Genomic DNA, 56651 nt, shown 5'->3' with positions numbered 1-56651 from the left:
GACGCTGCGCTGGCGCTACCAGCTGCACGACCGAAGGGCCGACCCGCAGTTTCCCGCGGTGTCGGCCCTGGCGGTCTGGTGGACCCGGCAGTACGACGCCGTACGCGACGCCTTCGCCGGCTGAGTCGGCGAAGGCTCGCTGAGCCGGCGAAGGCTCCGTGGATCAGCTGGTGGCGGTGGAGCCGCCCGGCGGCGGGGTGTCGCCACCGCCGTCGTCGCCGCCGGTGGGCTCACCGGTCGGGTCGACCGGCGGCTCCGTGGTGTCCGTCGGATCCGTCGTCGGCTCCGTGGTGTCCGTCGGTTCCGTCGTCGGGGGCTCCGTCGTGGGCGGTTCCGTCGTCGGGGGCTGCGTGGTCGGCTGCTGCGTCGGCTGCTGCGTCCACGGCGGCTGCGTGGCGCCGCCGCCGGTCGACGTGTCCGGGTCCCGCGTCTGCTCCTCGGTGGTGGGCTCCTCGGAGGGCGTGGGCTCCTCAGCCGTGGTCGACGGCGACTGGGAGATCGTCGTCGGCGGAGTCACCACCTCGCCGCCCTTCTTCCCGTCGCCGGCCTTGTCGATGGCGTACACGACACCCGCGACGACCGCGACCAGCGCGAGCGCCACGAAGAGGACCAGCTTGCCGCGACCGCCCCGGCCGTTCGAGCCGTACGAGTCCTGGCCGTAGCCGCCGGTGCCGCCCGTGCCGCCGTCGTAGCCGCCGTACGCGCCGACGCCCCCGTCGTCCGGGTTCATCTGCGGAAGGATCCGGCCCTGCGCGGTCTCCCCGTGCATGGGGTGGCCCATCGCGGTCGTCGCCGCCATGCCGCCGACCGGCGTGTGCCCGCCGTCGTGCATGTCGACGGGACCGGTGTTCCACGTGCCGGTGTGACCGCCCTGCTGCTGGAGCATCTGCAGGCTGTACTGGATCAGCCCGCGCATCTCCTCGGCGCTCTGGAACCGGTCGTCCGGGTCCTTCGCGAGGGAGCGCATCACCAGGCCGTCGAGCTCCGGCGGCACACCGTGCGACACCTCGGACGGCGGGACCGGCGCGTCCTGCACGTGCTGGTACACGACGGAGAGCGGGGTCTCACCCGTGAAGGGGGGCCGCAGCGCGAGCAGTTCGTAGAGCAGACAGCCCGTCGCGTACAGGTCGGAGCGGTGGTCGACGGCCTTGCCGAGCGCCTGCTCGGGGGAGAGGTACTGGGGGGTGCCCATGACCATGCCGGTCTGCGTCATCGTCGACTGCGCGCCGTGCAGGGCACGGGCGATGCCGAAGTCCATGACCTTCACCGCACCGCTGTGCGTGATGATGACGTTCGCCGGCTTGATGTCGCGGTGCACGATGCCGTGCTGGTGCGAATAGGCCAGCGCCTCCAGGACGCCGGAGACGATGATGAGCGCCTGCTCGGGACCGGGTGCGTCCGCACTGATCAGCAGGTCGCGGATGGTGCGGCCCTCGACCAGCTCCATCACGATGTACGGCACGGGCCGACCGCCGACGAGGTCCTCGCCGGAGTCGTACACGGCGACGATCGCATGGTGGTTGAGCCCCGCGACCGACTGCGCCTCGCGGGTGAAGCGTGCCTTGGAGACCGGGTCCTCGGCCAGATCGGCGCGGAGGAGCTTCACCGCCACCGTGCGCCCGAGGCGCACGTCCTCGGCGGCGAACACCTCGGCCATGCCGCCGCGGCCCAGACGGTGCGTCAGCCGGTACCGGCCGTCGCCGACGACACCGCCGACGCCCCACGACTCAGCTGCCGCGTCCGGCACACCGCCACCTGATCCGGATTCGGGTGCCATCAGTCCTCGCCGTCGTCTGTCGTGCCGTGTCCAGTCGTCACGCTACAGGCTCCGTACGACATCACGGTCCGCGATTGACCGGCCATCCAACCCCGTCCACGTACACCTGTGCAAATTCGACGGGTTTCCCCGGACACTTCGGGAACGCTTCGAGGACGCGTTCTGTGCGGAGGGTCACGGAACGGGCACGCGGCTTGACGTGTCGGTGCCCTGGGGCAGACTTGGCCAGGAAATTCCGGAATTCGACGCCGCCGCGCGCGCGTAGGGGGAAGCAACAGATGAGCCAGGACGGCGCACAGGGCCGCTATGCGGGCGGTTCGGTCGCGGGCGGCCGGTACCAGCTGCGTGACCTCCTCGGCGAGGGCGGCATGGCGTCGGTGTACCTGGCCTACGACAGCGCCCTCGACCGACAGGTCGCGATCAAGACACTGCACACGGAGCTCGGCCGCGAGCAGTCGTTCCGCGAGCGGTTCCGGCGCGAGGCGCAGGCCGTGGCGAAGCTCTCGCACACGAACATCGTCTCGGTCTTCGACACCGGCGAGGACACCCTCGACGGCGCCGTCATGCCGTACATCGTCATGGAGTACGTGGAGGGGCAGCCGCTCGGCTCGGTCCTCGCCGCGGACATCCGGCAGTACGGCGCGATGCCCGCCGACAAGGCGCTCAAGGTCACGGCCGACGTGCTGGCCGCCCTGGAGGTCAGCCACGAGATGGGCCTGGTCCACCGGGACATCAAGCCGGGCAACGTGATGACGACCAAGCGCGGCGTGGTCAAGGTCATGGACTTCGGCATCGCGCGGGCCATGCAGTCCGGGGTCACCTCGATGACGCAGACCGGCATGGTCGTCGGCACCCCCCAGTACCTCTCCCCCGAGCAGGCCCTCGGCCGCGCGGTGGACGCCCGGTCCGACCTCTATTCGGTCGGCATCATGCTCTTCCAGCTGCTGACGGGCCGTCTCCCCTTCGACGCCGACTCGCCGCTGGCCATCGCCTACGCGCACGTGCAGGAGGAGCCGGTCGCCCCGTCCTCCGTCAACCGTTCGGTGACGCCGGCGATGGACGCGCTCGTCGCCCGGGCGCTGAGGAAGAACCCGAACGAGCGGTTCCCGAGCGCCGCGGTCATGCGCGACGAGTGCCTTCGGGTGCTCTCGGCCGGTCAGACCGGTGCCCCGATGATCGTCCAGGGCGGTCCGGTCAGCAGCGGTTCGGGCGTCGGCTCTGCGGTCTTCCCGCCGGTCGGCCAGACCCCGCCGCCGACCCCGCAGCCCGGCCCGCACGGCGTACAGCAGCCGTACCTGCCGCCGACGCCGCAGCCCGGCCCGTACGGCCCCGCGACGCCCGCGCCCGGCCCGGCGTACGGATACCCGCAGCAGGCGCCGGCGCCCGCGCCGATGTACCAGACCCCGGCGCCCGCGCCGTCGCCGTACGCCCCGGGCCCGATGCACACGCCGGCCCCCATGGCCACGCCCGCTCCCGTGGCGAGGGGCGGCGGCTCCCGCCGGAACACCCCGGTGCTCGTGGGCGCCGTCGTCGCCGCCCTCCTCGCCGTCGGCGGCCTGATCTTCGTCCTCAACAAGGACAACGAAACGGACCCGAACGCGGGCGGCACGGGCGGCACCGAAACGGAGCAGTCCCAGACCGCGACCCCCGGCCACAAGGGTCCCGACCTGACCAAGACCATCGACATGAAGAAGTGCACGCAGCCTTCGGAGTCGAGCGACGACCCCAGCAAGTTCGAGGTCCCGAACTTCACCTACAAGAACATCCAGTCGGTGAAGGCCTGTGTCCAGGCCGCCGGCTGGAAGATCATGACCCAGACCCCGGTCGACGAGTCGACCTACGGCGAAGGCACGGTCCTGGAGCAGTACCCGCCGGCCGGTGAGGACATCACCGACGAGGACGCCGAGTTCACCCTCAAGATCTCGACGGGCAACCCGCCCCAGTAGGACTGAGAGCGGGCAGGGGTAGCCCCGCAAGCGGGCAGCGGGAGCATCGAGGACGGGCAGAGGTAGCGCAGAGGGCGGGCAGGGGTGGCACGGAACGGCGGGCAGGGGCCCGCCCCCCTTACACCTGCCGCCTCCTCCCGGATGCCGGAAATGTCCCGGCATGTGACGCTGAGTCGACACCTCGGCGGCTCGGTACGGGAGGGGGGTCACCCGGTGACTCCAGCACTCCGCAGGACACGGGCGCGGGCCCTCGGCCCCGCGCTCACCTGCACGTTCGCCTGCGCGTTCGCCCTGGGTACCGCGCCCCTCGCATACGCGGCCGAGGCCCCCGCCGGTACGCGGTCGGTCGCGCCGTCCACACCCCCCGCGCCGCCCACGACGGCCACCCCGACCGGACCCACCGCACCGACCGTGCCGCCCACCACGGGAACGACTCCCCCGTCCGCGACGCCTTCCGGCTCCTTGACCCCGTCCTCCCCTGTCCCCGGGACCGGGACCGGTGCCGTCAGCGGGTCCGGGTCCGCCTCACCCGGGAACACCGGCGGCCCCGGCACGCCCGCCCCGCCGGCACCCGCGCCGACCGGCACCGCGTCGTCCTCCCCCGCATCCCCGAGCGCCACTCCCACCGACGCCCCCGCCCCCAGCGGCTCCGCCTCCCTGGCGGGCCGGCCGGCCGGAGAGGGCCACCCTCGGCCCGGCCGCACCGAGACGGCCACCGTCCATCCGAGCGCCACCACCCCGTCCCCCGGCCCGTCTCGTACCAACTCGGCAACAGACTCCGGCTCGTACGAGGCCGCCGAGGAGACCACCGAAGAGGTCACCGAGGAGGACGAGGCGGTACGCGAGGAGGACGAGATCCTCGGCGAGGTGGTGCGCGAGACGCGGCCCGCCGCCGCTCCCGGAATGGCGGCCGAGGCCGCGCCCACCCTCGTCGACCAGCGGATTCCCGTCCTCACCCTGGGGGTGGGGCTGGCCCTCATGGGGCTCGGGATCGGCTTCCTGGGGCTCCGGATGCGCCGCCGCTGAGCCGTGGCACCCGCCTCGGGTCCCCCTTGAGACGGACCTTCCTCTTCCGCCTCAGGACGGTTGTGGGGCTCGGCATACTCGGTATACATACTGAGTATGTCGATCCGCCACGGGCTCCTGGCCCTCCTCGAACGCGGCCCTCGGTACGGCTCCCAGCTCCGTACGGAGTTCGAGTCCCGCACCGGTTCCACCTGGCCGCTCAACGTCGGCCAGGTCTACACGACCCTCAGCCGGCTGGAGCGCGACGGCATGGTCGCGCAGGGGGGCCGGGACGAGGCGGGCCACGAGCTCTACACGATCACCGACGCGGGCCTCGCCGAGCTCAGGACCTGGTTCGAGAAGCCGGTGGACCGCACCAGCCCCGCCCGTGACGAGCTGGCCATCAAGCTCGCCATGGCGGTGGGTGCGCCCTGCGTCGACATCCGCGACGTCATCCAGTCCCAGCGCCGGCACACCGTGAAGGCGATGCAGGACTACACCCGGCTCAAGGCCCAGGCGCTCGTCGCCGTCGAGAGCGGGGGCTCGCGGGAACGGGACGACGTGGCCTGGCTGCTCGTCCTGGAGCAGCTGATCTTCCAGACCGAGGCCGAGGCGCGCTGGCTGGACCACTGCGAGTCCCGGCTGATCCGACTGTCCGCGCTCGCCCCGACGGCCCCGGCTTCTCCGAGTGCCTCTCCCGGGGCTTCTCCGGGGGCCTCTCCGGGAGCTTCCCCGGGGGCTTCTCCGGGTGCCTCCCCGGGGGCTTCTCCGGGTGCCTCCCCGGGAGCTTCTCCGCAGGCCGCGACGGCACCGGCCGACCCGGCCGACGTGACCACCGGTACGCCCGGGGCGCGCTGACCGCACTCTCGCGCGCACCGCCCGTACCGCTTCCGCACCACCTTCCACCGCTCGATCCGTACCGGCTACGCCGCGTACGACCAAGGGGGACCCCTCCATGTCCACACAGCAGCCCGTGCTGCAGCTCCAGAACCTGACCCGTGTCCACGGCTCGGGCGCCACCGAGGTGCACGCCCTGCGGGGGATCGACCTCGCCGTGTACCCCGGCGAACTCGTCGCCGTCATGGGCCCGTCCGGCTCCGGCAAGTCCACGCTCCTCACCATCGCCGGCGGCCTGGACACCCCGACCTCGGGCCATGTGATCGTCGAGAACACCGACATCACCACCGCGAGCGTCAAGGAACTCGCCGCCCTGCGCCGCCGCAGCATCGGGTACGTCTTCCAGGACTACAACCTCATCCCGGCGCTCACCGCCGCCGAGAACGTCGCCCTGCCCCGCGAGCTCGACGGCACCTCCGCCCGCAAGGCCCGCGTCGAGGCCCTGGCCGCTCTGGAGGAGATGGGGCTCGGCCACCTCGCCGACCGCTTCCCCGACGAGATGTCCGGCGGCCAGCAGCAGCGCGTGGCCATCGCGCGCGCCCTCGTCGGCGACCGCCGTCTCGTCCTCGCCGACGAGCCGACCGGCGCCCTCGACTCCGAGACCGGCGAATCCGTGCTCGCCCTGCTCCGGTCCCGCTGCGACGCGGGCGCCGCCGGTGTCCTGGTCACCCACGAGCCGCGGTTCGCCGCCTGGGCCGACCGCGTCGTGTTCCTGCGGGACGGCGCGATCGTCGACCAGACCGTGCGCAGCGAGGCCGACTCCCTCCTCTCGGGCCAGGTGGCGGAGGCGTGAAGACCTGGTTCCACTCCTGGCGGGCCGCGATCCGCATCGCCCGCCGCGACGCCTGGCGCTCCAAGGGCCGCAGCGCCCTCGTCCTCGCGATGATCGCCCTGCCCATCCTGGGTGTCAGCGCTCTCGATCTGACCTACCGCAGCTCCGAACTGTCCCCCGCGGAACGGGTGGAGAGGTCGATGGGCACGGCCGACGGGATATTCCGGGATGCCCAGGTCGAGGGCGTCCCGATCTTCCAGGACCCGCCGGGCGAGATGCACACGCCGGTCAAGGAGTACGAGAATCAGCCGTGGCCTGACGGCCCCACCGACGTCGCCAAGGCGATCCCGGCGGGTTCCACGGTCCTGACGGACCGCTCCGGGTCGGCCAAGCTGACCACGGCCCACGGTCTGCTCTCGGCCGAGGTCCGTGAGCTGAAGGCGTCCGACCCGATCGCCCGCGGCATCATGACCCTCCTCTCGGGGCGTTTCCCGGAGAAGACCGACGAGGTCATGGCGACCTCGCACTTCCTGGAGTCCAGCGGTCTGTCGGTCGGCTCGACCCTTTCCGCCCGCAACTTCGACCGTACGTATCGGATCGTCGGCTCCTACGAACTTCCCGACGCGCTCGCCGTCGACCAGGTCAACGCGCTGCCGGGCGCCTTCCTCGTCTCGTACGGGAAGGCGGTCGAGAAGTCCGGTCTGTCCGCCCCCGGCACCTCCACCGCGTATCTGGTGAAGAACTCCGGTGGTTTCACGTGGAACGCGGTCCAGCAGATCAACACCAAGGGCGTGGTCGTCACCTCGCGTGCCGTCATGCTCGACCCGCCGGCCGACTCCGCGGTGCCGCTGTACTCGAAGGAGAACTGGGGCAATTACGACTCCAGCCCGGCGGCCGACGCCGCCGCGCTCGTCGCCATCGGCACCGTCGTCGGCCTGGCGATGCTGGAGATCTGCCTCCTCGCCGGACCCGCGTTCGCGGTCGGCGCCCGCCGCTCGCGACGCCAGCTCGGTCTGGTCGGGGCCAACGGCGGTGCCCGCAGCCACATCCGGGCCATCGTGCTGAGCGGCGGTCTCGTCATCGGCGTCGCCGCGGCCGTCGTCGGCACCGTCCTCGCCGTGATCCTCACGCTGGCGCTGCAGCCGGTCCTCGAGGACACCATGAACCAGCGGTTCGGCGCCTTCGACGTCCGGCCGCTCGAACTGCTCGGCATCGCGCTGCTCGCCGTCCTGACCGGCCTGCTCGCCGCCATCGTCCCGGCGATCACCGCGTCCCGGCAGACCGTCCTCGCCTCGCTCACGGGCCGGCGCGGAATCCGTCGCAGCAGCCGCGTCCTGCCCCTGATCGGCCTCGCGGCCATCCTCGTCGGCGCCGCCATCGCACTCTTCGGGTCGATCGCGACCGAGTCGTTCGTCATCGTCGCGGGCGGTTCCGCCATCGCCGAGCTCGGCGTCGTCGCCATGACCCCGGCCCTGGTGGGGCTCTTCGGCCGGACCGGGCGCTGGCTGCCGCTCTCGCCGCGGCTCGCGCTGCGGGACGCCGTCCGGAACCGGGGACGTACGGCACCCGCCGTCGCCGCCGTCCTCGCCGCCGTCGCGGGCACGGTCGCCGTCTCCACCTTCATGGCCAGCAGCGAGGCGCAGAACAGGGCCGCGTACGAGGCCCGGCTGCCGCACGGAGCGGTCTCCACCTTCATCCTGGAGGAAGGCGGCCGGGACGTCCCCGCCGTCCGCGAGGCCGTCCAGCGCATCCTCCCCGTCGACGTCCGCGCCGACGTCGACCGGGTCTCGGTCGGCAAGCCGGGCTGCCGCCCCTGGGACGGCGGCGAGGGCTGCGGCCGCTACGAGGTCGTGCTCCCGCCGGCGCACGAGTGCCCGCTGTACGCCACGGTTCCCCCCGGTGGCGGCGACCCCAGCGAAAGGTTCACCCCCGAGCAGCGACGGAAGATGATCACCGAGGACTGGCGGTGCGACCAGACCTCCAGGGGTGGCTGGATGTCCGTCGACAGCGGTCTTCTCGTCGGTGACGCGAAGGTCCTCCAGGTCCTCGGCGTCGACGACCCGGGCGCCGCGAAGGCCCTCGCCGAAGGCAAGATCGTCAGCTTCGGCCGAGCCGAGATCGACAAGAACGGCACCGTCGGCATCAAGCAGATCACCGACATGACCGGTGCCGACAAGGCCGCCGAGAAGGGCCTGCCCGCGCCGGGGAAGATCAGCTCCATCCCCGCGTACCTGGTGCCCAAGGGCCAGAAGTCCTACGGCGTCCAGCTGCTGATGACCCCGGCCACCGCGAAGGCCGCAGGGCTCTCCACCGTGCCGGCGGGCGCGTACTTCAGCACCGAGCGGATGCCGGACACCGAGGCGCGCCAGAAGCTCGACGGTGAGCTCGCCAAGCTCGGCAGCAGCGTCGAACTGCACGTGGAGGAAGGCTTCGTCAACGAGAACAGCGTCTTCCTGATCGCGCTGGCCGTCTTCGCGGGCCTCATCACCATCGGCGCCGCCGGTATCGCCACCGGCCTCGCCCAGGCCGACGCCGAGGCGGACCTGAAGACGCTCGCCGCCGTGGGCGCCCCGCCCCGGGTCCGCCGGACCCTCAGCGGCTTCCAGTGCGGAGTCGTCGCGGCGATGGGCGTGGTCCTCGGATCCGCGGCCGGTGTCCTGCCGGCGGTGGGCCTGCGTCTCACCGAGGAGCGCGAGATGATCGGCTACTACGAGGAGGCGATCCGGCAGGGCTGGGACAACGGCTTGTCGGGCCCGCCGTACGTGCCGATCGTCATCCCCTGGGAGACGCTCGCCGGCCTCCTCGTCGCCGTCCCGCTCGGCGCCGCGCTCCTCGCCGCCCTGGTGACCCGCTCGCGCGGCGCGGTGGCCCGGCGCGAGGCGACCTGACAGATCCCTGCCGGTTCGTTGCCTTCCTGTGCCCCTGTACGAGGGTGGATCACCCTCGTACAGGGGCACACCGTGTGGTGAGGCATGTGTGCGAGAGAATGGCGGCATGGAGATGCCGAGGAATGACAGGTCGCAGGAGAGCCCCCAGGTCCTCATCGTGGGACAGGACGGGACGGCGCTCGGCGGCGCTCAGGGTGACGACGAATCCCGCGAGGTCCCGGTGACGGAAATGGTCGAGCAGCCTGCGAAGGTCATGCGGATCGGCAGCATGATCAAGCAACTCCTGGAGGAAGTACGGGCGGCACCTCTCGACGAGGCCAGCCGTGTCAGGCTCAAGAACATCCACGCCAGCTCCGTGAAGGAGCTGGAGGACGGGCTCGCGCCCGAACTGGTCGAGGAACTGGAGCGGCTCTCCCTGCCGTTCACGGACGAGGCGATCCCCTCCGAGGCGGAACTGCGCATCGCGCAGGCCCAGTTGGTGGGGTGGCTGGAAGGCCTCTTCCATGGCATCCAGACGGCGCTGTTCGCCCAGCAGATGGCGGCCCGCGCCCAGTTGGAGCAGATGCGCCGGGCCCTGCCGCCGGGCGCCTCGCACGACGATGACGACGACGACCGCGGCCACGGCCACGCAGTCCGCTCGGGGCCGTACCTGTAGGTCCGCAAGACCGTACGAAGGAGGGGCCCGGCACACCTCGTGTGCCGGGCCCCTCCTCCGCGTGTACGCCGGGTCAGCCGTGCGGCGCCGTGTGGGCCCGGGTCAGCCGTGCGGCGCCGTGTGGGCCCGGGTCAGCCGTGCGGCGCCGTGCACGTCGGTCAGCCGTTGCGGCGCCGCGTACGCCGGGTCAGCCTTGCGGCGCGAGCAGCAGCACCTTGCCGACGTGGTCGCCGGACTCCAGCACCCGGTGCGCCTCGGCGGCCTCCGGCATCGGCACCGTACGGTCGACGACCGGCCGGACCGTGCCCGCGCCGATCAGCGGCCAGACGTGCTCGCGGACGGCGGCGACGATCGCCGCCTTCTCCTGCGGCGGGCGGGAACGCAACGTGGTCGCCATGACCGCCGCGCGCTTGGCGAGCAGCGCCCCCAGGTTGAGCTCGCCCTTCACACCGCCCTGGAGCCCGATGATCACCAGCCGGCCGCTGACGGCCAGGGCCTTCACGTTCCGCTCCAGGTACTTGGCGCCGACGATGTCGAGGATGACGTCCGCACCGGCCCCGTCCGTCGCCTTGTGCAGCTCCTCGACGAAGTCCTGCTCGCGGTAGTCGATGAGGATGTCCGCGCCCAGCTCGGCACAGCGGGCCAGCTTCGCGGGGCTCCCGGCCGTGACCGCGACCCGTGCGCCGACCGCCTTCGCGAGCTGGATCGCCATCGTGCCGATCCCGCTCGCCCCACCGTGCACGAGCACCGTCTCGCCGGGACGCAGGTGGGCGATCATGAAGATGTTGGACCAGACCGTGCAGGCGACCTCGGGGAGCGCGGCGGCCGTGGTCAGGTCGACACCCTCGGGCACCGGCAGGAGCTGACCGACCGGGACGACGACCTTCTCCGCGTAACCGCCGCCGACGAGCAGCGCACAGACCTCGTCGCCGACGGACCAGGCGGACACCCCGGGTCCGAGCGCGGCGATCCGCCCCGAACACTCCAGACCGGGGTACGGGGAGCTGCCCGGCGGCGGGTCGTAGAAGCCCTGCCGCTGGAGCAGGTCGGCGCGGTTGACGGCGCTCGCCACCACCTCGACGAGGACCTCGCCCTCGCCGGGCACGGGATCGGGCACCTCGGCCCAGACGAGGGCCTCGGGACCGCCGGGTTCCGGAATCGTGATCGCATGCATGGCCGCGAGGCTACTCCGGCGGGTCCACGCCCGACGCGGTCCAATCGGCGTGGCGTGGCCCCTACCGGACGGCCTTGCTCGACCGTCCCGGGTTCAGTCCTGCGGCGGCGTGGTGAGCGGGGTCACCGGCGCGGCGCGCACGATGGTGATCACCCGGTCGGTGGGCTGGAGCGGGCTGGCGGCCTTGTCGTCGTAGCTCAGCAGCCGGTGGCCGCGGAGCACGCTCACCACCAGGTCCTCGGTCTCCCGGACGCTCTTGCCCGCCTCCGCCTTGGTCACCGGACGCTCGACGAGGTCGAGGCCGGAGCCCTGCTGGATGAGGTCCTCCATCACGGTGCCGGCGCTGGGGCTCAGCACCGAGAGGCCGAGCAGCCGACCGGCGGCGGAGGCGCTGGTGATGACCGCGTCCGCGCCGGACTGACGCAGCAGCGGCGCGTTCTCCTCCTCGCGGACCGCGGCGACGATCTTCGCGCCCCGGTTGAGCTGGCGGGCGGTCAGGGTGACCAGGACGGCCGTGTCGTCGCGCTGGGTGGCGATGACGATCTGACGGGCCCGCTGCACCTCGGCCCGCAGCAGCACGTCGCTGCGCGTCGCGTCGCCGACGACACCGACGAAGCCGTCCGCGTTCGCCGTCTCGATCACCTTGTTGGAGGGGTCGACGATGACGATCTGGTCCTTGCGGAGACCGGTCGCGCAGAGGGTCTGGATCGCGGACCGCCCCTTGGTGCCGAAGCCGACGATGACGGTGTGGTCGCGCAAGGTGGACCTCCAGCGATTCAGTCGGAACTCCTCCCGGGTCCTCTCCGTGAGGACCTCGAGGGTGGTGCCGACCAGGATGATCAGAAACAGCACGCGCAAGGGCGTGACCAGCAGGATGTTGGCAAGCCTCGCGGTGTCGCTGTACGGGACGATGTCGCCGTATCCGGTGGTGGAGAGCGTCACCGTCGCGTAGTAGGCGCAGTCGAGGAAGTCGAGCGTCCCGTTGGCGTTGTCGTGGTAGCCATCGCGGTCGATGTAGACGATGAGCACCGTCACGATCAGCACGCCGAGCGCCATGAGCAGCCGCTTGCCGACCTGGCGCAGCGGCTTCTCGACGACCCGGCGGGGAAGCCGGATCTGGGGACCCGCGATCCGCTCCTCCGCTTGGCGGGCCATCACGTCACGGCTGGGAAGTTTCACGTGAAACACACTCCTTCGGCCGGGACGTCCCCCGCCGCCGTCGGCCAGGGAAGGCCGAGGATCTCCAGTGCCTGACCCGGTCGGGCACCGCCGGGCGGTACGACGGCCAGGCCGTCGGCGGCGGCGATGCCACGGAGCATGGCCGGTCCGTTGTAGTGGAGCGGGACGGCCCCGTCGGCTCGGCGGACGACCGGGACGAGCCGGGTGTCGTGGGGATGCCCCTGGACCTCGTCCTGGACGGGGACGCCGGGGGCGCGGTGCGGCTCCCGGGCACCGCCCGTGAGAGCGGCGAGCAGCGGCTCGGCGAGGGTGAGGAGCCCCGAGACCGCCGCGAGCGGGTTGCCGGGGAGCCCGACGAGATGACGGGGGTCCTCCCCCGAGAGCCGGGCGAGGAGCATCGGGTGGCCGGGCCGGACCTTCACCCCGTCGACGAGGAGAGTGGCGCCCGCCGCGTCGAGCACCCGGTGCAGATGGTCGACGGGCCCGGCGGCGGTCCCGCCGGTGGTGATCAGCAGGTCGGCGGTGGACCCGGTGACGGCCGCGTACAGCTCCTCGGCGTCGTCGCCGATCCGACGGGTGGCGAGGACCTCGGCGCCGAGCGCCTCCAGCCAGGGGCCGAGCATCGGGCCGAGCGCGTCACGGATGAGCCCCTCGTGGGGGAGTCCCGCCGTGAGCAGCTCGTCGCCGAGGACCAGGATCTCGACTCGGGGGCGGGCGAGGACGGGCAGCGCGTCATAGCCGGCGGCCGCGGCGAGTCCGAGGACGGCGGGGGTCACGGCGGAGCCCGCGGGCAGCAGCTGGTCTCCGGCGCGGCACTCCTGGCCCCGGGGACGGATGTCCTGCCGGGCCCGCACCTCGCGCAGGGCGTACAGGAGCGGACCGGGCGCCCCATCGCCCCGCTCGGTGCGGGAAGGCTCGGTGCGGGAGTGCTCGGTGCGGGAGTGCTCGGTGCGGATGACCGCGGTCGTTCCGGCCGGGACGCGGGCTCCGGTGGCGATGCGTACAGCCTCACCGTCGGCCAGTACGGCGTCGGGGGCGTGGCCCGCGAGGACGGCGCCCTCTTCACGGACCGTCCAGGGGCCCGCCCCCGCGACGGCCCAGCCGTCCATGGCGGAAGTGTCGAAGGAGGGCAGGTCGGTGAGGGCCAGGAGCGGCCCCGCGAGGACCCGGCCGAGCGCCGCGCCGAGCGGCACGTCCAGCGGCACGTCCAGCGGCCCCCGCGCGCCCTGGCCCAGCCGACCGGCGCGGGCGGCGGCGCCTGCTTCCGCCGCGGTCGTCCGTGCCACGGGCCAGGCGGTGGCGCGGTGCGGCTCCTCGGCGGGCTGGGGGAGAGGCGCGGTGTCGGGGGCCACGAGGGCGGACTCCTTGAGAGTCATCAAGCCTCGGCCTCGTCCTGTTCGGCGGCCCAGCGCTTGGCGAGCTCCGCCGCCTTGCGGGCCGCTTCGGCGACCGCCTCGGGGCCGCCCGTGGCGCCCGCGCTCGCCGCCGCGTAGCCGACCAGGAAGGTGGTCAGGGGCGCGGCGGGGCGGGCCACTCCATGGGCGGCGTCACGGGCCAGGTCGAGCAGCACGCCGGTGTCGACGTCCAGCTCGATGCCCAGTTCGTCCTTGACTGCGGTGATCCATTCGTCCAGCACGGTCCCATGCTCCCTGACGCGGGCCCGGGCCGCGACGATGTCCTCCCAGGTGTCGCAGTCGAAGGAGGCGAGGGGCCCCGCGGCGACCCTGGTGAGGCGGAGCCCCTCCGTGAGGTGCCGCAGCGGTGTGTGGGCCAGACCGCGGACGTCGTCCGCGAGGCGGGTCAGCTCGCGTACCAGCGGACCGGTCCGGTACGCGGCGACGAGCGGCTGGTCGCGGCCCTCGCCGTCGGTGAGGACGGCGGCCTCCGCGTCGGGTGCCGCGGCGAGCGACTCCAGGAGGCGCCGGACGGTGTCCCGGTCGAGGAAGGGCAGGTCGGCGGAGAAGACGAGGACGGTCTCGGCCTCCGTCTCGCGGACCCCGGCGGCGACGGCGGGCACCGGGCCCCCGCCGGGCGGATCCTCCCTGGTCCAGCGGACGGGACGGACGGTCGGGCGGGGGTCTCCGACGACCACCGTCCGGCCGGCGTCGGGGCAGGCCGCGAGCACCCTGTCGAGGAGCGTCCGGCCTCCTACCCGTACTCCGGGCTTGTCGGAGCCGCCCAGGCGCCTGGCGGCGCCCCCGGCGAGCACGACGGCGTCGTATGCGGTGGTCACCCCAGCAGTATGGGCCGCCGGGCACCGCGCACGTCCGGCCCGTCCCAAGAAGAGAGACGGGCCGGACCGGGGCTGCGCGCTGTCAGAGCGTGCGGAGCAGGACCGCGGGCTGTTCGACGCAGTCCGCGACGTACCGCAGGAAGCCGCCCGCCGTGCCGCCGTCGCAGACGCGGTGGTCGAAGGTGAGCGAGAGCTGCACCACCTGACGGACGGCCAGTTCGCCCTGGTGGACCCAGGGCTTGGGGATGATCCGGCCGACGCCGAGCATCGCGGCCTCGGGGTGGTTGACGATCGGCGTGGAGCCGTCGACCCCGAACACCCCGTAGTTGTTCAGGGTGAACGTGCCGCCCGTCAGATCGGCCGGCGTGAGCGTGCCCTGCCGGGCGGACTCCGTGAGCCGGGCGAACTCCTCCGTGAGCGACTCGGCAGTCCGCGTCCCCGCGTCCTTGACCACCGGGACGACCAGACCGCGCGGGGTCTGGGCGGCGAAGCCGAGGTGCACGGCCGGCAGCCGGACGATCTCCCTGGCGGCGGTGTCCACCGTGGAGTTGAGCTCGGGGAACCGGGCCAGGGCGTGGGCGCAGATCCGGGCGAGGAGCGCGAGCAGCGAGATCTTCGGCCCGCCCGCCTCGTTCATCGCCCGCCGGGCCGCCATCAGCTCGGTCGCGTCGGCGTCGACCCAGCAGGTCGCGTCCGGGATCTCCGTACGGCTGCGCGAGAGCTTGTCTGCGACCGCGCCGCGGAGACCGCGCAGCGGAATCCGCTCCCCTGCGACGGCCGGAGCGGGGGCCGCGACCGGGGCGGCGACGGCCGGAGCCGCAGCGGCCGCGGCGGCCGACTGCTCCAGGGCCGCGAGGGCCAGCTCCACGTCCGCCCGCAGGATCAGCCCCTCGGGACCGGACCCACGCACCTCGCGCAGGTCGATCCCCCGGTCTCGGGCCAGCTTCCGCACGAGCGGCGAGATGACCGGCACCGGCCCGTCGTGCCCGGCGACGGGTGCGGCGACGGGCTCAGGAGCCTTCACCGCGACCGGAGTCCGGGCCACTGCCGGAGCCGGAGCCGCGACCGGGGCCTGGGCCACGGCCGGGTTCTCGCGCTGCACCCGGCGGCGTCGGGCGACGGGCCCCGCCGTGCCGTAGCCGACGAGCACGTTGCCCGAGTACTCCGAGGAGACGGCGTCCGCCGCGGTCGCCTTGGGAGCGGCTTCCGGAGCGGCCTCCGTGAGCTCCTCCGGCGCCCCCGTGCCGCCCACGGCGACCGTCAGGAGCGGTGCGCCGACGGGCAGTTCGGTGCCCTCCTCGCCGTACCGGGCGGTGACGACGCCGCCGTACGGACAGGGCACCTCGACCATGGCCTTGGCCGTCTCGACCTCGACGACCGGCTGGTCGATGGCGACGACGTCGCCGACGGCGACGAGCCAGCGGACGATCTCGGCCTCGGTGAGCCCCTCACCGAGGTCGGGCAGCTTGAATTCGAGCACCTGGGCCATCAGCTCTGCGCCTCCCACTGCAACCGCGCCACCGCGTCCAGGATCCGGTCCACGCCGGGCAGGTGGTGCCGCTCCAGCATCGGCGGCGGGTACGGGATGTCGAAGCCCGCCACGCGCAGCACCGGCGCCTCCAGGTGGTGGAAGCAGCGCTCGGTCACGCGCGCGGCGATCTCCGCGCCGGGGCCGGCGAAGCCGGTCGACTCGTGGACCACGACCGCCCGGCCCGTGCGCCGCACCGAGGCGCAGACGGTCTCCTCGTCGAACGGCACGAGCGAGCGCAGGTCGACGACCTCCAGGTCCCAGCCCTCGGCCTGGGCCGCCTCCGCCGCCTCCAGGCAGACCGGAAGCGACGGGCCGTAGGTGATCAGGGTGGCGCCGGTGCCCTGCCGCCGTACGACCGCCTTGCCGATCGGCTCGACGGGCGCGGGCGCTTCGGGCGACCAGTCGGACTTCGACCAGTAGAGCCGCTTGGGCTCCAGGAAGACCACCGGGTCGTCGGAGGCGATGGCCGCGCGCAGCAGCCCGTAGGCGTCCTCGACGGTCGCCGGGGTGACGACGTGCAGCCCCGGGGTGGCCATGTAGTAGGCCTCGGAGGAGTCGCTGTGGTGCTCGACGCCGCCGATCCCACCGCCGTACGGGACACGGATGACGAGCGGCATCGGCATCGCGCCGCGCGTCCGGTTCCGCATCTTCGCGACGTGGGAGATCAGCTGCTCGAACGCCGGGTAGGCGAAGGCGTCGAACTGCATCTCGACGACCGGCCGCAGTCCGTACATGGCCATGCCGACGGCGGCGCCGAGTATGCCCGCCTCGGCGAGCGGGGTGTCGGTGCAGCGGTCCTCGCCGAACTCCTTGGCGAGCCCGTCGGTGACCCGGAAGACGCCGCCGAGCGTGCCGACGTCCTCGCCCATCACGTGGACGGTCGGGTCCTCGGCCATCGCGTCGCGCATGGCGCGCTGGAGCGCCTGCGCCATCGTCGCGGGCTTGGCCTTACCGGCACCGGCGGCCTTGGCCGCGGGGCCGGTCGTCGCGGTCGTCATCACGCCTCACCCTCGGCGTCGAGCTCGGCGCGCAGCTGCGCCGCCTGCTCGCGCAGCTGCGCGGTCTGCTCCGCGTACACATGGGAGAACAGGTCCATCGGGTCGAGGACCGGTTCGGCGTTCATCCGCTCGCGCAGGTCCGCCGCCATCGTCTCGGCTGCCTCGGCCGCCGCGCGCTTGCCGTCCTCGTCGAGAAGGCCGCGCTCGGTGAGCTCCCGCTCGAGGATCAGGATCGGGTCGTGCGCCCGCCAGGTCTCGACCTCGCCGGCCGCGCGGTAGCGGGTGGCGTCGTCGGCGTTGGTGTGCGCGTCGATCCGGTACGTGATGGCCTCGACGAGGGTGGGGCCGCCGCCGCGCCGGGCGCGGGCGACGGCCTCGGTCAGCACCTGGTGGACGGCCACCGCGTCGTTGCCGTCGACCAGCCGGCCCGGCATGCCGTATCCGACGGCCTTGTGGGCCAGGGAGGGGGCGGCGGTCTGCTTGGCCAGCGGCACGGAGATCGCGAAGCCGTTGTTCTGCACGAAGAAGACCACGGGGGCCTGCCAGACGGCCGCGAAGTTCAGCGCCTCGTGGAAGTCGCCCTCGCTGGTGCCGCCGTCGCCGACCATGGCGAGGGCGACCACGTCGTCGCCCTTGAGGCGGGCGGCGTGGGCGAGGCCCACCGCGTGCGGGAGCTGGGTGGCCAGCGGGGTGCAGAGCGGCGCGATGCGGTGCTCGTGCGGGTCGTAACCCGTGTGCCAGTCGCCGCGCAGCAGCGTCAGGGCCTGCACGGGGTCGAGGCCGCGGGCGACCGCCGCCAGGGTGTCGCGGTACGAGGGGAAGAGCCAGTCCCGCTCTTCCAGGGCCAGGGCCGCGGCGATCTCGCACGCCTCCTGGCCGGTGGTGGACGGGTAGACGGCGAGCCGGCCCTGCTTGGTGAGCGCGGTGGCCTGCGCGTTGTACCGGCGGCCGCGGATCAGCTCCGCGTACAGCCGGAGCAGCAGCGCGGGGTCGGCGTCGGCCACGGCGTCCGTGCCGAGCACGCGCAGCGGCTCGGCGTCGGGCAGCAGCGGGGCGGGGTCGGTACGCGGCTGCCACGCCGGCGGCGGGGTGGGCCGGTAGGCGGGAACGGCACCGGGCGGCTCTTGGACTGTCGAACTGCGCTGTTGCAACGAGTCCACCTCCTCGTGGGAGCGGGCATAAGACCCGAAGGCGGGTGGCGCGAGTGTGGCGCGCCTCACCTACCGATTGTTCGGTCGTGGAGGCATTTTGGCTACAGGCACCTCCAGCCTGTGGACAAACGGTTCTCCACAGCCTGGGATAGGAGCAGGTCGTCCACCGGAGAGAGGCGGGGGGACATGGCGGATGAACAAATGGCCGTCGATCGGAGCGGGGCTCCGGCCGACGCCGCGGTCGAGGCACCGGGCGGGACGCCGGGCGAGGCACTCGGCAGGCCGCTCGGCGCGGCCGACGGCGACGTGCCCGAAGAGGCCCTGAGCGCCCCGATCGGCATGCCGACGGGCGCCCCGCCGCCGCGCCCGTTGGACGCGATCGACCGCGACATCCTGAGACTGCTGCAAACGGACGGCCGCGCCTCGGTACGGTCCGTGGCCGAGCGCGTGCACGTCTCCCGGGCCAACGCCTACTCGCGGATCAACCGGCTCATCGACGACGGGGTGATCCGCGGCTTCAGCGCCCGGGTCAACCACGAGCGGGCGGGGCACGGCGCCTCCGCCTACATCACGCTCAAGATCGTCCAGAACTCCTGGCGGACGGTCCGCGAGCAGCTCAGGGCCCTGCCGGGCGCCACGCACATCGCGCTGGTCAGCGGCGATTTCGACGTCCTGCTGCTCGTGCACACCCCGGACAACCGGACGCTCCGCGAGCTCGTGCTCACCCGGCTCCAGTCGATCCCCGAGGTGCTTTCCACCCGCACGCTGCTGGTCTTCGAGGAGACGGACCTCAACACCGACCACCGGCTCTGACCACCGCCTGAGCACCACCTGAGCACCCGGAAAGCCCCGAAGGCCCCGAAGGCCCCGAAGAAGCCCGAACAGCCCCGGAAATGCCGGACGGCCCCCGAAGGGGCCGTCCGTACGCCTCAGCGGGCCACCGGGAACGCTCAGCGAGCGGTCCGCAGCCCGTCGAACGCCAGGTGAGCGACGGTCTCCGCGAGCTGCTCCCGCTCGCCCACCGCGTCCGGATGCGGCCGGTACCACTCCACCAGCGAGTTGATCATTCCGAAGAGGAGCCTGGTGGCCAGGCGTATGTCCACGTCCGCCCGCAGGTCACCCTCCGCCGCCGCGGCCTTCAGCAGGTCGGCCACCCGGTGGTCGAACTCGCGCCGCCGCTCCATCGCCCACCGCTCGGTCGCGGTGTTGCCCCGCACCCGCAGCAGCAGCGTCACGTACGGCAGCTCCGCGATCAGCACCTCCACGGTGCGACGCGTGACGTACTCGACCCGCTCGACCGCCCGGCCGCGTACGGCCCCGGGCTCGTCGAGCACCGCGAAGAGCCCGTCGAGCGCCCGGCTGACCGCCCGCCGCAGCAGCTCCTCCTTGCCGGACACGTGGTGGTAGATCGAGGACTTGGAGATCCCCGCCGCCTTGGACAGGTGCTCCATGGAGGTGCCGTCGTAACCGCGCTCGTTGAAGACCCGCACGGCGACCGAGAGGAGCGTCTCCGGGGTGTACGTGTCGCGCTTCGCCGTGGTCATCAGGAGTCCTGCCCTTCCTCGGCGTATGCCCGGCGCGCGGTGGCCAGGCTCGGCGCGTACCGCCCCGTCGGGTAGCGCTCGTGCAGCGCCATGAGCAGGTCCCGGACGCGCTCGTGGCCCACCTTCCCGGCCCACTCCAAGGGGCCGGCGGGGTAGTTGACCCCGAGCCGCATCGCGGTGTCCACGTCCTCGGCGGTGGCGACACCCCGGTCGACCGCGTCGGCCGCCAGATCGGCCAGCATCGCGACCGTACGGGCGACGATCATGCCGGGCACGTCGCCGATCACCGACACCTGCTTGCCGAGCGCCTGGAAGAGGCCCACGGCCTCCGCGAGGACCTCCGCCGAGGTCTGCTCCGAGGTGGAGAGCACGATCCGGCTCGCGCGCGCGTAGTCGAGCGCGAGATCGAAGTAGACGATGTCGTCGCCGTGGTACTCGAAGGAGGTCTCGCCGTCCGCGAGGACGAGCCGGCCGCCGCCCGGCAGCACGAGGAACCCGCCGCCGCCCTTGCGCCGCACCTTGATCCCCGCCTCCTCGAAGAGGCCCACCAGCGGCTCCGCGGGCCCCAGGTCGCCGCGGACGACGATCTTCTCGGGGGCCTCGGCGGGCGGCGCGGTGTGCGGCTCGGGCCGTTCGGCCCCTTCCGCGTACGAGAACCAGCCGTGCCCGGACTTGCGGCCGAGCCGCCCCGACTCCACGAGCCGCCGCTGCGCGAGCGAGGGCGTGAACTTCGGGTCCTGGTAGAAGGACTCCCAGACCGAGCGGGTGACGGCCTCGTTCACGTCCTGGCCGATGAGGTCCGTGAGCTCGAAGGGGCCCATGCGGAAGCCGCCGCACTCGCGCAGGGCGGCGTCGATGGTGGCGGGGTCGGCCGCGCCCTCCTCGTAGACCCGCAGCGCCTCCGCGTAGAAGGGGCGCGCGACCCGGTTCACGATGAAGCCGGGGGTGTCCGCGCAGCGCACCGGCGTCTTGCCCCAGCCCTTCATCGTCTCGTACGCGCGCGTGGCGACGTCCGCGTCGGTGGCGAAGCCGCTGACGACCTCGACGAGCGGGAGCAGCGGCGCCGGGTTGAAGAAGTGGAGTCCGACGAACCGGCCGGGCAGGCGCAGCCCTCCCGCGATCGCGGTGACGGAGAGGGAGGAGGTGTTCGTGGCGAGGACGGTGTCGTCGCCGACGACCTTCTCCAGGTCGGCGAAGAGCTGCTGCTTGACGGGCAGGTGCTCGACGATCGCCTCGACGACGAGCGCCGCGTCCGCGAGCTCCGCGAGCTCCTCCGAGGCGTGCAGCCGGCCGACGGCCGCCTCGCGCGCGGAGGCGTCCAGGCGGCCCTTCTCCACCAGCCGGTCCAGGCGGGCGGTGAGGGCGGCCACGGCCTCCGCCGCCCGGCCGGGGGCATTGTCGTAGAGCCGTACGGGATGGCCGGCGACCAGTGCGACCTGGGCGATGCCCTGGCCCATGGTGCCGGTGCCGACGACGGCGACGGTGCGGTCCTGTGCGAGGGCGGTCGGCTCACTGGCGGTCACGTCGTCGCTCCCCCTGACGGTCACGTTGGCGCTCATAGGAGTGATCCTCCCCGATGGGTTTTCCACAGGATCGACGGACCCCCTTGTCCCGACCGATCGTTCGGTTACTCTAACTCCGTACGCGTCTCCCTGCCCAGCTCGACGAGGAGTTGGTCCATCCATGGCCACCGCTCTGCCGACCACCGACCGTCTGGACCGACTCGCCGAGAAGCACCGGTCCACGCTCGATCAGGCACTCGCCACGATCCGCACCCGCGCCTACTGGTCCCCGTACCCGGAGCACCCGAAGGCTTACGGGGAGGACGGCTCGCTCGACGCGGCGGCCGGCCTCGCCGCCCACAAGGCCCTGCTGAACACCCGCTTCGAGCTCGACCAGCCCGGCACGGACGGCTGGACCGGCGGCGAGGTCTCGCCGTACGGCCCGGAGCTCGGCATCGAGTACCCGCACGCCGACATCGACGTCCTGCTGCCGGCGATGCGCGCGGGCACGGCCGCCTGGCGCGACGCCGGGGCCGAGACCCGCGCCCTCGTCTGCCTGGAGATCCTGTCCCGGATCTCGGCCCGCACCCACGAGTTCGCCCACGCCGTCATGCACACCAGCGGACAGGCGTTCATGATGGCGTTCCAGGCCGGCGGCCCGCACGCCCAGGACCGCGGCCTGGAGGCCGTGGCGTACGCGTACGAGGAGCAGACCCGTACCCCCGCAGGCCGGGCCGACTGGTCCAAGCCGCAGGGCAAGCGCGACCCGCTGGAGCTGTCCAAGGAGTTCACCCCGGTCGGCCGCGGCATCGCCCTGGTGATCGGCTGCAACACCTTCCCCACGTGGAACGGCTACCCGGGCCTGTTCGCCTCGCTGGCCACCGGAAACCCGGTCCTGGTCAAGCCGCACCCGCGTGCCGTCCTGCCGCTCGCGCTCACGGTGAGCGTCGCCCGCGAGGTGCTCGCCGAGAACGGCTTCGACCCGAACCTGGTCGCGCTCGCCGTCGAGCGCCCGGGCGAGGGCATCGCCAAGACCCTGGCCGTGCGCCCCGAGGTCCGGATCATCGACTACACGGGCTCGACCGAGTTCGGCGACTGGCTGGAGGCCAACGCCCGCCAGGCCCAGGTCTACACCGAGAAGGCCGGCGTCAACACGGTCGTGGTCGACTCCACGGACAATTACAAGGGCATGCTGGCCAACCTGGCCTTCTCGCTGTCCCTGTACAGCGGCCAGATGTGCACGACCCCGCAGAACCTCCTGATCCCCCGTGACGGCATCACCACCGACCAGGGCCCCAAGTCGTACGACGAGGTCGTCGCCGACCTCGCGGCGTCGGTGGGCGGCCTGCTCGGCGACGACGCCCGGGCGAACGGCCTGCTCGGCGCGCTGGTCAACCCGGACGTGAAGGCGCGTCTGGAGGCCGCCGCCGGCCTCGGCGAGGTGGCTCTCGCCTCCCGTGAGGTCGTCAACCCCGACTTCCCGGACGCCGTCGTCCGTACGCCGGTGATCGTGAAGCTGGACGGTTCCAAGCCCGACGCGCAGGCCGCGTACTTCTCCGAGTGCTTCGGCCCGGTCTCCTTCGCCGTCTCGGTGGACTCCACCGCCGACGCCCTGGAGCTGCTGCGGCGCACGGTCCGCGAGAAGGGCGCGATGACGGTCGGCGCGTACACGACCTCGGACGAGACCGAGCGCGCGGTCGAGGAGGTCTGCCTGGAGGAGTCGGCTCAGCTCTCCCTGAACCTCACGGGCGGCGTGTACGTCAACCAGACGGCGGCGTTCTCCGACTTCCACGGCTCCGGCGGAAACCCCGCGGCGAACGCGGCGCTGTGCGACGGCGCCTTCGTCTCGAACCGCTTCCGGGTGGTGGAGGTCCGCCGCCAGGCCTGACCTCCCATGGTGCGGGGGCCCCACGGGGCCTCCGCATCGCTGTCAGGGCGTCTCGATCTCCGCGTACCGCTGCACCCACGCGTGCATGGCGATCGCGGCGGCGGCCCCCGCGTTGATCGACCGGGTCGAGCCGAACTGGGCGATCGAGCAGACCATCTCCACGCGCGCGCGTGCCTCGTCCGTGAGCCCCGGGCCTTCCTGGCCGAAGAGCAGCACACAGCGGCGCGGCAGCACGGTCCGCTCCAGCGGCACCGCACCCGGGAGGTTGTCGATCCCGATGATCGGCAGGCCCTCGGCCGCCGCCCACGCGGTCAGCGACTCGGTGTCCGGGTGGTGGCGGACGTGCTGGTAGCGGTCGGTGACCATGGCGCCCCGCCGGTTCCAGCGCCGTCGGCCCACGATGTGGACCTCCTTCGCGAGGAAGGCGTTGGCGGTCCGCACGACCGACCCGATGTTGAAGTCGTGGCCCCAGTTCTCCACCGCCACGTGGAAGTCGTGACGGCGGGTGTCGAGGTCGGCGACGACCGCCTCCCGCGTCCAGTAGCGGTAGCGGTCCACGACATTGCGCCGGTCGCCGTCGGCGAGCAGCTCGGGGTCGTACCGCTCGCCCTCCGGCCACGGCTCCGGGTGCGGCCCGACGCCGATCTCGGTGCCGAACCCCTCGTCGTACTGGACCGGCTCGGCCGCCTCGACTGTCGCGGCCGTGTCGGCCGCCTCGGCTCCGGGCTTCTCTTCGGTGGTGCTCACCCGACGAGGGTACGGGGACCCTGCTCCTCACCCGTACGGCGCTGCTCGGGCAGCACCCCGGCGGACCGCCGCCCCAGCAGCCGGTCCCGGCCCCGGGCCGCCCGCGCGCCGAGGGCCACCAGGAAGACCGTCGGCAGGAACACCGCGTCGGCGGAGATCATCGCGAGCGAGAAGACCGGCAGCCCGAGGAGCACGGCGATCCCGGCGTGCTCCAGCATCATCGCGACCAGCAGGACGTTCTTGACCTTGCGGTGGAAGAGCGTGAACGGGAAGGCGATCTGCACGATCACCGTGCCGTAGGTCAGCAGCAGCACCATGATCCCGCTGGAGCCGAGAAGCTCGGAGAGCTCGGGCCAGGGCGAGAAGTAGTCGAGGTGGAGCGGGTAGTACAGGGCGGTGCCGTCCTGCCAGCGTGAGCCCTGGATCTTGTACCAGCCGGCCGTGGCGTAGATCAGGCAGACCTCGGCCATGATCACGACGAGGGCGGCGTTGTGCGTGAGATTGGCGAGGACGTCGAGCAGGGTGCGCGGCTCCCCGGGGGCGAGCCGGCAGGCCAGCCACCACAGCCCGTGCCCGAGCCACAGCACCCACAGCAGCACCGGAAGCCACCACTCGCCGGTGACGTCGCTGAACCAGGTGGTGGCGAGCAGGAAGCCGCCGAGCACGGTCCACAGGAGCGGGCCCACGACGTCCCTACGACCGTCCCCGACCGTCTCGCCGGCGGCCCTGCGTACGGCGTCACGGGCGGCCTCACGGGCGGCCCTCCTGGCGTCGAGGGACCACACCTGGCCGCAGCGGGTCAGGACGAGGTAGATCGCGGCGAGGTGGAGGACGTTGTCACCGCCGTCGCCGAGGAAGACGGAGCGGTTCTGCAGCGAGAGGACGCCGACCATGAAGACCACCGACACGGCCCGCGTGTGCCAGCCGACGAGGAGCAGCGCGGCGGAGAGCACGGCGAGCCCGTAGACGAACTCGAACCACACCCGCCCGTCCGACCACATCAACACGGTGAAGGCCCGGTTGTCGGCGATCAGCCGGCTCGCCAGCTCCCAGGACCACGGGCCGTCGGGCCCGTACATCTCGTGCCGGTGGGGCAGCTCGCGCAGCAGGAAGACGAGCCAGGTCAGCGAGAAGCCGATCCGGACGATCGCGGTCTGGTGAGGGCCGAGCGCGCGGCCGGTGACGGCCTGGACGGCACGGGCGATCCGCCGGTCGAAGGGCTCACGCGTACACACGCGCGTGTCGGTGGGGCCGCTCATCGACCCGCCTCCCCACGGCTCTGACCTGCGGCGTCGGTACGGCTCCGGGAGGCGCCGTCCGGCCGGTCGGCGTCGGTCACCTTCCACCAGGGAAGGTCGCGGTAGGAGGGGGTGACGTCGTTGTTCTCGGTGCTCCACCGGGGCGCAGGTACGGGCCGGGTGACCGCGCGCAGCTGGACGCGCCGCACGTCGGCCCCTTCGAGGGAGGCGAGGCCGTCGAGCCGGAGCATCGCGATCCGGCGCATGTACTCCTCCGAGAGATGGCCGCGCGTCCCGTTGGGGCTGTCGTCGTCGGAGTGCGAGTTCAGGTAGAAGTCCACGGCCCTGCGGAGCTCGTTCTGCTGTGTGTGGCTGGGCAGCGGGTTGTGGCGGATCGCCGCGGCGTCCTGTGCGGTGAGGTCGATCCAGCCGGTGGTGCGGCGCCCGTCGCCGGCCGTGACGACCTCGGCGCGGACCTCGACCGAGACGTTCTGCTGGAGCGGATTGGGCGCGAAGAGCTTCCAGTTCTGCTCGAACTCGGGATAGATCCAGTCGTCGACGGCCTGTCCGTGCCGCTTGGTGAGCGTGTTGGACGGCGCGACGTGCAGGAACACCATCGCCAGGTGGACGCAGACGAAGACTCCGGCCACGGCGAGCGCGACGGCGGCGACGACCTGGTAGGGCAGCGACAGGGCCATGATCCCGCTACCGGCAGGCCCGGCAGGCCCGCCCTGCGCGCCCTGTACGGCCGTGTTCGGGCCCTTCGACAGCTCGACGGCGTCCGCTGCGGAGTCCGCCGCGGCAACCGCGCCGACGCCCGTCCCGACGCCCGTCTCGACGTCCGCGCCGATGTCCCTTTCGACGTCTGCGTCCATCCCGCCCCGATCCCGATCGGCCCACCTCGGTTATCCACAGGGTTGACACCATACGGGCCGCCGACTCACCATTGAAGTCATTCAACCGAACGATCGGTCGGTAGGGGGTTCGATGACCGCAGTGACGGCAGGGACGACAGGAACCACGGGCGCGCCCGGCGTGTCGGACGGGGCCGTGGCGGCGACACAGGCCGCCTACGAAGCCGTGTTCGACGCCGCCGTGGCCGCCGACGAGCGGATCGAGCCGCGCGACTGGATGCCCGAGGCCTACCGCGCCTCGCTCGTCCGGCAGATCGCGCAGCACGCCCACTCCGAAATCATCGGCATGCAGCCCGAGGCGAACTGGATCACCCGCGCGCCCTCGCTGCGCCGCAAGGCGATCCTCATGGCCAAGGTCCAGGACGAGGCCGGCCACGGCCTGTACCTGTACAGCGCCGCGGAGACCCTCGGCACCAGCCGCGACGAGCTGCTCGACAAGCTCCACGCCGGCCGCCAGAAGTACTCCTCGATCTTCAACTACCCGACGCTGACCTGGGCCGATGTCGGCGCGATCGGCTGGCTCGTGGACGGCGCCGCGATCACCAACCAGGTCCCCCTGTGCCGCTGCTCCTACGGCCCGTACGCCCGCGCGATGGTCCGGGTCTGCAAGGAGGAGTCCTTCCACCAGCGCCAGGGATACGAGGCCCTCCTCGCCCTGTCGAACGGCACCGAGGCCCAGCACGCCATGGCGCAGGACGCGGTGGACCGCTGGTGGTGGCCCTCCCTGATGATGTTCGGCCCGCCCGACGACGAGTCGACCCACACCGCGCAGGCGATGGCCTGGAAGATCAAGCGCCACACCAACGACGAACTGCGCCAGCGCTTCGTCGACATCGCCGTGCCCCAGGCCGAGGCCCTCGGACTCACCCTCCCCGACCCCGACCTCCGGTGGAACGAGGAGCGCGGGCACTACGACTTCGGCCCCATCGACTGGACCGAGTTCTGGGACGTCCTCAAGGGCAACGGCCCCTGCAACGACCAGCGGCTCAGCAAGCGGCGCCAGGCCCACGAGGACGGCGCCTGGGTCAGAGAAGCAGCCGCGTCCTACGCGGAGAAGCACACCGGCAAGCACGGGGAGGCACAGGCATGACGAGCGACGGTTGGCCGCTGTGGGAGGTGTTCGTGCGCTCCCGCCGCGGACTGTCCCACACCCACGCGGGCAGTCTCCACGCACCCGACGCGGAGATGGCCCTGCGTAACGCCCGCGACCTGTACACCCGCAGGAGCGAAGGCGTCTCGATCTGGGTCGTGCCCTCCACGGAGATCACCGCCTCCTCGCCCGACGAGAAGGACCCCTTCTTCGAGCCATCCGCGGACAAGCCCTACCGCCACCCGACGTTCTACGAGATCCCGGAGGGGGTGAAGCACCTGTGAGCACCCCCGACACCCGCGAGGCCCCCGTCACCGGCGAGGCCGCCGCGATCACCGCCGCCGCCCTCGCCCTCGGCGACGACGCCCTCGTCCTCTCCCACCGCCTGGGGGAGTGGGCCGGCGCCGCCCCCGTCCTGGAGGAGGAGGTCGCCCTCGCGAACATCGCGCTCGACCTCCTCGGCCAGGCCCGCATCCTGCTCTCCCTCGTCGGCGACGAGGACGAGCTGGCCTACCTCCGCGAGGAGCGCTCCTTCCGGAACGCACAGCTGGTCGAACAGCCGAACGGCGACTTCGCCCACACCATCGCCCGGCAGCTGTACTTCTCCACCTACCAGCACCTCCTGTACGGACAGCTGGCGGCCGGCGACGGCCCCTTCGCCGGCCTGGCGGCCAAGGCCGTCAAGGAAGTCGCCTACCACCAGGACCACGCCGAGCACTGGACCCTACGCCTCGGCGACGGCACCCCCGAGAGCCACGACCGGATGCAGCGGGCCTGCGACGCTCTCTGGCGGTACACCGGCGAGCTGTTCCAGCCCGTCGACGGACTCGACCTGGACCACACGGCCATGGAGAGCGCCTGGCTGGACTCCGTCACGGCCGTCCTCGGCAAGGCCACGCTCACCGTGCCCGCCGGCCCCCGCACCGGAGCCTGGGCCGCGGGCGCCGGCCGACAGGGCCTCCACACCGAGTCCTTCGGACGGATGCTCGCCGAGATGCAGCACCTGCACCGCAGCCACCCGGGCGCGACATGGTGACCATGACGGCCCTGGAGGAGGAACTCAGCCGGATCGCCGGCGCCGTTCCCGACCCGGAGCTGCCCGTCCTCACCCTGGAGGAGCTCGGCGTCATGCGGGGCGTCCACGTCACCGGCCCCGGCCGCGTCGAGGTCTCCCTCACCCCGACGTACACCGGCTGCCCCGCGATAGAGGCGATGTCCTCGGACATCGAGCGCGCCCTCCACGAGCACGGAGTGCCCGACGTCTCCGTCGTCACGGTCCTCGCCCCCGCCTGGTCCACCGACGACATCAGCGAGGAAGGCCGGCGCAAGCTCGCCGAGTTCGGCATCGCCCCGCCCCGCCCCCAGGGCCCGGCCGGCGGCCCCGTGCCCCTCACCCTGGCGATCCGCTGCCCCCACTGCGGCTCCACCGACACCGAGCTCCTCAGCCGCTTCTCCTCCACCGCGTGCAAGGCCCTGCGCCGCTGCACCGCATGCCGCGAACCGTTCGACCACTTCAAGGAGCTGTAGATGCTGCCCTCAGCCGCCGGACGGGCCGGGTTCCATCCGCTCCGGGTGAGCGACGTCGAGCGGCTCACGGACGACTCCGTGGCCGTCACCTTCGCGGTGCCGCCCGAGCTCCACGAGACGTACCGCCACCTCCCCGGCCAGCACCTCGCCCTGCGCCGCGCGGACGAACAGGGCGAGGAGATCCGTCGCACGTACTCGATCTGCGCCCCCGCCGCCCCCGCCGGTGAACCCCCCGTCCTGCGCGTGGGCATCCGACTCGTCGACGGCGGCGCGTTCTCGACGTACGCCCTCAAGGAGCTGGCCGTCGGCGACCTCGTCGAGGTCATGGAACCCATGGGCCGCTTCGCGCTCACCCCGCGCCCCGGCCACTTCGCCGCCGTCGTCGGCGGCAGCGGCATCACCCCGGTCCTGTCCATGGCGGCCACCCTGCTCGCCCGGGAGCCCGAGGCCCGGTTCTGCCTGATCCGCAGCGACCGCACCGCCGCCTCCACGATGTTCCTCGACGAGGTGGCCGACCTCAAGGACCGCTACCCGAACCGCTTCCAGCTCGTCACCGTGCTCTCCCGCGAGGAACAGCAGGCGGGACTGCCCTCCGGTCGCCTCGACCGCGAGCGGCTCGACACCCTGCTGCCCGCGCTGCTGCCGGTCGGCGAGATCGACGGCTGGTTCCTCTGCGGCCCCTTCGGGCTCGTCCAGGGCGCCGAGCAGGCACTGCGCGGCCTCGGAGTGGACCGGGGCAGGATCCACCAGGAGATCTTCCACGTCGACGACGGCTCGGCACCCGCGCCGGTCGGCGCCGCCGACACCCCCGCGCACGCGACCCTGACCGCGACCCTCCACGGCCGCTCCGGCACCTGGCCGGTCGACCGCGGCGAGACGCTCCTCGACACCGTGCTGCGCGCCCGCGCGGACGCGCCGTACGCCTGCAAGGGCGGAGTGTGCGGCACCTGCCGCGCCTTCCTCGTCGGCGGAGAGGTGCGGATGGATCGCAACTTCGCGCTGGAGCCCGACGAGACCGACGCCGGATACGTACTGGCCTGCCAGTCCCATCCCGTCACCCCGGACGTGGAGTTGGACTTCGATCGCTGACGAGTCCCGGCGCCGCCATTCCCTTCCGCTAGAACCTGTTCTATCTTGACGGCTCGTCAGGGCAGAGAGAGCAGGAGCGACAACGGGAGGGCAGGACCGTGGACTTCACCTTCACCGAAGAGCAACAGGCGGCCGTCGAGGCGGCCAAGGCGGTCTTCGCCGGCGTCACACCCGACGCGGTACCGAGCCCGGCCCTCACCCCGGGCGCCGTATCCGAGGACCTCGACCGACCCCTCTGGTCCCGCCTCGCCGCCGCCGACCTGCTCGGTCTCGTCCTGCCCCCCGAGCACGGCGGCGCCGGACTCGACCCCGTCGCGTTCTGCCTCGTGCTACGCGAATCCGCCCGCGTCCTCGCCCGCGTACCCCTGCTGGAGACGGGCGCCGTGGCGATGACCATCGCCCGGTACGCGGACCCGTCGACGGCCGCCACGCTCCTCCCCCGAGTCTGCCGCGGCGAACTCGTCCTCACCGCCGCCTCCCACGGACTCACCGGCCACGACCCGGCCGACCGCGCGGTCACCGCCCACCGCGACGGCACCACCTGGACCCTCGACGGCCTCCAGAACGCCGTCCCCTGGGCCCACGGCGCCGACCTCGTCGCCGTCCCCGCGCACACCCCCGAGGGCCGCACCGCCCTCGCCCTGGTCCCCCGCACCCACGAAGGCGTCACCCTCGCCGACCAGTACTCCACCAGCGGCGAGCTCCTCGCCGAACTCCGCCTCGACGCCGTACGCCTCGACAGCACCGAGGTCATCGAGACCGAAGGCGCCTGGGAACGACTCCGCGAGCTCCTCACCACCGGCACCTGCGCACTCGCCCTCGGACTCGGCGAGGCAGTCCTCACCATGACGAGCCAGTACACCGGCAAGCGGGAACAGTTCGGCCACCCCGTGGCCACGTTCCAGGCCGTCGCCGTCCAGACCGCCGACCGCTACATCGACCTGCGCGCCATGGAGGCCACCCTCTGGCAGGCCGCCTGGCGCGTCTCCACCGGCGCCGCCGGGGCACTCCCCGCCGCCGGGGACATCGCCGTCGCGAAGATCTGGGCCTCCGAGGGCGTACGACGCGTGGTGCAGACCGCGCAGCACCTGCACGGGGGCTTCGGCGCCGACACCGACTACCCCCTGCACCGCTACCACGCCTGGGCCAAGCAGCTCGAACTGTCCCTCGGCCCCGCAGCCGCCCACGAGGAGGCACTGGGCGACCTCCTGGCCGCCCACCCCCTCGGCTGACAACCGACCCAGGCCAGCCAGCCGGCCAGCCGGCTCAGCTCAGCTCAGCTCAGCTCAGCTCAGCTCAGCTCAGCTCAGAGGACGAAAGCCGGGCTCCCGCTCCCCGTCACCATCGGACGCCCGGCACCGTCCCAGGCCAGCATCCCGCCGTCGATGTTCACCGCGTCGAAGCCCTGCTGCACCAGATACTGGGTGACCTGCGCCGACCGGCCGCCCACCCGGCACATCACATAGGCGCGACCGTGCTCGGCCACCGCCTCCGTCACCTCACCGAAGCGCGCCACGAAGTCGCTCATCGGCACGTGCAGCGCACCCTCGATGTGACCGGCTTCCCACTCGTTGTCCTCCCGGACGTCCAGCACCAGCGCATCGGCCGGCACGGAAGCCGCGTCCACCGAGGGCAGCGGGGAGAAATTCATGGGACTGGCCTTCTCTCGTCAGAACCGCCCGACGAAGTTCGAGCGCACGGAAAAAACCTACTCCACCAGCCCGGCAAGCTCGGTCTCACGCTCGGAGACCTGCGCGAGCAGCTGCTCCGCGACCTCCTCCAGGAGCCGGTCCGGGTCGTCCGGAGCCATCCGCAGCATCGCGCCGATCGCGGAATCCTCCAGCTCGCGCGCCATCACGGACAGCATGTCCTTGCGCTGCGCCAGCCACTCCAGACGGGCGTACAGCTCCTCGCTCTCGCTGGGCCGCTCCGCGGCCGGCACGGGACCGGCCTCCCACTCGTCGGAGAGCCCGCGCAGCTGCGCCTCGTCGCCCCGGGCGTAGGCGGCGTTCACCCGCGTGATGAATTCCTCGCGCCGCTGCCGCTCGGCATCCTCCCGGGCCAGGTCGGGGTGGGCCTTGCGGGCCAGCTCACGGTAGAGGCGGCGGGCCTCCTCGCTGGGCCGCACCCGCTTCGGAGCCTGCACCGGCCGCTCGTTGAGCATCGCCGCCGCCTCGGGGGAGAGGCCGTCGGAGTCGATCCAGTCGTGGAAGAGCTCCTCCACCCCGGGCATGGGCATGACCGCGGCCCGCGCTTCCTGGGCCTTCCGCAGATCCTCCGGGTCCCCGGTGCGAGCGGCCCGCGCCTCGGCGATCCGCGCGTCGAGCTCGTCGAGCCGCGCGTACATGGGGCCGAGCCTCTGGTGATGCAGCCGCGAGAAGTTCTCCACCTCGACCCGGAAGGTCTCGACGGCGATCTCGAACTCGATCAGCGCCTGCTCGGCGACTCGCACGGCCCGCTCCAGCCGAGCCTCGGGCCGCTCGTCCGCACCCGGCACCTCAGCACCCGCAGCCGCCTCGCCCTCGACCCGCGCACCCTCCGCAGACGGCTCGCCCTCGACCCGCGCACCACCCACAGACGGCTCCCCCTCGGACCGCTCGTCCGCGGACTCGTCGTTCGCACCCTGGTCCACGCTCACGTTCACGCCCGCCCACGTCGTCGTTCCGGCTCGTCCCACCCAGCCTACGGTCCTTCGGGGGGGGCCTCCCCCTCCCTCCCCCTCCCCTCCCTCCCCCCGATGCGGGCGTCGGTCAGACGCCCAGTTCCGCCGCTATGCGCCCCGCCCGGACGGCGGCGAGCAGGTCGGCGTGGTCCGCGGTGGTGCGGTCCGCGTACGTGACGGCGAAGGACGCGACCGCCTCGTCCAGTTCCTCGTTCTTGCCGCAGTAGCCGGCTATGAGACGCGGATCGGCGCTGTGGGCGTGCGCCCGCGCCAGCAGCGCCCCGGTCATCCGGCCGTAGTCGTCGACCTGATCCACGGTGAGCGCGGCGGGGTCGACGCTGCCCTTGCGGTTGCGGAACTGACGCACCTGGAAGGGGCGCCCCTCGACCGTCGTCCAACCGAGCAGATGGTCGCTCACCACCTGCATCCGCTTCTGTCCGAGGACCACTCGCCGCCCCTCGTGGCCGGCGTCCGGCACGGTGAAGCCCGCGGCCGGCAGGTACGGCAGCAGAACCGAGGGTCTGGCCTCCTTCACCTGGAGCACCAGCGGCTCGCCCCGATGGTCGAGCAGCAGCACGACGTAGGAACGGGTGCCGACGCTGCCGGTGCCGACGACCCGGAAGGCCACGTCATGGACGGCGTACCGTGCGAGGAGCGGCAGCCGGTCCTCGGACACGGTCTCCAGGTAGGCGCCGAGGGAGGCGGTGACGGCCGCCGCCTCGCCGTCGGAGACCCTGCGCAGCACCGGGGGAGCGTCCACGAACCTGCGGCCGCCGCCCTCGGCATCGGCCACGGCCTCGGTCGACCGGGCGGCGAACCGGGCGCTGGTGTTGTTCCGGGCCTTCGCCGAGACCTGCTCCAGGGTGCCGATCAGGTCGCGGGCGTCGGTGTGCGAGACGAGTTCCTCGTCGGCAATCGCGTTCCAGGCGTCGAGGGCGGGGAGCCGGGCCAGGAGGCGCATGGTGCGCCGGTAGGCGCCGACGGTGTCGAACGCGGCCGCCCGGCACACCTCCTCGCTCGCGCCCACTTCCCGCCCGGCGAGGACGAGTGAGGTGACGAGCCTCTTGAGGTCCCACTCCCAGGGGCCGGCGATCGTCTCGTCGAAGTCGTTGAGGTCCATGACGAGCCGGCCGCGGGCGTCGCCGTAGAGGCCGAAGTTGGCGGCGTGCGCGTCGCCGCACAGCTGGGCGGATATCCCGGTGACGGGGGTCGTGACGAGGTCCTGGGCCATCAGGCCGGCGGAGCCGCGCAGGAAGGCGAAGGGGCTCGCCGCCATCCGTCCGACGCGTATCGGCGTGAGCTCGGGGACCCGTCCCCGGCTGGACTCCTCGACGGCGCGGACGGCGTCCGGCCGGTCGGCTGCGAGGGCCGGCCGGTCGTGCGAGGAGCGAGGCACCCGGCCGCGCAGTTCCTTGCCGACGTCCTTGGGGGAGACCCCCGCGCCGCCGTCGGCGGCGCGGCGCACAAATCCCGCCACGTGCGGGACGCGCTCACCGTCCGCCGCCCCGTCCGTACCGCGCTGTCCCGGCACCACGGCCCGGATCTCGTCCATGGGATGCCCTCCCCCGATGCGATGTCCAACATCATCCGGCCCTGACGGTACCGCCGCACCTGATCGACCGTCTCCCCCTGTGGACAACGCCCTGTGGACAACCTCAGACAGCGACGACCTCCTCCATCTCCTCCTCGACCCCTTCCACGATCCGGGCCTTCTCCCCGACCGTCTCCGCCCTCGTCTCCCCGGCCTTCGCCGCGCTGTTCCTCCTGGCCTCCACGACCCCCGCGGCCACCACGAGGGCGACTCCGGCGAGGAGCCACAGGGCGAGGACGAGGACGTGTCCGCCGAGCGCGTGACCGCCGAAGTACACATGGCTGCGGACGCCCTCGACGAAGCCCGCGCCGTTCCAGAAGGCGTGCAGCGCGCCGAAGAAGCCGGGCTGGAGTTCGGGCCGGTAGATGCCGCCGGAGCTCGTGAAGTTGAGCATGACGAAGAGCACCATCACGCCGAGCGTGGTCCAGCGGCGCAGGAAGGTGTGGAGGCCGACGCCGACGAGCAGGATGCCCGCCGCGTAGAGCCAGGACATCGCCCAGACCCCGGCGAGCCCCTGGTCGACGAGGTGGAAGACCGGTCCGGCGAACAGGGTGCCGATCAGGCTGACGACCAGCGACATGGCGACGGCGAGGAGGGCCCTGATCCGCATGGGCAGGACGGCGCCTGCTCCGCCGATGACGGCGACCGAGGCGTAGGCGCCGATGCTGAGGGCGACGAGCAGGAAGAAGATGCCCTGGCCGGTGGGGTCGCCGGAGGCGACGGGGGCGACGTCGGTGACCTTGAGCGGGGCGTCCTCGGCGGCGGCGACCTTGGTGAACACCTTCTCCACGGCCATGGCGCTGGTGTCGGAGGAGCCAGAGGCGACGATGAGCTCGGGCTTCTCGCCGGGGATGTAGGCCCCGAAGCTGCCCTGTTCGCGCAGCGAGGCGACGGCCGTCGCCCGGTCGGCGACGGTACGGACGTCGAGGGCACCGGCGCCCTTGTCCTGGAGCGTCTGGGCGAGGACCTGGGCGCTCGGCCCGGACCCGACGACGTCGACGCGCAGGTCGTGGGGCGCGGGGGCGTGGAAGGCGCCGAGGTAGGCCAGGCCCATGCCGACACACATCAGCAGGGGAGTGAGCAGATGTCCGAGGACATGCCTCAACGCGCCGTCGGTACTCGGTCCTGCGGACACCGGAACCTCCATGGTTGGCTTTTACAACTACATAACCGTTGTACTATACAACTGAACCGGCAGGCGGCAACAACGGACGACAGGGGAGCGCACCATGACCGGCGGCGCAGAGGTACCGCGCGAGGCGTCGCTGGACGTCATCCAGCGCGAGCTGACGGCGTTCGCGCGCAGGGCCCGCGCCGCGGCGGCCCGGGTCCACCCCGAGCTCCCGCTCGTCTCCTACACGCTCCTCGCCCACATCGACGGGCAGCGCGGCTGCCGGGCCACGGACCTCGCGACCCACTACCTGCTGGACAAGTCGACGGTCAGCCGCCAGGTCGCCACTCTGGAGCGGCTCGGACTCGTCGAGCGCCGGCCTGCCCCCGACGACCACCGCGTCCAGGTGCTGCACCCCACGGAGGCGGGCGCCGAGGTCCTCGCCTCGGCGCAGACGAGCCGCCTCGCCGCGTATCAGGAGCGCCTCAGGGACTGGTCGGCCGACGACCTCGCCCAGTTCGCCGCGTACCTGCTCCGCTACAACACCGCGAGCCCGAGCGGCCTCCCGGACAGCTCCCCGCACTGACCCGAGCCACCCCGCCCACCCGAGCCACCCAGCGGACCCGGTCCGCGCGGCCGAGGCAGGCCGCCGCGGGCAGGGGGCCTTACAGCCCCGCGTCCCGGGCCAGCAGCGCCGCCTGCACCCGGTTCTCGCAGTCCAGCTTGGCGAGGATCCGGCTCACGTACGTCTTCACCGTGGCCTCGCTCATGTGCAGCCGCCGGCCCGCGTCCGCGTTGGACAGCCCTTCCCCGAGCACCGCCAGCACCTCGCGCTCCTTCTCGCTCAGCGCCGCCACCCGCACCCGCGCCTGCTCGGACCGCGCCGCCTCCCGGCCCGTGGCGAGCCGCTCCACCACGTGTCGGGTCGCCGCCGGCGACAGATACGCGTCCCCCGCCGCGGCCGCCCGCACCGCCCGGATCAGCTCGGCCGGCGCCGTGTCCTTGAGCAGGAACCCGGCACCCCCGTGCTCCAGGGCCCGCAGGACGTTCTCCCGCTCCCCGAAGGTCGTCAGGACGATCACCCGGGCCGCCGGCGCGGCCCGGCGCAGCTCCGGCAGCGCGGAGAGGCCGTCGAGCACCGGCATCTGGATGTCGAGCAGCACCACGTCGGCGGCGTGCGCCCGCGCAGCCTCGACGGCCGCGCGGCCGTCGGCCGCCTCGCCGACCACCTGGATGTCCGGGTCCGAGATGAGGATCATCCGGATCCCGGCCCGGATCAGGGGCTCGTCATCGGCGATCACGACCCTGATGGGCTGCCCTGCCACAGCTACTCCCCCACGACTCCGGTGAGGCCGAGGACAGCGTCACCGCTGCTCGACCACGTACGACTTCTTCTCGATCAGCTTGCCGTCCTTGAAGCAGAACCGGAAAACGGGCTCCTCGGCGAAGGATTCACCGGTCTCCGTGGAGAGCAGCACCAGACAGTCGGCGCCCTCCGGCCGCGCGGGCCCCTTGCCCCCCAGGCCCGCGGTGGCTATCGAGTCGCCCGAAGGGAGCTGGTCCCGGACCTCCCGCTCGGCCGTGCCGACCTTGACCGCGTCGTACTCCTTGGGGTCGATCATCCCCTTCTCCAGCGAACCGATCATGAAGTAGAGCCCGAAGCCCGCGGCCACCACGAGCAGGACGAGCGCGCCGAACGCGATCCCGCACCCCAGGGCGACCCCGCCGCCCGCGCCCATGCCCCTGCCCTTGCCCCCGCGCACTGCCATCGCCAGCTCCCGCTCCGTGAACGTCCAGTCGGCCGGTCCGACCACGACCGGACGACCATCGCCCACGAGCGGTCTCGTCGACTGCTGCCGGAAGTCGTCGGCCGCATCGACCAAAGGCGCTGCCTCGGCGACGGGTGCCGCTCCGTACGGCAGCATCCCGGCCACCCGGAACCCGCCTCCGTCCGCCGGACCCGCGTGGCACATGCCGCCCACCAGCCGGGCCCGCTCGGCGAGTCCGGTCAGCCCCTGTCCGCCGCTCACCACGTCCTTGGCCGGGCCGTCCGCCGACGCCTCGTTGAGGACCTCCACGACGAAGGTGTCCGGCTCGTACCGCAGCTCGACGGCGATCGGCGCCCCCGGCGCGTACTTGTAGGCGTTGGTCAGCGCCTCCTGCACGATCCGGTACGCGGCATGGTCCGCGGCCGGTGCCAGCGGCCGCTCCTCCCCGAGCCGGCGCAGCCCGACCGTGGTTCCGGCCGCCCTGGCCGCCGCCACGAGTCCCTCGATACCGGCGGTCCCCCGCGCCGCCTTCCCGGTCTCGTCGCCGGCCCGCGCGGGCGCGGAGCCCGTTCCTTCCGTGGCCTCGATCCCGTCGCGCAATATGCCGACGACCTCCCGCAGCTCCTGCATCGCCGTCACCGAGGCGTTCCGCAGGACTCCGACCACCTCGCGCTGCCGCTCGCTCAGCTCCCGGTCCACTTCCAGGGCACCCGTGTGCACGGCGATCAGCGCCAGCTGGTGCCCGAGGCTGTCGTGCATGTCCTGGGCGATCCGCTGCCGCTCCCGCAGCCGCGCCTGCCAGGCCACCATCGTCCGCTCGCGCAGCAGCTGGGCGTTGCGCTCCTGGAGGGCGTGCAGCAGGGTCCGCCGCTGGGTCCAGTAACGGTGGGCGAGGCCCGGCGCCAGGGTCGTGCCCAGGTAGTAGAGGGCCGCGAGGAAGGCCATCGTGAGCAGCCGCTGCCGGTCCCAGGTCTCCAGGAGCGTGCCTCCGACGTCCAGGACGAAGGCGGCCATGAACGCGGCCAGCGCCCGCCCGGCGCTCTCCACGTACCGGCCGGCCGACCAGCCGACCACGATCAGCAGGGGTCCGAAGCCGGGCAGGAAGGGGGAGAGCCCCGCGGCGAGGACGAGCACGCTCGCGGGCAGTCTGCGCCGCAGCAGCGACAGCACGGCGGCGCCGACGGCGACCACGACGAGGCGCCGGCCCTCGCCGCCCAGGAGCTCCTCGCTCCCGGCGGCGAGCAGCGCGAGGACCACGGCGAGCGAGATCTCACCCGCGGTACGACGCCGAGACCACTGGCCCGGTACGAAGAACCATCCCCACCAGGCGGCGGCCCTGTCCCCGATGACGCGCCCGATCCCTGCCCCGGCCCCTGGCTCTTTCCCGGACTCGCTGCCGCTCGCGCCCCGGTCCCCCGACTTCGACATAACGTCCACGCTCGCACCCTAGGCAGCGGACCCGACCGCGGACGTCCGTCTTTCGTCTCGCCCCGCGACGACAAAAGTCGCGACGTGGGAAGGCTCACAATCTGCGACACAAACGCAGAAGCCCCGTAGGTCGATGACCTACGGGGCTTCCGTCTGGTGCGCGAGGGGGGAGTTGAACCCCCACGCCCTTTCGGGCACTGGAACCTGAATCCAGCGCGTCTGCCTATTCCGCCACCCGCGCATTGGTGGCCTCCCTGCCCTCTCACCTTTCGGTGCGAGCGCCTGGCGACATCTGAAGATTAGCACGTCGCAGACCGTGGATTCACATCCCTTGTTTCGCCCCCACTCCCGCAGAACAAGGAGAGAGGGAGGCCGGAGGGAGACCCCGAAGGGGAACGCGTGGGGAAGGAGCGGAAGGGGAGGAAGGAAGGGGAAGGAAAGCGAAGCAGGCCGACGCGAAGGGATGGATCGGGTGGAACGGATGCAGCGGATGGAACGGATGGAGGGGAGGGAACGGTCGGACGATCGGGAACTGTCGGGAACCGTTGTGAACGGGTGGGTAACGGCAGGAGGAGGGAGGAAGGTGACGGACCGCACTCGGTCTCCGGCTCCGGACCCCCGGTCCCACCGCCGCTCCCTCAGCCGGGTGCGGGACACTGTCCACAGGCCACCTCTACGATCCGGGGGAAAGGTCTGTGAGAGGTGACACTCGTCCACAGGGCAGAGAAGGGGAACCAGCCGATTTCCCGACGCGTGGATACGATCAGTAAGCAGTACCAGGACGACAACGACGGAGGAGGTGCCCCATGGGAGTCCTGAAGCGATTCGAGCAGCGCCTCGAAGGTCTGGTCAACGGCACCTTCGCCAAGGTCTTCAAGTCCGAGGTCCAGCCCGTCGAGATCGCCGGCGCGCTCCAGCGCGAGTGCGACAACAACGCGACGATCTGGAACCGCGAGCGGACCGTCGTCCCCAACGACTTCATCGTGGAGCTGAGCGCGCCGGACTACGAGCGCCTCAGCCCCTACTCGGGTCAGCTCGGCGACGAGCTCGCCGGCCTGGTCAGGGACTACGCGAAGCAGCAGCGCTACACCTTCATGGGCCCGATCAAGGTCCACCTGGAGAAGGCCGACGACCTCGACACCGGTCTGTACCGGGTGCGCAGCCGCACCCTCGCGTCGAGTACGTCACAGTCGCAGCCGCCTGCCTCCGGACATCAGCAGCCTCACCAGCAGCAGGGCCAGGCGCAGGGCCGCGGCGGTTACGGGTACCCCCCGACCGGCGCCCCGCCCATGCCCGCCTCGCCGCCTCCCGGCGCTCCCGGCCAGCGGCCCGCGGCTCCCGCGGGACGCCCGGCGGGTGGCCCCGTGGCCATGCCCGGCACGGCCTCCGGGGCGGGAGCGGGCTCCCAGGCCCGCCGCTGGATCGAGATCAACGGCACCCGCCATCAGATCTCCCGCCCGACCCTGGTCCTCGGCCGCAGCACCGAAGCGGACGTGAGGATCGACGATCCCGGCGTCTCCCGCCGGCACTGCGAGATCCGGACCGGAACGCCCTCGACGATCCAGGATCTGGGATCCACCAACGGCATCGTGGTGGACGGGCAGCACACCACCCGCGCTACGCTCCGCGACGGCTCGCGGATCGTCGTGGGCAGCACCACCATCGTTTACCGGCAAGCCGAAGGGTGAAGCGGGGGCAATGTCAGAGCTGACCCTGACGGTCATGCGGTTGGGTTTCCTGGCCGTTCTGTGGCTGTTCGTCATCGTGGCCGTCCAGGTCATTCGCAGCGATCTGTTCGGAACGCGGGTGACCCAGCGCGGCTCGCGGCGCCAGGACGCCCGGCCGCAGCAGAACACGCGCCAGCAGGCCGCCGCGCCTCCGCAGCAGCGCGGCCAGCAGCCGCCCGCGGGCGGGCGGCAGCGCCGTGGCGCCCCGACCAAGCTGGTCGTCTCCGAGGGCACCCTCACCGGCACGACCGTCGCCCTCCAAGGCCAGACGATCACGCTGGGCCGGGCGCACGACTCGACGATCGTGCTGGACGACGACTACGCGTCCAGCCGGCACGCAAGGATCTACCCCGACCGGGACGGCCAGTGGATCGTCGAGGATCTCGGGTCCACGAACGGCACCTATCTCGACCGGACCCGCCTCACCACCGCCACACCGATTCCGCTGGGCGCGCCGATTCGCATCGGCAAGACCGTCATCGAGCTGCGGAAGTAGTACGACAATGAGCGGAGCGACCGGAGGGTGGGCAGTGTGGGTCGAGACCGGCTGTACCCCGATGCAGCGTCGACAGGGCAGGTGCGCATGACTCTGTCCCTGCGTTTCGCCGCGGGCTCCCACAAGGGCATGATCCGCGAGGGCAACGAGGACTCCGGCTACGCCGGCCCCCGGCTGCTCGCCATCGCCGACGGCATGGGCGGCCAGGCCGCCGGTGAGGTCGCCTCCTCCGAGGTGATCTCCACCCTCGTCACGCTCGACGACGACGTCCCCGGCTCCGACATCCTCACCTCGCTCGGTACGGCGGTGCAGCGCGCCAACGACCAGCTTCGGATGATGGTCGAGGAGGACCCGCAGCTGGAGGGCATGGGCACGACGCTCACGGCCCTGCTGTGGACCGGCCAGCGCCTCGGCCTCGTGCACGTCGGCGACTCCCGCGCCTACCTGCTCCGCGACGGTGTCCTCACCCAGATCACGCAGGACCACACCTGGGTGCAGCGCCTCGTCGACGAGGGCCGGATCACCGAGGAAGAGGCCACCACCCACCCGCAGCGTTCGCTGCTCATGCGCGCGCTCGGCAGCGGTGACCACGTCGAACCCGATCTCTCCATCCGCGAGGTCCGGGCCGGCGACCGCTACCTGATCTGCTCCGACGGCCTGTCCGGCGTGGTCTCCCACCAGACCCTCGAGGACACGCTCGCCAGCTACCAGGGCCCGCAGGAGACCGTGCAGGAGCTGATCCAGCTCGCGCTGCGCGGCGGCGGCCCCGACAACATCACGGTGATCGTCGCCGACGTCCTCGACGTCGACGGCGGCGACACCCTCGCCGGTCACCTCAGCGACACCCCGGTCATCGTGGGCGCGGTCGCCGAGAACCAGGCGGCCCAGCTGAACGACGGCGGGGCGATGCAGACCCCCGCCGGCCGCGCCTCCGGCCTCGGCCGCCCCGCCCCGCACCAGCAGCCGCCCGCCGGCGGCTTCGGTCCGCCCGGCAGCGGCGACGACCACGGCTACGGCGGCATGCCGCCGCAGGGCTCCTTCGAGTCGTACACGGACGACGACTTCGTCAAGCCGCGCACCGGCCGCAAGTGGCTCAAGCGCTCCTTCTTCCTCGTCCTGGCCCTCGCCGTCGTCGGCGGCGGGCTCTACGGCGGCTGGCGGTGGACGCAGACGCAGTACTTCGTCGGCTCCAAGGACCAGCACGTGGCGCTCTACCAGGGCATCAGCCAGGACCTGGCCTGGGTCTCGCTGTCGAAGGTCGAGAAGGACCACCCCGAGATCGAACTCAAGTACCTCCCCGCCTACCAGCGGAAGCAGGTCGAGGACACGATCGCGGGCGGCAGCCTCGGCAAGGCCGAGACGAAGATCTCCGAGCTGGCCGCACAGGCCTCGGCCTGCAAGAAGACCGAGCAGCGCCGCGCCGCCGCCGAGAAGGCCGCGGACCAGGCGAGCAAGCCGCCGGCCGAGACGCCGGAAGGCACCGCCACCCCTGACTCCAAGCCCACCACAGCCGCTCCGTCGCCGGGTCCCACCCTCACCGCGGAGGAGCAGAAGCTGGCCTCGAACTGCGGCAAGCAGTAAGCACCCGTAGGGGGCCTTTCACCACCATGAGCGTTGTCACCAACACGACCACCATCGGCGCGATCGAGGCGCCGAGCCGCCGCAACACCGAGCTGGCGCTGCTCGCGTTCGCCGTCGCCATCCCGGTGTTCGCGTACCTCAACGTGGGCCTGGCCATCGACGGCAAGGTCCCGGCCGGCATGGCCGGGTACGGGCTCGGTCTCGCCCTGCTCGCGGGCGTCGCCCACCTCGTGGTGCGGAAGTGGGCCCCGTACTCGGACCCGCTGCTGCTGCCCCTCGCGACCCTGCTCAACGGCATGGGCCTGGTGCTGATCTGGCGCCTGGACCAGTCGCCGCGGCTCATCGCGACCTCGATGCGGCTGTACAAGAGCTTCAGCCCGGACGCTCCGAGCCAGATGATGTACTCGGCGGTCGGCATCGCCATGTTCGTGGGCGTGCTGCTGCTGCTCAAGGACCATCGCGTCCTCCAGCGCTACACGTACATCTCCATGGTGGTGTCCCTCGTCCTGCTGCTGCTGCCGCTCGTCCCGGGCCTCGGTGCGGACGTGTTCGGCGCCAAGATCTGGATCCGCGTCGGCGGTTTCTCCATCCAGCCGGGTGAGTTCGCCAAGCTGGTCCTCGCCGTCTTCTTCTCCGGTTACCTGATGGTGAAGCGCGACGCGCTGGCCCTGGCCAGCCGCCGCTTCATGGGGCTCTACCTGCCGCGTGGCCGTGACCTCGGCCCGATCCTCACGATCTGGGCGGTCAGCCTCCTCATCCTGGTCTTCGAGAACGACCTCGGAACCTCGCTGCTGTTCTTCGGCATGTTCGTGATCATGCTGTACGTCGCGACCGAGCGGACCAGCTGGATCGTCATGGGTCTGCTGATGGCAGTCGCCGGTGCGGCGGTCGTCGGCTCCACGGCCAGCCACGTGAAGTCCCGCGTGGCGGCCTGGCTCGACCCGTTCGGCTGCCTGGAGACGGCCACCGACCAGAACATGCTCAACGCCTGTGACCAGATGACCCAGGTACTGATGTCCTTCGGCTCCGGAGGCATCCTGGGCACCGGCCTCGGCCAGGGCAACTCCGACCTCATCAGCTTCGCCGCCAACTCGGACTTCATCTTCGCCACCGTCGGCGAAGAGCTCGGGCTCGCCGGTGTGATGGTCTTCCTGCTGCTCTACGGGCTGATCGTCGAGCGAGGCATCCGCACCGCCCTCGCCGCCCGCGACCCCTTCGGCAAGCTGCTCGCGATGGGCCTCTCCGGCGCCTTCGCACTCCAGATCTTCGTCGTCGCCGGCGGCGTGATGGGCCTCATCCCGCTCACCGGTATGACCATGCCGTTCCTCGCGTACGGCGGTTCCTCCGTGATCGCCAACTGGGCACTGATCGGCATCCTGATCCGGATCAGCGACACCGCGCGGCGGCCCGCGCCCGCGCCCGCCCCGTCCCCCGACGCCGAGATGACCCAGGTGGTCCGTCCGTGAACAAGCCGCTGCGGCGGGTCGCGATCTTCTGCGGCCTGCTCGTCTTCGCCCTGCTGCTGCGCGACAACTGGCTCCAGTTCGTCCGCGCCGACGAGCTGAACGCTCACCCGAAGAACACCCGCGTACGGATCGAGCGGTACGCCAACGAGCGCGGCAACATCATCGTCGACGGCAAGCCGATCACCGGTTCCGTCGACTCCGGCGGCAACTACTACAAGTACAAGCGCACCTACGTGAACGGCCCCATGTGGGCTCCCGTCACCGGCTACGCCTCGCAGGTCTACGACGCCAACCAGATCGAGAAGATCGAGGACGGCATCCTCACCGGCAACGACGACCGGCTCTTCTTCGACCGCACCCTCGCCATGTTCACCGGCGACAAGAAGAAGGGCGGTGACGTCGTCACCACCCTCAGCGGTGCCGCGCAGAAGGCCGCCTACGAGGGCCTGGGCAAGAACACCGGTGCCGTCGTCGCGATCGAGCCGTCCACCGGCAAGGTCCTGGCCCTCGCATCCACCCCGTCGTACGACCCGGCCTCCATCGCCGGCAGCAACGACGAGAAGGCCTGGGTCGCGCTGAACGGGGCCAAGAACAAGCCGATGCAGAACCGGGCGCTGCGCGAGATCTACCCCCCCGGCTCCGTCTTCAAGGTCGTCACCGCCGCCGCGGCTCTGGAGAGCGGCAAGGTCACCGACATCAACGCGGCGACCGAGACCCCCGAGGGCTGGAAGATCCCGCTCTCCAGGGTCCCGATGAAGAACCACTCGGGCGGCTGCGCGAACGCGAGCCTGAACGAGGCGCTGCGGGTCTCCTGCAACTCGGTCTTCGCGAAGCTCGGTGACGACGTCGGCCGCGACAAGATGGTGGAGATGGCGGAGAAGTTCGGCTTCAACGCCGAACAGTTCACGCCGGTCCGTTCCGCCGCCTCCGTCTACGACAAGCAGGCCGACCGCGGCGGCAACGCGCTCTCCTCCATCGGCCAGTTCAACACCGCGACCACCCCGCTCCAGATGGCGATGGTCACGGCGGCGATCGCCAACGACGGCAAGCTGATGAAGCCGTACATGATCGACAAGCTGGTCGCTCCGAACCTCGACGTCATCAAGCAGAACGATCCGGAGGAGATGAGCCGGCCGGTCTCCCCGGAGAACGCCCAGAAGCTCCAGCAGATGATGGAGAACGTCGTCTCCAAGGGCACCGGCGCCAAGGCCGACCTGAACATGGACGGCGTGAGGGTCGGCGGCAAGACCGGCACCGCGCAGCACGGCGAGAAGAACGCCAAGCGTCCGTACGCCTGGTTCATCTCGTACGCCAAGACCGATCAGGGCTCCCCGGTGGCCGTCGCCGTGATCGTCGAGGACGCCGAGGGCACCAACCGCGAGGACATCAGCGGTGGCGGCCTGGCCGCCCCGATCGCGAAGGCCGTCATGAAGGCCGTCATCAAGAACCGGGGCTGATCCCCCGCACACATACGAGCCGGGTACCAGCCAGGTACCGGTCAGGTATCAGCTACCGGCCCCGAGCGGAACGCCTCCCCGGGGCCGGTAGCGTATGCGCGAACAGCACACACCGCCGGACCACCCATGGGTGCGGTCGGGACAGACGGAGAGGGCTGGATTAGCTATGGAAGAGCCGCGTCGCCTCGGCGGCCGGTACGAGCTGGGCTCGGTGCTCGGCCGTGGTGGCATGGCCGAGGTGTACATCGCCCAGGACACCCGGCTCGGCCGCACCGTCGCCGTGAAGACGCTGCGGGCCGACCTGGCCCGCGATCCGTCCTTCCAGGCCCGGTTCCGCCGTGAGGCACAGTCCGCCGCCTCGCTGAACCACCCGGCGATCGTCGCGGTCTACGACACCGGCGAGGACTACGTCGACCAGGTCTCCATCCCGTACATCGTGATGGAGTACGTCGACGGGTCGACCCTGCGCGAGCTGCTGCACTCGGGACGCAAGCTGCTCCCCGAGCGCACCCTCGAGATGACGGTCGGCATCCTCCAGGCGCTCGAGTACTCGCACCGCGCCGGCATCGTGCACCGTGACATCAAGCCGGCGAACGTCATGCTGACGCGCACCGGCCAGGTCAAGGTCATGGACTTCGGCATCGCGCGCGCCATGGGCGACGCGGGCATGACCATGACGCAGACCGCCGCCGTGATCGGCACCGCCCAGTACCTCTCCCCGGAGCAGGCCAAGGGCGAGCAGGTCGACGCCCGGTCCGACCTGTACTCCACGGGCTGCCTGCTGTACGAGCTCCTCACCGTCCGGCCCCCCTTCATCGGTGACTCCCCGGTCGCGGTCGCGTACCAGCACGTCCGCGAGGAGCCTCAGGCGCCGAGCAACTTCGACGCCGAGATCACGCCGTCGATGGACGCCATCGTCCTCAAGGCACTGGTCAAGGACCCCGACTACCGCTACCAGTCGGCGGACGAGATGCGCGCCGACATCGAGGCCTGCCTCGACGGTCAGCCGGTCGCGGCCGCCGCCGCGATGGGCATCGGGATGGGCATGGGCGGCGCGCCCGCGTACGGCGGGGGTTACGGCGGCTACCCGGAGGACCAGCCGACGACCGCGCTGCGCCAGGCCGACCCGGCGGGTCAGACCTCGATGATGCCCCCGATCAACGGGGACGACGGTGGCTACGGCTACGACGACCGTCCGGACCGGCGCCGGGGCGGTGGCCAGAAGAAGTCGAACACCTCGACGATCCTGCTGGCCCTGGCCGGTGTCCTGGTGCTGGTCGGTGCGATCTTCATCGGCGTCTCGCTGTTCGACAAGAAGGAAGGGACCCCGCAGGTCCCGGTCCCCCAGCTCGTCGGTCAGCCGCTGAAGGCGGCCGAGGGCCTCGCGGCCAACGCCCAGGTGAAGGCCGTCCAGGCCGGCACCGAGCGCTGCGCCGAGCCCAAGGGCTCCGTCTGCCGGCAGGTCCCGGTCGCGGACGGCACCGCGCAGATGGACACCGGAAGCACGGTCCAGCTGTTCATCTCCGAGGGCGCCCCCCTCGAAGAGGTCCCGGACGTCGTCGAGCAGTCCCAGGAGCGCGCCGAGCAGACCCTGAAGGACAAGGGCTTCAAGGTCAAGGTCGAGCAGCAGGAGTCCGACGAGGACCCGGGCACGGTCCTGAGCACGAACCCGCAGGGCGGCACCAAGGCGGAGAAGAACTCCGAGGTGACGATCACCGTCGCGAAGCAGATGCTGTCCGAGCTTCCCGACCAGAAGGGCCGGTCCTACGACCAGGCCGTCCAGCAGCTGAACGCCGTCGGCTTCACCAACGTGGCCCGGCAGGACGTGGACTCCGACCAGCCCAAGGACACGGTCGTCGACATGACGCCGCAGGGCGGCACGGACCAGCCGAAGGACACCCAGGTCACGCTGAAGGTCTCCAAGGGCCCGCAGCAGGTCCAGGTCCAGATCCCCACGGACATCGCCACCAAGCCGTTCAAGGACGTCAAGGCGCAGCTCGAGGCCTTGGGTCTGGTCGTCACCCAGTCCGGCTCCGACAAGGAGGACGCCACGGTGATCACCTCGACCCCGGGTCCCGGCTCGATGGTCAACGTCGGCGACGCGGTCACCGTCATCACCGTGGGCGGCGGGGGCAACCCCGGCGGTAACCCCGGTGGCGCAGACGGCGGCAACCCCGGCGGGAACGGCAACCCCGACGGCGGGGACAACGACGGCGGCGGCTTCTTCGGCTGACGGCCGTACCCGCCCCGCACGCAGCACGACCGAGCCCCGGCATCCCATGGATGCCGGGGCTCGGTCGTTGTGACCCGGATGTAAGAACAGCTCGGTCGTTGTCGCCCGGGTGTCAGAGCAGCTCGGCCGGCGGAGTGCGGTCGCGGTCGACCTTCTCCGTGCGCTCCAGTTCGCCCCAGACGATGTACCGGTAGTCCGAGGTGTACATCGGGGTGCAGGTCGTCAGGGTGATGTAGCGGCCCGGCTTGGTCTTCCCGGATTCCTTGGGGACGGGCTGGAGGACGTCCACGTTGTACTTCGTCGTCTCCGGCAGGCTCTTGTAGACCTTGTAGACGTACCAGGTGTCCTTGGACTCGAAGACGATCGAGTCGCCGGTCTTCAGCTTGTGGATGTTGTGGAACTTCGCGCCGTGCCCGTCGCGGTGCGCGGCCAGCGTGAAGTTGCCCTTCTTGTCCTGCGGGAGGGCGGACTTGATCGGGTCGGTGTAGTAGCCGGCGACGCCGTTGTTCAGGATGGCGCTGGTGGTGCCCTGCTTGACCAGTATCTCGTCGTCGCCCATGGCGGGGACGTGGAGGAAGCCGATGCCGTCCTTGGTGTCGAGGGCGCCGGGGCCGTCGGCCCAGCGGTCGCGGACCTGGGCACCGTCCTGGTCGGCGGCGCGGTCGGCGAGGACGTTGGTCCACCACAGCGAGTAGACGACGAAGAGTCCGAGCACCAGGCCCGCTGTGATGAGGAGTTCGCCGAAGGCGCTGATGATCCCGGCGATCCGGTTGCGCGCGCGTGCCACTAGGTCGTCCCGTCGTCCCGTCCGGAGGTGTGGGGTCTCACCCTACGAGGGCCTTGGGCTTTCCCTTGCTGCGCGGGCGTTCCTCGACCAGCTTGCCCCAGACGATCATGCGGTACGTGCTGGTGAACTCGGGCGTGCACGTGGTCAGCGTGATGTACCGGCCGGGCTTGGTGAAGCCGGATCCCTTCGGGACCGGGTCGATCACCGAGACGTTCGACGGAGCGGTCTGGGGCAGGATGCTCGCCATCTCGTAGGTGTAGTACGCGTCCTGGGTCTCGACGACGATCGGGTCCCCGGGCTTGAGCTGGTTGACGTACCGGAACGGCTCGCCGTGGGTGTTGCGGTGGCCGGCGACGGCGAAGTTGCCCTGCTTGTCGGACGGCATGGCCGTCTTGAGCTTGCCGTCGGCGTAGTGGCCGACCATGCCCTTGTCGAGGACCTTGGTCTTGTTGATGCCCTCGGCGATGGGCACGACGACGTCGAGCTTGGGGATGTACATGATGGCGAAGCCCTGGCCGGGCTCGAAGGCCTCCGGCTTGTCGTCCTCGCCGCTGTCACGGCCCTTCGCCCAGGTGTCCTCGATCTGCTCCTTGGCGCGGTCGGTCTCCTGGCCGGCGAGGACGTTCGTCCACCACAGCTGGTAGGTGACGAAGAGCAGCATGACGACGCCGAAGGTGATGAAGAGTTCCCCGATGATCCGGCTGGCGACGACGCCGACGCTCTCCTTGGCCGCGCGCGCGGCGCGGCGGGCCTCCACCCGGGAGAGGGGGCGCGACCCGGCCCCGGCCGTCGCGGCGGTCCCAGCGGCCCCGGCAGTGGCTGTGGGGGCGCTGCCGCGGCCCTTGGCCGCTCGGCGCCGCTCGGCCCGTCCGGGCCCCGGAGGCGTCTCCACGGCCCGCAGGGCCACCGTCTCGTCCCGTGGGGCCGGTGGGACCTGTTGCGGGGTCTCCTCGGGCGCGTACGAGGCGTACGCGGGCTCGTGCGGCGCCTCGTAGGCGGGCTGGGCGTCGTACGCCGGTCGAGGATCGTACGGAGCCTCGTACGCGGGTGCGGTCGGCGCCTCGTACGCGGGTGCGGTCGGCGCCTCGTAGACGGGCTCGTATGCCGTCTGCTCGTATGCCGTCTGCCCGTACGCGGCCGGCTCGTATGGGGCCGGCTCGTATGGGGTCGCCTCGTACGCGGTCGGCTCGTACGCCGGCTGTCCGTATGTCGTCTGCTCGTACGCCGTCGGGTCGTGAGGCTGTGGCTGCTCCCCGTGCCCGTACGGGTCCACGGGTATCGGCTCCGGCTCGGGGACTCCCGATTCCCGGAACCACGGCGAGCCCGTCGTCACGCGACGGCCTTGCCCACCACCGGCGCGAGCCCCGCCGACCGGCCGACCGCCCCCTTGTCGCCGCACTGCTCAAGCCAGTTGGCGAGCATGAGGTGGCCGTGCTCGGTGAGGACCGACTCCGGATGGAACTGGACCCCTTCGACCGGCAGCTCACGGTGGCGCAGCCCCATGATGATGCCGTCCTCGGTCCGCGCGGTGACCTCCAGCTCGGCCGGCAGGGCGGCGGGCTCGGCGGCCAGCGAGTGGTAGCGGGTCGCGGTGAACGGCGAGGGCAGGCCCGCGAAGACGCCCTTCCCCTCGTGCGTGACGGGGGAGGTCTTGCCGTGCAGCAGCTCGGGCGCGCGGTCGACGACGCCGCCGTACGCCACGGCCATCGACTGCATGCCGAGGCAGACGCCGAAGACGGGCACACCGGTGTCGGCGCAGTGCCGGACCATCTCGATGCAGACCCCGGCCTGCTCGGGCCCGCCGGGCCCGGGCGACAACAGGACGCCGTCGAAGCCGTCCTGTGCGTGGCTCAGCTCGACCTCGTCGTTGCGGCGGACTTCGCACTCGGCGCCGAGCTGGTAGAGGTACTGAACGAGGTTGAAGACGAAGCTGTCGTAGTTGTCGACGACGAGAATTCGCGCGCTCACTGGCCGTCCACCGTCACATCGTTGAACGGAAGCAGCGGCTCCGCCCAGGGGAACACGTACTGGAAGAGGGCGTAGACCACCGCGAGCACCAGCACGATCGAGATCAGTGCCCGCACCCACGCGTTGCCCGGCAGATGCCTCCAGATCCAGCCGTACATGCCGTCGACCGCCCCTTCCGTTCGTTACGGGGACCAGAGTACGGGGCGAGGGGGCCGTAGAGGGTCAGCTGTCCAAAGCCTGTGGACGACCGTCGGCCACCGGCTGCGTGGTGTCGAGGTGTGCCCAGACGATCAGCCGGTGGCTGCTGCCCCACTCGGGCTCGCAGGTGGTGAGGGTGAGGTAGCGGCCGGGCCCGTCGTAGCCGGCCGCGTTCTTCCTGAGGGGCTTCGGTACGGGGGCGACGACCCCGACGTCGGTGGGCAGGGTCCGGTAGGGGCCGCGGTCGACGCGGTACGTGAACCAGGTCGTCCCGTCGGTGAGGACGACCGCGTCGCCGGGTCGCAGTCGCGGGAAGTCCTTGAAGGGGTCGCCGTACGTGCGGCGGTGGCCGGCGACGGCGAAGTTGCCGGTCGCGCCGAGCCGCGCGGTGGCCGCGTAGTGCCCGAGGCCCTTCTTCAGGACGCCCGGGCCGGTGCCTTCGAGGACGGGCCACTTCCAGTCCTTGCCGAGCCGGGGGACGTACATGACGGCGATCCCCTTGCCGGGGGCGTACGGCTCGGCCTCGGGGGCGGTGGCCGGTGCCGGGGAACCCGCGGCCGGGTCCCCGGCCGGGTCCCCGGGCGGAGTCGTGGCCGGAGTGGTGGCCGGGGCCGTGGCCGGGTTGTTCACCCACTCCCGCTGGAGGGTGTCGATCTGGCCGGCGCTCGCGCTCTGGGCCTGGACACCGGTCCAGTACAGGACGTACACGACGAAGAGGACGATCAGGGTGCCGACGGTCAGGCACAGCTCGCTGAAGGTGCGCACGACGAGACGGACACCGCGCACGCGCCCCTCCCCGCAAGTCCTCCGGTCAGCTCACCGGCTTCGCGTAGTGGAGGTCCACTGTGCCCGAGTAGCCGGGCAGAGTCACCGCCTTGTGGTCGTCGACTTTCCAGCCGAGCCCGTACGCCTTGACGTACAGCTGGTAGTTCTGGATGGCCGGGGAGTCGTTGAGCGCCCTGCTCAGCTTCCCTCGGTCGCCGACGGCCGTGATCTTGTACGGCGGCGAGTAGACGCGGCCCTGGAGGATCAGGGTGTTGCCGACGCAGCGCACGGCACTGGTGGAGATGAGCCGCTGGTCCATGACGCGGATGCCCTCGGCGCCGCCCTGCCACAGGGCGTTGACGACGGCCTGGAGGTCCTGCTGGTGGATGACGAGGTCGTTGGCCTGCGGCTCGGGGTAGCCGGGGGCGGCCTGGGCGTTCGGCGGGGCGTCGTCGAGGGTGACGGTGAGGCCCGAGCCGGAGACCTCCTTGGTGCCCGCGGTCGCTTCGAGGGCGTCGAGCTTCGCGTCCTCCGCACGGGTGGAACCGTCGTCGCGGGCGGCGAGGCCGTCGACCTGGGAGCGGAGCGCCGAGGTGGACTCGTCGAGCCCGGCGTTCTTGTGGCTGCGCTCCTCGATCAGGTCTGAGAGCCTGAGAAGAGAGGCATCCGTGCGGATGTTTGTGCCCTTGGCCGTGTTGAAACTCGTCACGAAGATCAGTCCGGCGAGGGCGAAGACGGCAAGGGTCAGCACCCGGACGGGGCGCCACCTCGTGGTGCGGCCCGGCCCTGCGGGAGTGTCGGCGGAATTGCTCAACGTACCCTGATCCCCTTCGGTGCCGCGGAACCACTACGCTAACGGACGCCCGGGGGACGCAGTCTTCCTCCTACGTCACATCCCGGCGCCGCCCACAGTTCCCTGCGCGGTCACGCAGCGCATCGACAGGAGAGTCCCTCGTGCCGAAGTCACGTATCCGCAAGAAGGCCGACTTCACGCCTACGCCCGCCAAGCAGGCCACCAACATCAAGCTGTCGAACAGCAGCTGGGTGGCCCCCGTGATGCTGGCGCTGTTCGCCATCGGGCTGGTGTGGATCGTGCTCTTCTACGTCACCGACGGTTCGTTGCCGATCAAGTCGATCGGCAACGTGAACATCGTGGTGGGCTTCGGCTTCATCGCTGCGGGGTTCGGCGTCTCCACGCAGTGGAAGTAGCCCTCGCGACCCGCGAGATATCGGCTGGACCGGCGGCTCGTCAAGCTCTCCCCTGAACTTATCCACAGCGTTGTGCACAGCACTGGATAACTTACGAAGATCTGTGGATAACTCGCACGACGTTGACGCCGGTATGACCGCTTTCACAGGCGCGATCCCCTGCCGAGGTACGCAGTACGCCCCTCGCCTCCCTGGAGAAACACCAGGTCAGAGGCGAGGGGCGCGGTCTTTCCCCAGCACTCCGGGCCGATCCGCCACGCACTGTGGATAACTCTGGGGAAAGCTCGGGAAAGAGCTCTTCCACAGCCCCCTGCGCTCAGGTGAGCGCAGTGGATCGGGCGAGTACGAGCCCCAGGTCGAGCAGGAGCACCAGTCCACAGGCCCCGTACTGCACGAGGTCCCTGCGCGCCCTCGGGGCGTGCACCAGTGCGTACGTCACCAGGACGCCCGCGACGAGACCGCCGACGTGCGCCTCCCAGGAGATCCCCGGACGGGTGAACGTCATGAGCAGCGACAGCGCCACGAAGAGGACCACCGGCCGCATGTCGTGCCGCTTGTGGCGGGCCAGCACGACCCAGGCGCCGATGAGACCGTAGACGACGCCGGAGGCACCCAGCGAGGGCTGGTTCTGCGCGGCGACGAGATAGGCGAGCACGGAGCCCGAGAGCCCGGCGAGCAGGCACAGGGCCGCGTACCGGACCCGGCCGAGCTCGGGCTCGACGATCCCGCCGATCACCCACAGTCCCAGCACGTTGAAGAGGATGTGCCAGACCTCCTGGTGGAGGACGGTCGCGGTCAGCAGGCGGTACCACTCGCCGTCCGCGACCCCGATCACCTCGCCGAGCTGCGGGCTGTAGGCGTAGCCGATGAGCTCGAGCTCGGCGACGAGCCGCTCCCCGAACACCAGGACCAACAGGTACACCGCGAGGTTGATCCCGATCAGGAACTTGGTGACCAGGCGGTCGTCGGTCGCCACCCGGCCGCCCACGAGCGTCCGGGGCTGGTTGGCGCCGGCGGCGTGGCCGGTCCCCGAACCGTTGCGCACACAGTCGGGGCACTGGAAACCGACCGAGGCGGAGATCATGCACTGCGGGCAGATGGGCTTGTCGCAGCGGGCGCAGCGGATACCGGTCTCGGCCTCCGGGTGGCGGTAGCAGCGGGGCAGGCCGGACTGCGGGTCCATGAGAGGTTCTTTCCCTTCCGTCCCTTCCGTCATGTCCGCCTCAGCGCTTCTCGATCACCACGGAGTCGATCACCACGTCCTGGAGCGGGCGCTCGGTGTGCGGGTCGGTCGCGACCGCCGCGATCGCGTCCACGACCTTCCGGCTCTCCAGGCCCGCGACCTCGCCGAAGATGGTGTGCTTGCGGTTCAGCCAGGTCGCGGCGCCGACCGTGACGAAGAACTGCGAGCCGTTGGTGCCCGGGCCGGCGTTGGCCATGGCCAGCAGGTAGGGACGGTCGAAGAAGAGCTCCGGGTGGAACTCGTCGGCGAACTCGTATCCGGGGCCGCCCGTGCCGTTACCCAGCGGGTCGCCGCCCTGGATCATGAAGCCCTTGATGACCCGGTGGAAGGCCGTGCCGTCGTAGAGCGGGTCCGAGGAGACCTTGCCGGTGGCGGGATGCGTCCACTCGCGCTCGCCGGAGGCGAGTTCGACGAAGTTGCGCACCGTCTTCGGGGCGTGGAACGGCATCAGCCGGACCTCGATGTCACCCAGGCTGGTCTTGAGGATCGCGTACAGCTGCTCGGCCACGGTCGCCTTCCGTCCACATGTGTCGTGTCGTTGTCGTATCGCGTCTGTCTCTGCGTGACCACCGATCCTCGCATGCCCCGGATGCCCGCCCCGCATGCCGGACTTCGATCCGAGGGGCATGATTCCGAAAAGGATGGAAAGGTGAAAAACCGACATCGTCGCCACCGAGGAGGAGGAATCCCGTGACCCGCATGGACAGCGTGCGCGCCGCGTCAGATTCGGCGAAGGAGAGCGTCCTGCACGCCGCGGAAGTGGTGGCGCCGTACGCCGAAACAGCCAGGGACCAGGCCACGTACTACGCGCACGAGGCGAAGGTGCGGATCGCGCCGAAGGTCTCCAGGGCCGCTCAGCAGGCCCGAGCACAGGCGCGAACGCAGTACGACTCGTATGTCGCACCGCACGTACCGCCACGGGTCGACGCGGCCGCGCAACGCGCGGCGGACGTGACCCGCTCAGCCGCCCGTCAGGCGGCCGACTACACCGTTCCGCGTGTCGAGCACGCGGTCGCCGCGACCGGTCCCGTCCTTGAGGAGGCCGGGTCGCGTTCCACCGCCGCCTGGGCCGCGCTGCGCGGGCAGGTGACGCCGAAGGAAATCCAGAAGATCGTGAAGAAGCACGAGCGGCGGGCCAGGGCCGGTCGCCTCGCCAAGGGACTCGTGGTCCTCGGCTTGGTGGTCGGCGGCGCTTTCGCCGCTTGGAAGTGGTGGGACAAGCAGGCCAATCCCGACTGGCTGGTCGAGCCGCCGGCTCCCACCGAGGTGGGCGAGGGTTCCGCGTCGTCGTCCGTCGACGGCAATGGGGGGTTCCTCGATCCGGAGGTGGAGTTCAAGGAGAACGAGGCCGAGATCCAGGCAGAGGCCGAGATCGAGGCCGAAGCCGAGGCCGAAGCGGAAGCCGATGCCGATGCCGCGGAGCGCGACGAGCGTCGCTGACCACTGCGGTCCGGTCGAAGGAACTTCGTGCTTCGTAGCTGAAGCTTCATGGTCTGTCGGTGGAGCTTGTCGGACTGTCGGCAGAGCTTCGTGGTCCGCCGGTGGGGCTTCGGGTTCTGTCGGCAGAGCTTCACGGTCCGCCGGTGGGGCTTCTTGGACTGTCGGCAGAGCTTCGTGGTCCGCCGGTGGGGCTTCGGGTTCTGTCGGCAGAGCTTCACGGTCCGCCGGTGGAGCATCTCGGTCTGTCGGTGGGGCTTCGGGTTCTGAGGGTCTCGCGGTTTCACAGGGCGCGGGGAGTGCGCGTACGTCGGCTCCCCGCGTCCTACGCGCCCGCCGCCGGCGCCGTCGCCGCGAGCGCCAGCTCCGTCAGCGCGACCGGGTCGCTCTCGGCCGAACCACCCGCGTGGCGGTGGCGGACCGAAGGGGAGGAACCGTGGGCCTCGGCGCCGATGCGCTGCTTGATGGTGGGCGGCAGGGAGCGGTCACCGGCGAGGGGCCACCGATGCGTCCGCTGTGCCGGTACGGAGGCGTGGGTGCGCTCCCCGGTGGCGGGGACCGCGGCGGTGGCGGCGGAGCCGGCCGGCTCCTCGGGCTGCTGCACGGCGGGCTGCTGGGCCGCGGCGGCGGTGCTCGCCAGGCCGACGGAGGCGAGCAGGGCGAAGAGGACGGAGATGAAGGCGGTCCAGAACTGCTTGACCTTGGCGGTGGCCATGGCCCCTCACTTTCGTGACGTTCTCGGATGGTTCATTTCGAGTTGCGCGCTTTACGTACTTTCCACATGATGTGGATGCGGCCCGCGATTCCCGCGGAACGACGCCGCCGCCGCGCAGTTCTTCCGATGAACACCACCCGGACGGATCAGTGGCCACCACCGACCTGGTCCGATTCCCTCAGCTCACGGCCTTCTTCACCAGCTCGGCGATCCGCGTCTCGTCGGCGGCGGACAGCTCCTTCAGGGCGAAAGCGGCCGGCCACATCGTGCCGTCGTCGAGGTTCGCCACGTCGTTGAAGCCGAAGGTCGCGTACCGCGCGTTGAACTTCTGCGCGCTCTGGAAGAAGCAGACGACCTTGCCGTCCTTGGCGTAGGCGGGCATGCCGTACCAGAGCTTCGGCGCGAGCTCGGGGGCGCTCTCCTTGACCACGGCGTGGATGCGCTCGGCCATGACCCGGTCCGAGTCCTGCATCTCGGCGATCTTCGCGACCACGGCCGCCTCCTCCTCCGCCGCCTTGTCGGCGCGCGATCCACGGCGCGCGGACGCCCTGACCTCCTTGGCACGCTCCTTCATCGCGCTCCGCTCCTCGGCGGTGAACGCCTCGGCCTTGGTCTCGGCCTTCGTCTCGGCCTCGGCCGTCGCCTTGGCGGTCGTCTTGGCGGTCGTCTTGGCGGTCGTCTTGGCGGTCGTCTTGGTGGACTTCTGCGTGTTCGTCATGGCGAGTTCCTTCTCTGTCTGCAGATACGAATGGGGGCTGTCGAGAACGGAGGTGAAGGAGCGTCAGCCCCACGCGCCGGCGATCTGCCGGGTCGTGGCGTTGAGCCGGTTGAACAGGTTGGTGACGCCGACCATGAGGATGATCGCGGCGAGCTGCTTCTCGTCGTAGTAGGTGGCGGCCGTGTCCCAGACTTCGTCGCTCACCGCGTCGGGCCGGTCGGCCAGCCGCGTCGCGGCCTCGGCGAGCCCGAGGGCCGCCCGCTCCGCCGCCGTGAAGTACGGGGCCTCGCGCCAGGCGGCGACCGCGGCCAGCCGCTCGTCGCTCACGCCGGCCGCACGGGCCGT

Annotated in this window: 54 protein-coding genes and 1 tRNA gene (2 of these 55 cut by a window edge); 24 read left to right on the top strand and 31 right to left on the bottom strand. The window is 71.6% G+C overall.

Annotated features, from left to right (window positions below; genetic code table 11):
- Positions 1–124: the end of a phosphotransferase gene (locus tag SGA01_RS25755; RefSeq protein WP_141298845.1), read on the top strand. The gene continues 893 nt to the left of window position 1, outside the view; 124 of the gene's 1017 nt are visible here — the last part of the coding sequence; its start codon lies off the left edge, out of view; its stop codon occupies positions 122–124.
- Between the two features lie 39 nt (positions 125–163).
- On the opposite strand, the gene SGA01_RS25750 is transcribed toward SGA01_RS25755, so the two are convergent.
- Positions 164–1777, bottom strand: coding sequence for a protein kinase domain-containing protein (locus tag SGA01_RS25750; protein WP_141298843.1), 1614 nt, complete (start codon positions 1775–1777; stop codon positions 164–166).
- A 278-nt stretch (positions 1778–2055) separates the two neighbouring features.
- On the opposite strand from SGA01_RS25750, the gene SGA01_RS25745 reads away from it, so the two are divergent.
- From SGA01_RS25745 to SGA01_RS25720, 6 genes are all read left to right on the top strand, one after another.
- Positions 2056–3723, top strand: a complete 1668-nt coding sequence (locus tag SGA01_RS25745; RefSeq protein WP_141298841.1) for a protein kinase domain-containing protein — start codon at positions 2056–2058, stop codon at positions 3721–3723.
- A 213-nt stretch (positions 3724–3936) separates the two neighbouring features.
- Positions 3937–4749: a hypothetical protein gene (locus SGA01_RS25740; RefSeq protein WP_141298840.1), complete on the top strand. Its 813-nt coding sequence runs from the start codon at positions 3937–3939 to the stop codon at positions 4747–4749.
- A 96-nt stretch (positions 4750–4845) separates the two neighbouring features.
- Positions 4846–5586, top strand: coding sequence for a PadR family transcriptional regulator (locus SGA01_RS25735; RefSeq protein ID WP_141298838.1), 741 nt, complete (start codon positions 4846–4848; stop codon positions 5584–5586).
- 97 nt (positions 5587–5683) lie between these two features.
- Complete coding sequence (locus tag SGA01_RS25730; protein ID WP_055646164.1) at positions 5684–6418, top strand: ABC transporter ATP-binding protein; 735 nt, start codon at positions 5684–5686, stop codon at positions 6416–6418.
- Positions 6415–9285: an ABC transporter permease gene (locus tag SGA01_RS25725; protein WP_141298836.1), complete on the top strand. Its 2871-nt coding sequence runs from the start codon at positions 6415–6417 to the stop codon at positions 9283–9285. The genes SGA01_RS25730 and SGA01_RS25725 overlap by 4 nt, the downstream gene beginning before the upstream one ends.
- A 106-nt stretch (positions 9286–9391) precedes the next feature.
- Entirely contained in the window at positions 9392–9940 is a 549-nt protein-coding gene (locus tag SGA01_RS25720; RefSeq protein ID WP_055642504.1) for a bacterial proteasome activator family protein, read from the top strand.
- Positions 9941–10127: 187 nt separating this feature from the next.
- On the opposite strand, the gene SGA01_RS25715 is transcribed toward SGA01_RS25720, so the two are convergent.
- From SGA01_RS25715 to pdhA, 7 genes are all read right to left on the bottom strand, one after another.
- Positions 10128–11114 (bottom strand): NAD(P)H-quinone oxidoreductase, encoded by a 987-nt coding sequence (locus tag SGA01_RS25715; protein WP_141298834.1) that lies wholly within the window; start codon positions 11112–11114, stop codon positions 10128–10130.
- Positions 11115–11207: 93 nt separating this feature from the next.
- Entirely contained in the window at positions 11208–12269 is a 1062-nt protein-coding gene (locus SGA01_RS25710; protein WP_055642502.1) for a potassium channel family protein, read from the bottom strand.
- A gap of 20 nt (positions 12270–12289) precedes the next feature.
- Positions 12290–13669 (bottom strand): molybdopterin molybdotransferase MoeA, encoded by a 1380-nt coding sequence (locus SGA01_RS25705; RefSeq protein WP_141298832.1) that lies wholly within the window; start codon positions 13667–13669, stop codon positions 12290–12292.
- Positions 13669–14526 (bottom strand): NTP transferase domain-containing protein, encoded by an 858-nt coding sequence (locus SGA01_RS25700; protein WP_141298830.1) that lies wholly within the window; start codon positions 14524–14526, stop codon positions 13669–13671. Before SGA01_RS25700 ends, SGA01_RS25705 begins: the two co-directional genes overlap by 1 nt.
- Positions 14527–14608: 82 nt before the next feature.
- On the bottom strand, positions 14609–16015 hold the full coding sequence (locus tag SGA01_RS25695; protein WP_055642499.1) for a dihydrolipoamide acetyltransferase family protein: 1407 nt from the start codon (positions 16013–16015) through the stop codon (positions 14609–14611).
- Positions 16015–17055, bottom strand: coding sequence for an alpha-ketoacid dehydrogenase subunit beta (locus tag SGA01_RS25690; RefSeq protein WP_141298828.1), 1041 nt, complete (start codon positions 17053–17055; stop codon positions 16015–16017). Before SGA01_RS25690 ends, SGA01_RS25695 begins: the two co-directional genes overlap by 1 nt.
- On the bottom strand, positions 17055–18215 hold the full coding sequence (pdhA, locus tag SGA01_RS25685; RefSeq protein WP_055642497.1) for a pyruvate dehydrogenase (acetyl-transferring) E1 component subunit alpha: 1161 nt from the start codon (positions 18213–18215) through the stop codon (positions 17055–17057). Before pdhA ends, SGA01_RS25690 begins: the two co-directional genes overlap by 1 nt.
- A 330-nt stretch (positions 18216–18545) precedes the next feature.
- Here pdhA and SGA01_RS25680 point away from each other — a divergent pair, with 330 nt between their 5' ends.
- Positions 18546–19019 carry an Lrp/AsnC family transcriptional regulator gene (locus SGA01_RS25680; RefSeq protein ID WP_055646163.1) on the top strand — a complete coding sequence of 158 codons (474 nt, stop codon included), beginning with the start codon at positions 18546–18548 and terminating at the stop codon, positions 19017–19019.
- A 137-nt stretch (positions 19020–19156) separates the two neighbouring features.
- On the opposite strand, the gene SGA01_RS25675 is transcribed toward SGA01_RS25680, so the two are convergent.
- Positions 19157–19750, bottom strand: a complete 594-nt coding sequence (locus tag SGA01_RS25675) for a TetR/AcrR family transcriptional regulator (RefSeq protein WP_024760348.1) — start codon at positions 19748–19750, stop codon at positions 19157–19159.
- Positions 19750–21309 carry a 3-hydroxyacyl-CoA dehydrogenase gene (locus SGA01_RS25670; RefSeq protein WP_141298826.1) on the bottom strand — a complete coding sequence of 520 codons (1560 nt, stop codon included), beginning with the start codon at positions 21307–21309 and terminating at the stop codon, positions 19750–19752. The genes SGA01_RS25675 and SGA01_RS25670 overlap by 1 nt, the downstream gene beginning before the upstream one ends.
- Before the next feature lie 124 nt (positions 21310–21433).
- On the opposite strand from SGA01_RS25670, the gene paaN reads away from it, so the two are divergent.
- The gene (gene paaN, locus SGA01_RS25665) at positions 21434–23140 is read left to right on the top strand and encodes a phenylacetic acid degradation protein PaaN (protein ID WP_141298824.1); all 1707 of its coding nucleotides are present in this window, start codon (positions 21434–21436) and stop codon (positions 23138–23140) included.
- Positions 23141–23182: 42 nt separating this feature from the next.
- Here the strand turns inward: paaN and SGA01_RS25660 are convergent, their stop codons facing one another.
- From SGA01_RS25660 to SGA01_RS25650, 3 genes are read right to left on the bottom strand one after another with little or no spacing between them, the layout of a single operon-like run.
- Positions 23183–23887 (bottom strand): TrmH family RNA methyltransferase, encoded by a 705-nt coding sequence (locus SGA01_RS25660; RefSeq protein WP_141298822.1) that lies wholly within the window; start codon positions 23885–23887, stop codon positions 23183–23185.
- Positions 23884–25146: an HTTM domain-containing protein gene (locus SGA01_RS25655; RefSeq protein WP_141298820.1), complete on the bottom strand. Its 1263-nt coding sequence runs from the start codon at positions 25144–25146 to the stop codon at positions 23884–23886. The genes SGA01_RS25660 and SGA01_RS25655 overlap by 4 nt, the downstream gene beginning before the upstream one ends.
- Positions 25143–26000, bottom strand: a complete 858-nt coding sequence (locus SGA01_RS25650; protein ID WP_174867483.1) for a DUF5819 family protein — start codon at positions 25998–26000, stop codon at positions 25143–25145. Before SGA01_RS25650 ends, SGA01_RS25655 begins: the two co-directional genes overlap by 4 nt.
- A gap of 112 nt (positions 26001–26112) precedes the next feature.
- On the opposite strand from SGA01_RS25650, the gene paaA reads away from it, so the two are divergent.
- The 6 genes from paaA to SGA01_RS25620 all read left to right on the top strand — a co-directional run bounded on the left by paaA (position 26113) and on the right by SGA01_RS25620 (position 30977).
- Positions 26113–27129 (top strand): 1,2-phenylacetyl-CoA epoxidase subunit PaaA, encoded by a 1017-nt coding sequence (gene paaA, locus SGA01_RS25645; RefSeq protein ID WP_141298818.1) that lies wholly within the window; start codon positions 26113–26115, stop codon positions 27127–27129.
- Positions 27126–27413: a 1,2-phenylacetyl-CoA epoxidase subunit PaaB gene (gene paaB, locus SGA01_RS25640; protein ID WP_024760355.1), complete on the top strand. Its 288-nt coding sequence runs from the start codon at positions 27126–27128 to the stop codon at positions 27411–27413. The genes paaA and paaB overlap by 4 nt, the downstream gene beginning before the upstream one ends.
- Positions 27410–28165 carry a 1,2-phenylacetyl-CoA epoxidase subunit PaaC gene (gene paaC, locus SGA01_RS25635; RefSeq protein ID WP_229918134.1) on the top strand — a complete coding sequence of 252 codons (756 nt, stop codon included), beginning with the start codon at positions 27410–27412 and terminating at the stop codon, positions 28163–28165. Before paaB ends, paaC begins: the two co-directional genes overlap by 4 nt.
- Positions 28159–28656, top strand: a complete 498-nt coding sequence (gene paaD / locus SGA01_RS25630; protein ID WP_055642491.1) for a 1,2-phenylacetyl-CoA epoxidase subunit PaaD — start codon at positions 28159–28161, stop codon at positions 28654–28656. The genes paaC and paaD overlap by 7 nt, the downstream gene beginning before the upstream one ends.
- Entirely contained in the window at positions 28657–29745 is a 1089-nt protein-coding gene (locus SGA01_RS25625; RefSeq protein ID WP_055642490.1) for a 2Fe-2S iron-sulfur cluster-binding protein, read from the top strand.
- A 98-nt stretch (positions 29746–29843) separates the two neighbouring features.
- Positions 29844–30977: an acyl-CoA dehydrogenase family protein gene (locus tag SGA01_RS25620; RefSeq protein ID WP_141298816.1), complete on the top strand. Its 1134-nt coding sequence runs from the start codon at positions 29844–29846 to the stop codon at positions 30975–30977.
- 74 nt (positions 30978–31051) lie between these two features.
- Here the strand turns inward: SGA01_RS25620 and SGA01_RS25615 are convergent, their stop codons facing one another.
- From SGA01_RS25615 to SGA01_RS25600, 4 genes are all read right to left on the bottom strand, one after another.
- A complete protein-coding gene (locus SGA01_RS25615; protein WP_055642488.1) occupies positions 31052–31396 on the bottom strand; it encodes a rhodanese-like domain-containing protein in 345 nt (114 codons plus the stop codon).
- Positions 31397–31453: 57 nt separating this feature from the next.
- Positions 31454–32242, bottom strand: coding sequence for a hypothetical protein (locus SGA01_RS25610; RefSeq protein ID WP_141298865.1), 789 nt, complete (start codon positions 32240–32242; stop codon positions 31454–31456).
- A 253-nt stretch (positions 32243–32495) separates the two neighbouring features.
- Entirely contained in the window at positions 32496–33959 is a 1464-nt protein-coding gene (locus tag SGA01_RS25605) for a DUF2252 domain-containing protein (protein ID WP_141298814.1), read from the bottom strand.
- 103 nt (positions 33960–34062) lie between these two features.
- Complete coding sequence (locus SGA01_RS25600) at positions 34063–35145, bottom strand: ABC-2 transporter permease (protein ID WP_229918132.1); 1083 nt, start codon at positions 35143–35145, stop codon at positions 34063–34065.
- An 82-nt stretch (positions 35146–35227) separates the two neighbouring features.
- Between SGA01_RS25600 and SGA01_RS25595 the strand changes: the two genes are divergently transcribed.
- Positions 35228–35695, top strand: coding sequence for a MarR family winged helix-turn-helix transcriptional regulator (locus SGA01_RS25595; protein ID WP_055642485.1), 468 nt, complete (start codon positions 35228–35230; stop codon positions 35693–35695).
- A 79-nt stretch (positions 35696–35774) separates the two neighbouring features.
- Here the strand turns inward: SGA01_RS25595 and SGA01_RS25590 are convergent, their stop codons facing one another.
- From SGA01_RS25590 to SGA01_RS25580, 3 genes are all read right to left on the bottom strand, one after another.
- On the bottom strand, positions 35775–36434 hold the full coding sequence (locus SGA01_RS25590; protein WP_141298812.1) for a response regulator: 660 nt from the start codon (positions 36432–36434) through the stop codon (positions 35775–35777).
- A 39-nt stretch (positions 36435–36473) separates the two neighbouring features.
- Positions 36474–38306, bottom strand: a complete 1833-nt coding sequence (locus SGA01_RS25585; RefSeq protein WP_141298863.1) for a sensor histidine kinase — start codon at positions 38304–38306, stop codon at positions 36474–36476.
- A 154-nt stretch (positions 38307–38460) separates the two neighbouring features.
- A tRNA-Leu gene (locus SGA01_RS25580) sits at positions 38461–38547 on the bottom strand.
- 565 nt (positions 38548–39112) lie between these two features.
- Here SGA01_RS25580 and SGA01_RS25575 point away from each other — a divergent pair.
- The 6 genes from SGA01_RS25575 to pknB all read left to right on the top strand — a co-directional run bounded on the left by SGA01_RS25575 (position 39113) and on the right by pknB (position 47266).
- Positions 39113–39994: an FHA domain-containing protein gene (locus tag SGA01_RS25575; protein ID WP_141298810.1), complete on the top strand. Its 882-nt coding sequence runs from the start codon at positions 39113–39115 to the stop codon at positions 39992–39994.
- Positions 39995–40004: 10 nt separating this feature from the next.
- Entirely contained in the window at positions 40005–40529 is a 525-nt protein-coding gene (locus SGA01_RS25570) for an FHA domain-containing protein FhaB/FipA (RefSeq protein ID WP_141298808.1), read from the top strand.
- Between the two features lie 87 nt (positions 40530–40616).
- Positions 40617–42110 carry a Stp1/IreP family PP2C-type Ser/Thr phosphatase gene (locus SGA01_RS25565; protein ID WP_141298806.1) on the top strand — a complete coding sequence of 498 codons (1494 nt, stop codon included), beginning with the start codon at positions 40617–40619 and terminating at the stop codon, positions 42108–42110.
- Between the two features lie 26 nt (positions 42111–42136).
- On the top strand, positions 42137–43576 hold the full coding sequence (locus tag SGA01_RS25560) for an FtsW/RodA/SpoVE family cell cycle protein (RefSeq protein ID WP_141298804.1): 1440 nt from the start codon (positions 42137–42139) through the stop codon (positions 43574–43576).
- Positions 43573–45033 (top strand): peptidoglycan D,D-transpeptidase FtsI family protein, encoded by a 1461-nt coding sequence (locus tag SGA01_RS25555; protein ID WP_141298802.1) that lies wholly within the window; start codon positions 43573–43575, stop codon positions 45031–45033. The genes SGA01_RS25560 and SGA01_RS25555 overlap by 4 nt, the downstream gene beginning before the upstream one ends.
- Positions 45034–45199: 166 nt before the next feature.
- Positions 45200–47266: a Stk1 family PASTA domain-containing Ser/Thr kinase gene (gene pknB, locus SGA01_RS25545; RefSeq protein WP_141298800.1), complete on the top strand. Its 2067-nt coding sequence runs from the start codon at positions 45200–45202 to the stop codon at positions 47264–47266.
- Between the two features lie 112 nt (positions 47267–47378).
- On the opposite strand, the gene SGA01_RS25540 is transcribed toward pknB, so the two are convergent.
- From SGA01_RS25540 to SGA01_RS25515, 6 genes are all read right to left on the bottom strand, one after another.
- Complete coding sequence (locus SGA01_RS25540; RefSeq protein ID WP_055642477.1) at positions 47379–48053, bottom strand: class E sortase; 675 nt, start codon at positions 48051–48053, stop codon at positions 47379–47381.
- Positions 48054–48090: 37 nt separating this feature from the next.
- A complete protein-coding gene (locus tag SGA01_RS25535; RefSeq protein ID WP_141298798.1) occupies positions 48091–49386 on the bottom strand; it encodes a class E sortase in 1296 nt (431 codons plus the stop codon).
- Positions 49383–50021, bottom strand: coding sequence for an aminodeoxychorismate/anthranilate synthase component II (locus SGA01_RS25530; protein WP_055642475.1), 639 nt, complete (start codon positions 50019–50021; stop codon positions 49383–49385). Before SGA01_RS25530 ends, SGA01_RS25535 begins: the two co-directional genes overlap by 4 nt.
- On the bottom strand, positions 50018–50179 hold the full coding sequence (locus SGA01_RS25525) for a hypothetical protein (protein WP_024760376.1): 162 nt from the start codon (positions 50177–50179) through the stop codon (positions 50018–50020). The genes SGA01_RS25530 and SGA01_RS25525 overlap by 4 nt, the downstream gene beginning before the upstream one ends.
- Before the next feature lie 64 nt (positions 50180–50243).
- The gene (locus SGA01_RS25520; RefSeq protein WP_141298796.1) at positions 50244–51005 is read right to left on the bottom strand and encodes a class E sortase; all 762 of its coding nucleotides are present in this window, start codon (positions 51003–51005) and stop codon (positions 50244–50246) included.
- 25 nt (positions 51006–51030) lie between these two features.
- On the bottom strand, positions 51031–51798 hold the full coding sequence (locus SGA01_RS25515; RefSeq protein ID WP_141298794.1) for a DUF881 domain-containing protein: 768 nt from the start codon (positions 51796–51798) through the stop codon (positions 51031–51033).
- Positions 51799–51938: 140 nt separating this feature from the next.
- Between SGA01_RS25515 and crgA the strand changes: the two genes are divergently transcribed.
- The gene (gene crgA / locus SGA01_RS25510) at positions 51939–52193 is read left to right on the top strand and encodes a cell division protein CrgA (protein ID WP_055642472.1); all 255 of its coding nucleotides are present in this window, start codon (positions 51939–51941) and stop codon (positions 52191–52193) included.
- A 316-nt stretch (positions 52194–52509) separates the two neighbouring features.
- On the opposite strand, the gene SGA01_RS25505 is transcribed toward crgA, so the two are convergent.
- Positions 52510–53376, bottom strand: coding sequence for a rhomboid family intramembrane serine protease (locus SGA01_RS25505; RefSeq protein ID WP_141298792.1), 867 nt, complete (start codon positions 53374–53376; stop codon positions 52510–52512).
- Positions 53377–53416: 40 nt separating this feature from the next.
- The gene (locus SGA01_RS25500; protein WP_055642470.1) at positions 53417–53944 is read right to left on the bottom strand and encodes a peptidylprolyl isomerase; all 528 of its coding nucleotides are present in this window, start codon (positions 53942–53944) and stop codon (positions 53417–53419) included.
- Positions 53945–54126: 182 nt separating this feature from the next.
- Here SGA01_RS25500 and SGA01_RS25495 point away from each other — a divergent pair, with 182 nt between their 5' ends.
- Positions 54127–54876, top strand: coding sequence for a DUF5324 family protein (locus tag SGA01_RS25495; protein WP_141298790.1), 750 nt, complete (start codon positions 54127–54129; stop codon positions 54874–54876).
- A 322-nt stretch (positions 54877–55198) separates the two neighbouring features.
- Here the strand turns inward: SGA01_RS25495 and SGA01_RS25490 are convergent, their stop codons facing one another.
- From SGA01_RS25490 to SGA01_RS25480, 3 genes are all read right to left on the bottom strand, one after another.
- On the bottom strand, positions 55199–55588 hold the full coding sequence (locus tag SGA01_RS25490) for a DUF6344 domain-containing protein (RefSeq protein WP_141298788.1): 390 nt from the start codon (positions 55586–55588) through the stop codon (positions 55199–55201).
- Positions 55589–55766: 178 nt separating this feature from the next.
- Positions 55767–56162 (bottom strand): iron chaperone, encoded by a 396-nt coding sequence (locus SGA01_RS25485; RefSeq protein ID WP_229918149.1) that lies wholly within the window; start codon positions 56160–56162, stop codon positions 55767–55769.
- Positions 56163–56369: 207 nt separating this feature from the next.
- Positions 56370–56651, bottom strand: the 3' portion of a protein-coding gene (locus tag SGA01_RS25480) for a carboxymuconolactone decarboxylase family protein (RefSeq protein ID WP_141298784.1). The gene runs 174 nt beyond the window's last position; 282 of the gene's 456 nt are visible here — the last part of the coding sequence; the start codon falls outside the window, past its right edge; it ends in the stop codon at positions 56370–56372.

This window comes from Streptomyces gardneri (genome assembly GCF_006539185.1).
Taxonomy (GTDB): Bacteria; Actinomycetota; Actinomycetes; order Streptomycetales; family Streptomycetaceae; genus Streptomyces; species Streptomyces gardneri.
The sequence above is the reverse complement of the archived record's forward strand: the minus strand, read 5'-3'. Positions and strand labels throughout refer to the sequence as shown.

Coding starts and splice junctions, on each gene's coding strand:
- SGA01_RS25750 (WP_141298843.1), bottom strand. CDS start 1,777: ATGGCACCCGAATCCGGATCAGGTGGCGGTGTGCCGGACGCGGCAGCT.
- SGA01_RS25745 (WP_141298841.1), top strand. CDS start 2,056: ATGAGCCAGGACGGCGCACAGGGCCGCTATGCGGGCGGTTCGGTCGCG.
- SGA01_RS25735 (WP_141298838.1), top strand. CDS start 4,846: ATGTCGATCCGCCACGGGCTCCTGGCCCTCCTCGAACGCGGCCCTCGG.
- SGA01_RS25730 (WP_055646164.1), top strand. CDS start 5,684: ATGTCCACACAGCAGCCCGTGCTGCAGCTCCAGAACCTGACCCGTGTC.
- SGA01_RS25720 (WP_055642504.1), top strand. CDS start 9,392: ATGGAGATGCCGAGGAATGACAGGTCGCAGGAGAGCCCCCAGGTCCTC.
- SGA01_RS25715 (WP_141298834.1), bottom strand. CDS start 11,114: ATGCATGCGATCACGATTCCGGAACCCGGCGGTCCCGAGGCCCTCGTC.
- SGA01_RS25710 (WP_055642502.1), bottom strand. CDS start 12,269: ATGGCCCGCCAAGCGGAGGAGCGGATCGCGGGTCCCCAGATCCGGCTT.
- SGA01_RS25705 (WP_141298832.1), bottom strand. CDS start 13,669: ATGACTCTCAAGGAGTCCGCCCTCGTGGCCCCCGACACCGCGCCTCTC.
- SGA01_RS25695 (WP_055642499.1), bottom strand. CDS start 16,015: ATGGCCCAGGTGCTCGAATTCAAGCTGCCCGACCTCGGTGAGGGGCTC.
- SGA01_RS25690 (WP_141298828.1), bottom strand. CDS start 17,055: ATGACGACCGCGACGACCGGCCCCGCGGCCAAGGCCGCCGGTGCCGGT.
- SGA01_RS25680 (WP_055646163.1), top strand. CDS start 18,546: ATGCCGACGGGCGCCCCGCCGCCGCGCCCGTTGGACGCGATCGACCGC.
- SGA01_RS25675 (WP_024760348.1), bottom strand. CDS start 19,750: ATGACCACGGCGAAGCGCGACACGTACACCCCGGAGACGCTCCTCTCG.
- SGA01_RS25670 (WP_141298826.1), bottom strand. CDS start 21,309: ATGAGCGCCAACGTGACCGTCAGGGGGAGCGACGACGTGACCGCCAGT.
- paaN (WP_141298824.1), top strand. CDS start 21,434: ATGGCCACCGCTCTGCCGACCACCGACCGTCTGGACCGACTCGCCGAG.
- SGA01_RS25655 (WP_141298820.1), bottom strand. CDS start 25,146: ATGAGCGGCCCCACCGACACGCGCGTGTGTACGCGTGAGCCCTTCGAC.
- SGA01_RS25650 (WP_174867483.1), bottom strand. CDS start 26,000: ATGGACGCAGACGTCGAAAGGGACATCGGCGCGGACGTCGAGACGGGC.
- paaA (WP_141298818.1), top strand. CDS start 26,113: ATGACCGCAGTGACGGCAGGGACGACAGGAACCACGGGCGCGCCCGGC.
- paaB (WP_024760355.1), top strand. CDS start 27,126: ATGACGAGCGACGGTTGGCCGCTGTGGGAGGTGTTCGTGCGCTCCCGC.
- paaD (WP_055642491.1), top strand. CDS start 28,159: ATGGTGACCATGACGGCCCTGGAGGAGGAACTCAGCCGGATCGCCGGC.
- SGA01_RS25625 (WP_055642490.1), top strand. CDS start 28,657: ATGCTGCCCTCAGCCGCCGGACGGGCCGGGTTCCATCCGCTCCGGGTG.
- SGA01_RS25615 (WP_055642488.1), bottom strand. CDS start 31,396: ATGAATTTCTCCCCGCTGCCCTCGGTGGACGCGGCTTCCGTGCCGGCC.
- SGA01_RS25605 (WP_141298814.1), bottom strand. CDS start 33,959: ATGGACGAGATCCGGGCCGTGGTGCCGGGACAGCGCGGTACGGACGGG.
- SGA01_RS25600 (WP_229918132.1), bottom strand. CDS start 35,145: ATGGAGGTTCCGGTGTCCGCAGGACCGAGTACCGACGGCGCGTTGAGG.
- SGA01_RS25595 (WP_055642485.1), top strand. CDS start 35,228: ATGACCGGCGGCGCAGAGGTACCGCGCGAGGCGTCGCTGGACGTCATC.
- SGA01_RS25585 (WP_141298863.1), bottom strand. CDS start 38,306: ATGTCGAAGTCGGGGGACCGGGGCGCGAGCGGCAGCGAGTCCGGGAAA.
- SGA01_RS25575 (WP_141298810.1), top strand. CDS start 39,113: ATGGGAGTCCTGAAGCGATTCGAGCAGCGCCTCGAAGGTCTGGTCAAC.
- SGA01_RS25570 (WP_141298808.1), top strand. CDS start 40,005: ATGTCAGAGCTGACCCTGACGGTCATGCGGTTGGGTTTCCTGGCCGTT.
- SGA01_RS25565 (WP_141298806.1), top strand. CDS start 40,617: ATGACTCTGTCCCTGCGTTTCGCCGCGGGCTCCCACAAGGGCATGATC.
- SGA01_RS25560 (WP_141298804.1), top strand. CDS start 42,137: ATGAGCGTTGTCACCAACACGACCACCATCGGCGCGATCGAGGCGCCG.
- pknB (WP_141298800.1), top strand. CDS start 45,200: ATGGAAGAGCCGCGTCGCCTCGGCGGCCGGTACGAGCTGGGCTCGGTG.
- SGA01_RS25525 (WP_024760376.1), bottom strand. CDS start 50,179: ATGTACGGCTGGATCTGGAGGCATCTGCCGGGCAACGCGTGGGTGCGG.
- SGA01_RS25505 (WP_141298792.1), bottom strand. CDS start 53,376: ATGGACCCGCAGTCCGGCCTGCCCCGCTGCTACCGCCACCCGGAGGCC.
- SGA01_RS25490 (WP_141298788.1), bottom strand. CDS start 55,588: ATGGCCACCGCCAAGGTCAAGCAGTTCTGGACCGCCTTCATCTCCGTC.
- SGA01_RS25485 (WP_229918149.1), bottom strand. CDS start 56,162: ATGAAGGAGCGTGCCAAGGAGGTCAGGGCGTCCGCGCGCCGTGGATCG.